This window comes from bacterium (assembly GCA_016873475.1).
Taxonomy (GTDB): domain Bacteria; phylum Krumholzibacteriota; class Krumholzibacteriia; order JACNKJ01; family JACNKJ01; genus VGXI01.
The window spans coordinates 1-48,791 of sequence record VGXI01000005.1; the positions used below are offsets into that span (position 1 = coordinate 1).

At 71.1% G+C, this 48,791-nt stretch carries 48 protein-coding genes and 4 tRNA genes; 48 read left to right on the plus strand and 4 right to left on the minus strand.

Annotation, left to right across the window (positions count from 1 at the left end; genetic code table 11):
- The 35 genes from FJ251_01025 to FJ251_01195 all read left to right on the plus strand — a co-directional run.
- The coding region (locus tag FJ251_01025) for a glycine dehydrogenase (GenBank protein MBM4116320.1) at positions 1-406 on the plus strand (406 nt) is incomplete at its 5' end.
- Complete coding sequence (locus FJ251_01030; protein ID MBM4116321.1) at positions 403-1,884, plus strand: glycine dehydrogenase subunit 2; 1,482 nt, start codon at positions 403-405, stop codon at positions 1,882-1,884. The genes FJ251_01025 and FJ251_01030, both read left to right, overlap by 4 nt.
- 65 nt (positions 1,885-1,949) lie before the next feature.
- A complete protein-coding gene (locus tag FJ251_01035) occupies positions 1,950-2,639 on the plus strand; it encodes an octanoyltransferase (protein ID MBM4116322.1) in 690 nt (229 codons plus the stop codon).
- A 31-nt stretch (positions 2,640-2,670) separates the two neighbouring features.
- Entirely contained in the window at positions 2,671-3,669 is a 999-nt protein-coding gene (locus tag FJ251_01040) for an ABC transporter ATP-binding protein (protein ID MBM4116323.1), read from the plus strand.
- Positions 3,666-4,481, plus strand: coding sequence for an ABC transporter ATP-binding protein (locus tag FJ251_01045; GenBank protein MBM4116324.1), 816 nt, complete (start codon positions 3,666-3,668; stop codon positions 4,479-4,481). The genes FJ251_01040 and FJ251_01045 overlap by 4 nt, the downstream gene beginning before the upstream one ends.
- A gap of 207 nt (positions 4,482-4,688) precedes the next feature.
- A complete protein-coding gene (locus FJ251_01050) occupies positions 4,689-7,742 on the plus strand; it encodes a TonB-dependent receptor (GenBank protein MBM4116325.1) in 3,054 nt (1,017 codons plus the stop codon).
- A 38-nt stretch (positions 7,743-7,780) separates the two neighbouring features.
- Positions 7,781-10,297, plus strand: a complete 2,517-nt coding sequence (locus FJ251_01055) for a hypothetical protein (protein MBM4116326.1) — start codon at positions 7,781-7,783, stop codon at positions 10,295-10,297.
- Between the two features lie 55 nt (positions 10,298-10,352).
- Complete coding sequence (locus FJ251_01060) at positions 10,353-11,285, plus strand: UPF0164 family protein (GenBank protein MBM4116327.1); 933 nt, start codon at positions 10,353-10,355, stop codon at positions 11,283-11,285.
- Positions 11,286-11,331: 46 nt separating this feature from the next.
- A complete protein-coding gene (locus FJ251_01065; protein ID MBM4116328.1) occupies positions 11,332-12,855 on the plus strand; it encodes a GWxTD domain-containing protein in 1,524 nt (507 codons plus the stop codon).
- Between the two features lie 464 nt (positions 12,856-13,319).
- The gene (locus FJ251_01070; protein ID MBM4116329.1) at positions 13,320-13,895 is read left to right on the plus strand and encodes a MotA/TolQ/ExbB proton channel family protein; all 576 of its coding nucleotides are present in this window, start codon (positions 13,320-13,322) and stop codon (positions 13,893-13,895) included.
- 21 nt (positions 13,896-13,916) lie between these two features.
- Entirely contained in the window at positions 13,917-14,330 is a 414-nt protein-coding gene (locus FJ251_01075) for a biopolymer transporter ExbD (GenBank protein MBM4116330.1), read from the plus strand.
- A gap of 9 nt (positions 14,331-14,339) precedes the next feature.
- Complete coding sequence (locus tag FJ251_01080) at positions 14,340-14,753, plus strand: biopolymer transporter ExbD (protein MBM4116331.1); 414 nt, start codon at positions 14,340-14,342, stop codon at positions 14,751-14,753.
- A 15-nt stretch (positions 14,754-14,768) separates the two neighbouring features.
- On the plus strand, positions 14,769-15,398 hold the full coding sequence (locus FJ251_01085; GenBank protein MBM4116332.1) for an energy transducer TonB: 630 nt from the start codon (positions 14,769-14,771) through the stop codon (positions 15,396-15,398).
- Positions 15,399-15,548: 150 nt separating this feature from the next.
- Positions 15,549-16,895 (plus strand): TolC family protein, encoded by a 1,347-nt coding sequence (locus FJ251_01090; GenBank protein ID MBM4116333.1) that lies wholly within the window; start codon positions 15,549-15,551, stop codon positions 16,893-16,895.
- Entirely contained in the window at positions 16,877-17,584 is a 708-nt protein-coding gene (locus FJ251_01095; GenBank protein MBM4116334.1) for an ABC transporter ATP-binding protein, read from the plus strand. Before FJ251_01090 ends, FJ251_01095 begins: the two co-directional genes overlap by 19 nt.
- A gap of 78 nt (positions 17,585-17,662) precedes the next feature.
- Positions 17,663-18,922 carry a GWxTD domain-containing protein gene (locus FJ251_01100; protein MBM4116335.1) on the plus strand — a complete coding sequence of 420 codons (1,260 nt, stop codon included), beginning with the start codon at positions 17,663-17,665 and terminating at the stop codon, positions 18,920-18,922.
- The gene (locus FJ251_01105; protein MBM4116336.1) at positions 18,922-20,517 is read left to right on the plus strand and encodes an ABC transporter substrate-binding protein; all 1,596 of its coding nucleotides are present in this window, start codon (positions 18,922-18,924) and stop codon (positions 20,515-20,517) included. The genes FJ251_01100 and FJ251_01105 overlap by 1 nt, the downstream gene beginning before the upstream one ends.
- Positions 20,495-21,427 carry an ABC transporter permease gene (locus FJ251_01110; protein ID MBM4116337.1) on the plus strand — a complete coding sequence of 311 codons (933 nt, stop codon included), beginning with the start codon at positions 20,495-20,497 and terminating at the stop codon, positions 21,425-21,427. The genes FJ251_01105 and FJ251_01110 overlap by 23 nt, the downstream gene beginning before the upstream one ends.
- Entirely contained in the window at positions 21,428-22,291 is an 864-nt protein-coding gene (locus FJ251_01115; protein ID MBM4116338.1) for an ABC transporter permease, read from the plus strand.
- Entirely contained in the window at positions 22,153-23,286 is a 1,134-nt protein-coding gene (locus FJ251_01120) for an NlpC/P60 family protein (protein ID MBM4116339.1), read from the plus strand. The genes FJ251_01115 and FJ251_01120 overlap by 139 nt, the downstream gene beginning before the upstream one ends.
- A gap of 354 nt (positions 23,287-23,640) precedes the next feature.
- Complete coding sequence (locus FJ251_01125) at positions 23,641-24,780, plus strand: hypothetical protein (GenBank protein MBM4116340.1); 1,140 nt, start codon at positions 23,641-23,643, stop codon at positions 24,778-24,780.
- 79 nt (positions 24,781-24,859) lie between these two features.
- Positions 24,860-26,173 (plus strand): rhomboid family intramembrane serine protease, encoded by a 1,314-nt coding sequence (locus tag FJ251_01130; GenBank protein MBM4116341.1) that lies wholly within the window; start codon positions 24,860-24,862, stop codon positions 26,171-26,173.
- Positions 26,174-26,317: 144 nt separating this feature from the next.
- Positions 26,318-26,974 (plus strand): DNA repair protein RadC, encoded by a 657-nt coding sequence (gene radC / locus FJ251_01135; GenBank protein MBM4116342.1) that lies wholly within the window; start codon positions 26,318-26,320, stop codon positions 26,972-26,974.
- A gap of 31 nt (positions 26,975-27,005) precedes the next feature.
- Complete coding sequence (locus tag FJ251_01140; GenBank protein MBM4116343.1) at positions 27,006-28,028, plus strand: rod shape-determining protein; 1,023 nt, start codon at positions 27,006-27,008, stop codon at positions 28,026-28,028.
- Between the two features lies 1 nt (position 28,029).
- Positions 28,030-28,950, plus strand: a complete 921-nt coding sequence (mreC, locus tag FJ251_01145) for a rod shape-determining protein MreC (protein MBM4116344.1) — start codon at positions 28,030-28,032, stop codon at positions 28,948-28,950.
- Complete coding sequence (mreD, locus tag FJ251_01150) at positions 28,947-29,456, plus strand: rod shape-determining protein MreD (GenBank protein ID MBM4116345.1); 510 nt, start codon at positions 28,947-28,949, stop codon at positions 29,454-29,456. The genes mreC and mreD overlap by 4 nt, the downstream gene beginning before the upstream one ends.
- Positions 29,434-31,281 carry a penicillin-binding protein 2 gene (gene mrdA, locus FJ251_01155; GenBank protein ID MBM4116346.1) on the plus strand — a complete coding sequence of 616 codons (1,848 nt, stop codon included), beginning with the start codon at positions 29,434-29,436 and terminating at the stop codon, positions 31,279-31,281. Before mreD ends, mrdA begins: the two co-directional genes overlap by 23 nt.
- On the plus strand, positions 31,278-32,582 hold the full coding sequence (gene rodA / locus FJ251_01160) for a rod shape-determining protein RodA (GenBank protein MBM4116347.1): 1,305 nt from the start codon (positions 31,278-31,280) through the stop codon (positions 32,580-32,582). The genes mrdA and rodA overlap by 4 nt, the downstream gene beginning before the upstream one ends.
- Before the next feature lie 67 nt (positions 32,583-32,649).
- Positions 32,650-33,450: a prolipoprotein diacylglyceryl transferase gene (lgt, locus tag FJ251_01165; GenBank protein MBM4116348.1), complete on the plus strand. Its 801-nt coding sequence runs from the start codon at positions 32,650-32,652 to the stop codon at positions 33,448-33,450.
- Entirely contained in the window at positions 33,450-34,280 is an 831-nt protein-coding gene (locus FJ251_01170) for a shikimate dehydrogenase (protein MBM4116349.1), read from the plus strand. The genes lgt and FJ251_01170 overlap by 1 nt, the downstream gene beginning before the upstream one ends.
- A gap of 36 nt (positions 34,281-34,316) precedes the next feature.
- On the plus strand, positions 34,317-35,006 hold the full coding sequence (locus tag FJ251_01175) for a ComF family protein (GenBank protein ID MBM4116350.1): 690 nt from the start codon (positions 34,317-34,319) through the stop codon (positions 35,004-35,006).
- A gap of 133 nt (positions 35,007-35,139) precedes the next feature.
- Positions 35,140-36,354: a phosphoglycerate kinase gene (locus FJ251_01180; GenBank protein ID MBM4116351.1), complete on the plus strand. Its 1,215-nt coding sequence runs from the start codon at positions 35,140-35,142 to the stop codon at positions 36,352-36,354.
- Positions 36,351-37,121, plus strand: coding sequence for a triose-phosphate isomerase (locus FJ251_01185; protein ID MBM4116352.1), 771 nt, complete (start codon positions 36,351-36,353; stop codon positions 37,119-37,121). The genes FJ251_01180 and FJ251_01185 overlap by 4 nt, the downstream gene beginning before the upstream one ends.
- Positions 37,122-37,193: 72 nt before the next feature.
- Positions 37,194-37,622, plus strand: coding sequence for a preprotein translocase subunit SecG (secG, locus tag FJ251_01190; protein ID MBM4116353.1), 429 nt, complete (start codon positions 37,194-37,196; stop codon positions 37,620-37,622).
- A gap of 5 nt (positions 37,623-37,627) precedes the next feature.
- Positions 37,628-37,714, plus strand: a tRNA-Leu gene (locus FJ251_01195).
- Between the two features lie 53 nt (positions 37,715-37,767).
- On the opposite strand, the gene FJ251_01200 is transcribed toward FJ251_01195, so the two are convergent.
- Complete coding sequence (locus tag FJ251_01200) at positions 37,768-38,205, minus strand: hypothetical protein (GenBank protein MBM4116354.1); 438 nt, start codon at positions 38,203-38,205, stop codon at positions 37,768-37,770.
- A gap of 387 nt (positions 38,206-38,592) precedes the next feature.
- Here FJ251_01200 and FJ251_01205 point away from each other — a divergent pair, with 387 nt between their 5' ends.
- Entirely contained in the window at positions 38,593-38,841 is a 249-nt protein-coding gene (locus FJ251_01205; GenBank protein ID MBM4116355.1) for a hypothetical protein, read from the plus strand.
- Positions 38,842-38,896: 55 nt separating this feature from the next.
- Here the strand turns inward: FJ251_01205 and FJ251_01210 are convergent, their stop codons facing one another.
- On the minus strand, positions 38,897-39,772 hold the full coding sequence (locus FJ251_01210) for a hypothetical protein (GenBank protein ID MBM4116356.1): 876 nt from the start codon (positions 39,770-39,772) through the stop codon (positions 38,897-38,899).
- Here FJ251_01210 and FJ251_01215 point away from each other — a divergent pair.
- Genes FJ251_01215 through mutT form a run of 4 tightly spaced genes read left to right on the plus strand, consistent with a single transcriptional unit; the run spans position 39,771 to position 41,721 of the window.
- Positions 39,771-40,262 (plus strand): DUF2007 domain-containing protein, encoded by a 492-nt coding sequence (locus FJ251_01215; protein MBM4116357.1) that lies wholly within the window; start codon positions 39,771-39,773, stop codon positions 40,260-40,262. The two genes, FJ251_01210 and FJ251_01215, sit on opposite strands and share 2 nt — an antisense overlap.
- Before the next feature lie 23 nt (positions 40,263-40,285).
- Entirely contained in the window at positions 40,286-40,978 is a 693-nt protein-coding gene (locus tag FJ251_01220) for a zinc metallopeptidase (GenBank protein MBM4116358.1), read from the plus strand.
- Complete coding sequence (locus FJ251_01225) at positions 40,974-41,285, plus strand: MTH1187 family thiamine-binding protein (protein MBM4116359.1); 312 nt, start codon at positions 40,974-40,976, stop codon at positions 41,283-41,285. Before FJ251_01220 ends, FJ251_01225 begins: the two co-directional genes overlap by 5 nt.
- 13 nt (positions 41,286-41,298) lie before the next feature.
- Positions 41,299-41,721, plus strand: a complete 423-nt coding sequence (gene mutT / locus FJ251_01230; protein ID MBM4116360.1) for an 8-oxo-dGTP diphosphatase MutT — start codon at positions 41,299-41,301, stop codon at positions 41,719-41,721.
- Here the strand turns inward: mutT and FJ251_01235 are convergent.
- Positions 41,718-43,538, minus strand: coding sequence for a ChaN family lipoprotein (locus FJ251_01235; GenBank protein ID MBM4116361.1), 1,821 nt, complete (start codon positions 43,536-43,538; stop codon positions 41,718-41,720). The two genes, mutT and FJ251_01235, sit on opposite strands and share 4 nt — an antisense overlap.
- Between FJ251_01235 and FJ251_01240 the strand changes: the two genes are divergently transcribed.
- From FJ251_01240 to mnmA, 3 genes are read left to right on the plus strand one after another with little or no spacing between them, the layout of a single operon-like run.
- Positions 43,402-43,818, plus strand: a complete 417-nt coding sequence (locus FJ251_01240; GenBank protein ID MBM4116362.1) for a DUF507 family protein — start codon at positions 43,402-43,404, stop codon at positions 43,816-43,818. The two genes, FJ251_01235 and FJ251_01240, sit on opposite strands and share 137 nt — an antisense overlap.
- Complete coding sequence (locus FJ251_01245) at positions 43,815-44,099, plus strand: DUF507 family protein (GenBank protein MBM4116363.1); 285 nt, start codon at positions 43,815-43,817, stop codon at positions 44,097-44,099. Before FJ251_01240 ends, FJ251_01245 begins: the two co-directional genes overlap by 4 nt.
- A complete protein-coding gene (gene mnmA / locus FJ251_01250) occupies positions 44,096-45,190 on the plus strand; it encodes a tRNA 2-thiouridine(34) synthase MnmA (protein MBM4116364.1) in 1,095 nt (364 codons plus the stop codon). Before FJ251_01245 ends, mnmA begins: the two co-directional genes overlap by 4 nt.
- A 14-nt stretch (positions 45,191-45,204) precedes the next feature.
- Here mnmA and FJ251_01255 read toward each other — a convergent pair whose 3' ends face one another.
- A complete protein-coding gene (locus FJ251_01255; GenBank protein ID MBM4116365.1) occupies positions 45,205-46,437 on the minus strand; it encodes a T9SS type A sorting domain-containing protein in 1,233 nt (410 codons plus the stop codon).
- Positions 46,438-46,543: 106 nt separating this feature from the next.
- Here FJ251_01255 and FJ251_01260 point away from each other — a divergent pair, with 106 nt between their 5' ends.
- The 5 genes from FJ251_01260 (at position 46,544) to FJ251_01280 (ending at position 48,706) form a co-directional block, all read left to right on the plus strand.
- Positions 46,544-47,488: a hypothetical protein gene (locus FJ251_01260; protein MBM4116366.1), complete on the plus strand. Its 945-nt coding sequence runs from the start codon at positions 46,544-46,546 to the stop codon at positions 47,486-47,488.
- Positions 47,489-47,538: 50 nt separating this feature from the next.
- A tRNA-Ser gene (locus FJ251_01265) sits at positions 47,539-47,623 on the plus strand.
- A gap of 9 nt (positions 47,624-47,632) precedes the next feature.
- Positions 47,633-47,726 (plus strand) — tRNA-Ser (locus FJ251_01270).
- A 1-nt stretch (position 47,727) separates the two neighbouring features.
- Positions 47,728-47,804: transfer RNA gene (locus tag FJ251_01275), tRNA-Arg, on the plus strand.
- A 212-nt stretch (positions 47,805-48,016) separates the two neighbouring features.
- A complete protein-coding gene (locus tag FJ251_01280; protein ID MBM4116367.1) occupies positions 48,017-48,706 on the plus strand; it encodes a hypothetical protein in 690 nt (229 codons plus the stop codon).
- Positions 48,707-48,791 lie beyond the last annotated feature (85 nt).

Consider the following 48,791-nt stretch of genomic DNA (forward strand, 5'->3'; position numbering starts at 1 on the left):
GCAACACATCCGCCGCGAGAAGGCGACCAGCAACATCTGCACGAACCAGGCCCTGATGGCCCTGGCCGCCACGGTCTACCTGGCGAGCCTCGGCGAGGCGGGCCTGCGGGCGCTGGCCGCAGGGCTCGCCGACCGCGCGGGCCAGCTCGCCGCGCGCATCGAGCGCCTGCCGGGCTGGCGCCTCGCCTTCACGGGCGACCTCTACCAGGAGTTCGTCGTCCAGGGGCCGCGGCCGGCCGCGGAGATCCTGCGCGCGGGGCGCGCCCGGGGCATCGCCGCCGGCATCGCCCTGGGCGAGGACTTCCCGGTGCTCGGGCCCACGAGCCTGCTGGTCACCGTATCCGAGAAGCACGGCCCGGCCGAGCTGGACCGCTTCGTCGCCTTCCTCGCGGAGGCCGGGGCATGAGCGAGACGATCTTCGCCAAGAGCCGCCCGGGTCGCCCGGGCTTCGCGCTGCCCGCGAACCCGGCCCCCGGCGCCGCCCGCCTGGCCGCCGCCAAGCGCCGCCGGGCGCCGCTGGGCCTGCCGGCCCTCGGCGAGCTGGAGGTCCTGCGCCACTACGTCGGGCTCTCGCTGCGCAACCACTCGATCGCGCGCGGCTTCTACCCGCTCGGCTCCTGCACCATGAAGTACAACCCCGTGCAGAACGAGCAGCTCGCGGGGCTCCCCGGCTTCGCGGGCGTGCATCCGGCCCAGCCGGCCGAGACCGCGCAGGGCTGTCTCGCGCTGCTCGCCGCCCTCGAGGAGGCCCTGGTCGCCATCACCGGGATGGCCGCCTTCACCCTGCAGCCGGCCGCCGGCGCGCAGGGCGAGTTCGTCGCGATGCTGATCGCCCGCCGCTACCACCGGGATCGCGGCGAGGCGCGCGAGGTCGTCATCATTCCCGACAGCGCGCACGGCACGAACCCGGCCAGCGTGGCGATGGCGGGCCTGCGCCCGCTGACGGTCAAGTCCGGCCCCGACGGCCTGCTGCACCTGGACGCCCTCGAGGTGGCGCTGAGCGCTCAGGTCGCGGCGGTGATGCTGACCAATCCGAACACCCTCGGCCTCTTCGAGGCCGAGATCGAGGCGATTGCCGCTCGCGTCCACGCCGCCGGCGCCCTGCTCTACATGGACGGCGCCAACATGAATGCGCTCGTCGGGCGCGTGCGGCCGGGCGACATCGGCTTCGACATGATGCACCTGAACCTGCACAAGACCTTCTCGACGCCGCACGGCGGCGGCGGCCCGGGCGCCGGTCCGGTGGGGGTGCGCGCGGATCTCGCCCCGTACCTGCCCGGCCTGCGCGTGAGCGCGGGGCCGGACGGCGGCCTGCGCGCGGCGCCCGCGCCGCAGAGCGTGGGCGAGGTCCACGGGCACCACGGCAACTTCGGCATGCTGCTGCGCGCCTACGCCTACATCCTGCGCTACGGCGGCGACGGCCTGGCCGACATCAGCGCGGGCGCGGTGCTCAACGCCAACTACCTGCAGGCGCGCCTGAAGGGTCTCTTCGAGGTACCCTATCCGGGCCCGTGCCTGCACGAGTTCGTCGCCAGCGGCAGCGGGCTGCGCGCCCACGGCGTGCGGACGACGGACGTCGCCAAGCGCCTGCTCGACTTCGGCGTCCACGCGCCGACGATCTACTTCCCGCTCATCGTGTCCGAAGCGCTGATGATCGAGCCGACGGAGACCGAGACCAAGGAGACGCTGGACGCCTTCGCGGGCTTCCTGGAGCGCATCGTCGAGGAGGCCGCCCGCGAGCCGGCGCTGCTCACGGGCGCTCCGCACGCGACGCCCGTCGGGCGTCTCGACGAGGCGCGGGCGGCCAAGCTGCTGGAGGTCGTCGAGCCCCTGGCCGAGGAGCCGGCGCCCGCGCCCGCGGCCGAAACGCGGGCGCCCCGCTGAGCGCCGGCGATCGGCCGGGCGCCTGGCGCCTGCGGCGCGACGGGGCCGCCGACGCCGCCACGAACATGGCGCGCGATCTCGCCCTCTTCGAGGCGCTCGAAGCGGGCGAGCCCGGGGCCCCGCCCACCCTGCGGCTCTATGCCTGGCGGCCCTGGGCCGTCTCCCTGGGCAGCCACCAGGAGCCCGCGCGCGCCCTGGACCTCGCCGCCCTCGCCGCCCGCGGCTATGACTGGGTGCGCCGGCCCACCGGCGGCCGGGCCGTGCTGCCCGCCGACGAAAACACCTATGCGCTGGCCGCGCCGCTGGCCGGGCCCTTCGCCGCGGGCCTCGCGAGCACGCACCGGCGCATCGCGGCCGCCCTGGCGCGCTTCTACCGCGGGCTCGGCCTGAGCGTGGCGCTGACGCGCCCCGCGCCGCCGGCGCTCCTGGATCCGCGCAGCCCCGCGCCCTGCTTCGCCGCGCCGGGGCTCGCCGAGCTGGCGGTGGCCGGCCGCAAGCTGGCGGGTTCGGCCCAGCGCCGCGGGCGCCGCGCCTTCCTCCAGCACGGCTCCCTGCCGCTCGGCCCCGCCCACCTGGAGCTCGCCCTGCTGCTTCCGCTGGACCCCGCGGCGCGACTGCGCTACCAAGAGGGCCTGGCGGCGCAGACGGTTTCGCTCGGCGAGCTGCTGCCCGCGCTGCCGCCACGAGAGAGCCTCGAAGCCGCGCTCGCCGCGGCGTTCGCCGAGGAATTCGCCGTCGTCTGGCTCGGAGCCTGAGGCCCCGTCCGCGTCGAGCCCGGAGCCCGCCATGAACGCACCGCCCAGCGCCACGCCGCCGGCCGCCGCGGCTCTGCTCGAGGTGAGCGGGCTCTCCGTCGCGATCCGCGGCGCGCGGCCGCCGCTCCGGCTCGTCGAGGACTTCGCCTGCCGGCTGGCTCCCGGCCAGACCCTCAGTCTCGTCGGCGAGTCTGGCTGCGGCAAGAGCCTGAGCGCGCTCGCGCTGCCGGGGCTCCTGCCCCCCGACCTCGAGCGGACCAGCGAGCGTCTGCTCTGGCGTGGGCGCGAGATCGGCGGCCTCGCCGAGCGCGAGCGGCGCCGTCTGCGCGGCGCCGAGATCGCCTTCGTCTTCCAGGAGCCGCTGAGCAGTCTCAATCCCGTGCTGACGATCGGCACGCAGATCACCGAGGTCCTGAGAGCGCATCGCCGGCTCGGCCGGGCGGCGGCCCGCGCGCGGGCCCTCGCACTCCTGGCCGAAGTGGGCGTGCCGGCGCCGGCCGAGCGTCTCGGCGCCTACCCGCACGAACTCAGCGGCGGTCTCCGCCAGCGGGCGCTGATCGCGATGGCCCTGGCCTGCGATCCGGCGCTCCTCATTGCCGACGAGCCGACCACCGCCCTGGACGTCAGTCTGCAGGCCCAGGTGCTCGCGTTGCTCGCCGAGTTGCAGCGGCGCCGCGGCCTGGCGCTGCTGTTCATCACCCACGATTTCGGCGTCGTTTCCCAGCTCGGCGGGCGCGTGCTCGTGATGTATGCGGGGGAGGTGGTGGAGTCGGCGCCGACGGCGGCCCTGCTCGAGGCGCCCGCCCATCCCTACACGCGCGCCCTGCTCGCGAGCCTCCCGCGCCTGGATCGCAAGTGCGAGGCGACCGGCATCCCGGGATCGGTGCCGGCGCCGGGCCGCGCGCCGGCGGGCTGCCGCTTCCGCGACCGCTGTGGCCTCGCGCGCGCGGGCTGCGGGGAGCCCCAGATCCTGCGGCCCCTGGGCGCTGGCCGCGCCGCGCGCTGCTGGCTGGCGGAGGCCTCCGCGTGAGCGCCGGCGGGACGGCGGCGCCGGGCGCGGCCCTGCTCGAGTTGCGGGGACTCGTCAAGCGCTTCCCCGGGCGCGGGCGCAGTGCGGTGAGCGCGCTGCGCGGCGTCGACCTCGACCTGGCCGCGGGCGAGATCCTCGGGATCGCCGGCGAGTCGGGCTGCGGCAAGACCACGCTCGCCCGCTGCATCTTGGGCCTGGAGCGGCCCGACGCCGGGAGCGTCCGCTTCGCGGGCCAGGACCTCGCGGCGCTGGATCGTCGCGCCCTGCGCCGCCTGCGCCGCCGCCTGCAGATGGTCTTCCAGGACCCCTATTCCTCGCTCAATCCGCGCCTCAGCGCGGCGGCGATCGTGGGCGAGGGCCTGGCCGTGCACGGCCTGGCCCGCGGCGCCGAACGGGCGCGCCGGGTGGCGGCGCTCCTGGAGCGCGTGGGCCTGGATCCGGGGACCGCCGATCGGCGGCCGCGGGAGTTCTCGGGCGGCCAGCGCCAGCGCATCGGCATCGCGCGCGCGCTGGCCTGCGGGCCCGAGCTGCTCGTCGCCGACGAGCCGGTGAGCGCGCTGGATGTCTCCGTCCAGGCGCAGATCCTGGCCCTGCTGGAGGACCTCCGGCGGCGAGAGGGGCTGAGCGTGCTGATCATCAGCCACGATCTGGCCGTGCTGCGCCAGCTCTGCGATCGCATTGCGGTGATGCGGCAGGGCGAGTTCGTGGAGAGCGGTCCGACGGCGGCGCTGCTGGCGGCGCCCCGGCACGCCTACACGCAGGCCCTGCTGGCCGCCGTGCCGAGGCTGGGAGGAGCGGCCAACCCCGCGTGAGCCAGTCCCCGCGCGCCCTGGCGGGAAGAATCCGGTTGACTCAAGCCTTTGCCACTCCCTACATTATGGCCGATCAGGTTGACCTCCCCCCATCGATCGGACCCGTGGCAGCGAGAGCGCCGCAGCCGGCCCCCCAGGGGCTGGCGGGAGTGGGCGACAAGTGCCGCGCTGGCGCGGGCTTCCGGTGTTCGAAGGGAGCGGAACGCCATGTCGAAGGGGATCCGCATGTCCGGTCGCCGCACGCTCGCCGCCAGCCTACTCCTCACCCTGCTCCTGGTTCCGCAGTTCGCGCCGGCCCAGCAGATCGGCACCGTCCGCGGCGTCATCACGAACGCGGAGACGGGCGAGCCGCTGCCCTACGCGAACGTGGTCGTGGAGGGCACGAGTTTCGGCGCCATGACCGTCGAGGACGGCAGCTTCTCCTTCGTGCTGCCGGCGGGGACCTACACGCTGGTCGTCAGCTTCCTGGGCTACGAGCCCGGCCGCCGCGAGGGCGTCGGCGTGCTCAGCGAGAAGACGACCACGGTCGACGTCGAGCTCAAACCCAGCGTCGCCCTGCAGCTCGAGACGGTGCTGGTGGAAGGCGAGGCGCCGGTGGTCGACGTGAAGAGCTCGGAGACCACCAAGTCGAAGGACCAGGAGGACCTCAACGCCTTCGCCGTCGACAACGTGCAGGAGGCGATGGCCCTCGAGGCCGGCATCACGATGAAGGGCGGCGACCTCTACGTGCGCGGCGGTCGCTCCGGCGAGGTCTCGATGATGATCGACGGCGTGCCGGTGAACGACCCCCTCGGCGGCGCCGTGCAGGTCTCCAACGTCGCGGTGGCCGAGGCGGAGGCCGTCATCGGCGGCATGGACGCCGAATTCGGCAACGCCCAGTCGGCGGTCTTCAACATCGTCACGCGCGAGGGCGGCAGCCAGTTCGAGGGTTCGGTCCGCTACTGGACGGACGACTACGGCCGCCAGGACAAGACCTACACCAACTACGACCGCCTCGCCGTCGGCCTCGGCGGCCCGCTCGTCAGCGACAACTTCCGCTGGTTCCTCTCGGCCGAGGCCGAGGGCAGCGACGGCGAGGACCTCACGCTCGATCGCCGGGACGAGTGGACGGGCCTGGGCGGCCTGCTCAAGTTCAAGGACCGCGCCGACGCCGGCCTCAACTTGCAGAACAAGGTGACCTGGCGCGTCAATCCCGACCTCAAGTTCAACCTGGAGTCCAGCGCCGCCTGGGACAAGAACGACGGCTACGTCCACAACTGGAACCAGGAAGGCTACGTGAACCGCCTGCACATGTTCGAGCGCCTGGAGCTGAGCGGCGAGACGGACGACCAGGGCGAGCACTTCTACTACGTCATCCGCGGCACCATGCCGGTGCTCCATGGCCCCTGGTACGCCGAGTACCGCGCGAACAAGGAGCGCCAGCGCCAGGGCCTGCCGAACGACTTCCAGAAGGTCCTGGTCAAGTACAAGCCCTCGGGTGCCGGAGCGCCGGTCTACGAGGTGGTCGATGCGATGCGCGTCAAGAGCGCCTACTCGGGCACCGAGTTCCTCGTGCTCACCGACGAGCTCTTCGACGGCTTCCTCGACTCCCTCAGCCGCTGGAGCTACGTCCGCGACGACTCCTCGCAGGTCTACTACAACTCGGCCGAGCACACGCCGGCCAGCGACAACTTCACCAACAGCGTGAAGCTCGTCACGGTGCACAACATCAGCGAGGACGTGTTCTACAAGCTGGCCCTGACGCGCCTGGACTTCCAGCGCCACAGCGCCGTCAACGACCAGCAGCCCTGGGAGTACAATACGGCCGGTCTGCCCGCGACCCTGCACAACGGCGCCACCGTGCGCTCGGTGGCCGGCGAGATCTACTACACGGACCCCAACAACCCCTTCCTCGCCTCCGCCTACGACTATCCCGTCTACTTCGACCGCGAGTCGGTGAGCTGGATCCTCAAGTTCGACCTCACCAGCCAGGGGCTGGGTGGGCACAAGTTCAAGACCGGCTTCCTTGCGCAGTACAACGACATGTACAACGAGCAACTCACTTCGCCGGGCCGCACGCGCATCCTCGTCGACGATCAGACGGGTCGCGTGCTGGGGACGGCCCAGGGCACGAGCGCCAACATCTTCCACAACTACGCGCCGCAGACCGCCTTCTACATGCAGGACCGCTGGGAGTACCGCGGGATGGTCGTCAACGGCGGGCTGCGCTACGACCTCTTCAGCCCCGGCACCGGCGTCGAGATCCTGCTGCGGGCGGAGGGCGTCGACCCGACGATCCAGCGCTACAAGCAGTCGCTGAGCCCGCGCCTGGGCCTCGCCTTCCCGATCACGGATCGGGACGTGTTCCACTTCCACTACGGCCGCTTCATCCAGGCGCCCGCGAACAACTACCTCTTCCAGAGCCAGGACCCGAACGCGGGCGTCGGCATCCTGGGCAACCCCGACCTCAACCCGGAGATCACCATCTCCTATCAGGCCGGCGTCAAGCACCAGTTCAGCGAGCACGTGGTCGGCGACTTCGCGCTGTTCTACAAGGACATCTTCGACCTGATCTCCTCGGCGACCGCGATCGACACGATCAGCGGCAACCAGTTCGGCCGCTACATCAACAAGGCCTATGCCTCGGCGCGCGGCGTCGAGATCACGCTCAGCCGCCAGTTCGCCGACAACTACGGCGGGCAGGTCGCCTACACCCTGAGCTACGCGGACGGCGTCGCCTCGGATGCCGAGTTCGGCGCTACCAGCGCTTCCGGCCTCACGCATCTGCCGACGAAGGAGTTGCCCCTGGGCTGGGACGAGCGCCACTCGCTCTCCGTCACGCTCCGGCTCGCCGATCCCGGGAGCTGGGGCGGGTCGGTGATCTACAGCTTCGGCTCGGGCTTCCCCTATACGCCGGCCTTCCGCTACGTCCGCCGGCAGGATCCGGAGCTCGAGAACAGCCGCCGCTACCCAGCCACGCACAGCCTCTCGCTGCAGGCGGAGAAGTACTTCAATGTCTGGGGGCAGGATCTGACCCTCTTCTTCGACGGCCGCAACCTGCTCGACCAGGAGCAGATCGCCAGCCACGACCCCGGCATCTACCCGGGGCTGCGCTATGCCCAGAACGCCTACACCACCTACCTGACCGAAACGGGTCAGTACGGCGGCGCCTACCTGGCCGACATGGACGGCGACGGCGAAGACGAATTCCACCCGGTGGAGGACCCGCGGGTCTTCAGCCCGCGGCGGATCTTCCGCATCGGCTTCGGCTTCGAGTTCTAGCGACGGGGCTGGGGGACAGCCGCCGGAAAGGACCCGGGATGTCTGCACGCAACCAGAAGTTCGCCGCGTGCCTGGGCAGCCTGCTCTGCCTGGTACCGCTCGCGCTGCCGGCTGCCGCCCGCCAGGAGTTGCCGGCGGGCTACAGCGCCCTGCCACAGGGCTCCCAGGGCACGCTGGTGCTGGACGGCACCTTCGTCCACAACGTGGGCGAGCTGCAGATGAACATCACGAACTTCGGCGTCTTCGGCTCCTACCCGAACAGCTTCTTCCCCATGGCCGAGTCGCCCTCGGCGCAGTGGCCGGCGGGCAGCGGCGTCGAGTACCTCTGGGGCGCCGGCCTCTGGTGCGGCGCCCGCGTTTCGGGCATTCCCCGCGTCTCGACCAGCGATTACGGGCTCTGGGAGTTCCGCCCGGGCATCGAGCCGATCTACACGCTCTACCGCAGCTTCGAGGGCACCCGTGGCGGCAACCGCCTGCCCTCGCCGGCGGCTGACGACGACAACGACGGCAAGATCGACGAGGATCCCCTCAACGGCTTCGACGACGATCGCGACGGCGCCGTCGACGAGGACTACGCCGCGATCTCCAACCAGATGTTCCGCTGCACCTATCGCGACGACCTGCCCGAGAGCTTCGCCAACTCGGCCGACCACCAGCCGCTGAACCTCTTCGTCGTCCAGGAGACCTATCAGTGGGAGAACGACCGCGTCGACGACTTCGTCGGGGTGGAATTCACGGTCTACAACATCGGTGAGGCAACGCTGGAGGACTTCTACCTCGGCTTCTTCGCCGATGCCGACGTCGGCGCGCGCAGCCGCCCGAACAACTACGAGGACGACCTGGTCGACGTCATCGACGCCTCGGCCTGCGTGAAGAAGGGCGCCTTCGAGATCCCGGTGAAGTACGCCATGGGCGTCGCCTACGACCAGGACGGCGATCTCGACGGCGACTCGCCCGCCCTCGGCCAGATCGGCATCATGTTCATGGGGCACACCATCGATCCTGCCGGCGTCGTCGCGCCCGTGCGGACGACGCTGCGCTCCTGGCAGGCCTTCAGCGGCAGCGCCTCCTTCGAGGACGGCGGCGACCCCACGAACGACGAACAGCGCTACGCCCTGATGAGCGCCGAGACCAGTGACAAGAAGGCCAACGTGCCGCGCGACTACCGCATGCTGCTCTCGGCCGGGCCCTTCCTCGTTGCCGCTGGCGACAGCCTCAGGTTCCAGGTCGCCTTCGTCGTCGGCCTCGGGCGGGAGGGGCTGCTCGAGAACGCCGCCCAGGCGAAGCTGACCTACGACGGCAACTGGTTCAATCTCGACGGCGACATCGGGACGCCTGCCGCCTACTGCGCCGAGACCTTGCTCTTCGATCCGCTCAGCGACATCGAGTGGAGCAATCCCTGCGATTCCCTCGCGCCGCCCATCCTGGTGCCCAAGGGCACTCGCGCCTGGGTGAATGACGACTGCCGCTTCGAGAACGAGGCCAATGCCCTCTGCCAGCCGGGCGCCGTCTACGGCTCCGAGGACTGGTGGTGCACGGGCGTCGACGGGCTCGAGCGTCAGATCAACTGGCTCTACGGCTCGCCGCCGCCGCCGCCCAACCTGCGTATCTGGCCCACCGAGGGCAAGAACGTGCTCTTCTGGGACAACTTCAGCGAGACGATCCCGGACGTCAGCGAGCTCATCTACGACTTCGAGGGCTACCGCATCTGGCGCGCCGACAACTGGGACCGCCCCTTCGGTTCCTCCGAGGCCAACGGTCCGAGCTCGGACCTCTGGATGCTGCTCGCCGAGTACGACCTCCAGAACGGCCTCGGCGCCGACACCGGCCTGGAGAGCCTGCGCTACCAGCCGAACATCGACGCGTCGCTGCTCACCTTCTACACCGATGCGCTGATGGACAACCCGAACATCCAGTCCGCGCGGGAACTGCTGCCGCCAACCGGCTACTCGCTGGCCGAGGCGGACACGGCGATCGCCGTCGCCAAGACGCAGCTCGGCTTGCCTGGTGGCAAGCTGTACTATCGCTACGCGGACACGCGCGTGCACACCGGCATGCACTACTTCTACTCGGCGACGGCGCTGGACCACCAGCGGGTCTTCCAGGACGGCGTCCAGATCGGCTTCGCCGAGGGTCTGTCCGGCGACCCCTCGAGCGGCTTTCTCTACACGGTGCCGCAGAGCGCCAGCCAGCCGAGCTGGAAGTACAACAAGGACGCCGTCTACGTCGTGCCGAACCCGGCAACGCGCAGTTCGATGGCGCCCTGGGCGCTCAATCCCAACAACGACGATCCGACCGGCCTCAAGGTCGAGTTCCGTCACCTGCCCGCTGCGCGCTGCACGATTCGCATCTACACGCTGGCGGGCGATCTGGTGAAGGAGATCGTCCACGACCAAACGGCCGCCATCGCGACGGGGGACTACGCCTCCACGGGCACGGCGGGGTGGGATCTGGTGAGCCGCAACGGCCAGGACGTGGCCAGCGGCGTCTATATCTTCTCGGTGGAGGCCGACGGCTTCGAGCGGGCGGTCGGCAAGTTCATCGTCATTCGCTGAGGACGGGGCCCCACGGGGAGCCGCTTCGGACACGAGTTCCTGCGGGAGGTAGAACGTGAGACGCACAGCGCTGTTGGCAATGGCCCTGATCCTGGGTGCGGGGTCGGCGCAGGCGCAGATCTTCGAGAAGGTCGGCACCTTCGCCGCCCAGTTCCTGAAGATCGGCCCCACCGCACGCGCGGCCGGCATGGGCAACGGCTTCGTGGCCGTCGCCGACGATGCCAGCTCGACCTATTGGAATCCGGGCGGTCTCGTCGACGTGCCGCGCACCGGGCTCCACCTGAACCACGTCGAGTGGCCGGCGGACGTCAAGCTCGACTTCCTGTCCTATGCCTTCCATACGCCCTACCTGCCCGGGGTGCTCGGCCTGACCGCCCGTGCGCTGACGATGGATCCCCAGGTGGAGCGCACGATCTACCTGCCCGAGGGCACGGGGCGCGAGTTCGACGCGGGGGACATGAGCTTCGGCCTCACCTACGCGCAGTACCTCACCGAGCGCTTCTCGACGGGCTTCACGGTGCATTTCATCCACATGGGCCTGGCCGACAAGGCGGTCAATACGACGGCCTTCGACTTCGGCCTCGTCTACCGCATCGGCATCCGCGGCATGCGCCTGGGCATGGTGGTGCAGAATGCGGGCGGCGAGGTGGACTTCGATTCCAGGCCGGCGAAGATGCCGATCATGTTCAAGGTCGGCCTGTCGGCTGACGCCTTCGACTACGGCCCGCACCACATGACCGGAGTCGTCGAGTTCAGCCATCCGCCGGACAACAAGGAGCGCGCCAACCTCGGCGTCGAGTACGGCTTCAACCGCTTCCTCTTCCTGCGCAGCGGCTACAATGCCGGCTACGACGCGAGTGGAGTGGCAGCCGGCTTCGGCGTGGCGGTGAGCACGAGCGAGCGCTCGCGCCTGTTCGTGGACTACGCCTTCGAGGATCTCGACCGCATGGGCGAGGCGCACCGCTTCAGCGTGAGCTTCGCCTACTGATCCCGACCCGGTGGACGCGGCGGGCGACCGCCGGGGGGGGCGCACGGTGAGCCCAGAGCCCGGAAGCACTTGGCTGACGGCGAGCCACCGCTGGGCGGTTGGGCTCGGGCTGGCCGCGTTCCTGGCGACCGGCCGCCCTGCGCTGGCGGCCGCGCCGCTGCCGCCGGCGAAGGGCGACTTCAGCCTGTTCGCGCTGGCGCTCAGCGAACCCGCCGGCGATGGGCGCAGCCGCCTCACCCTCGTGCTGGAGTTCCCCGCCGTCGAAATCGGTTGGCGGGCGCGGGGCGACAGCCTCGTCGCCAGCCTGGATTGCCGCTGGTCCCTGCACGCGCTGGGGCGCGAGGCGGCTGCCGTCGCCGAGGCGATCGAGTTCGCCCGCAGCGCCGAGACGGAACTCGCCAGTCTCGTCTACCTGCGCGCGGTCGAGCTGCCGCCCGGTGAGTACCGTCTCGAGATCGACTGTCGCGACCGCCAGCGCCGCGAGGGCGGCCTCGCGGGGCTCTTTGCGAGCCAGCCGACCGCTACCCTGAGCGCGACCCTCGCCGTGCGGGATTTCAGTGGCGGCGGCCTCGGCGACCTGCAGCTCTTCCGGCTCACGCCAGCGGGGGACATGGCGAGCCCCAATCCGAGCGGCCTCTACGCGGCCGGAGAGGGCGCGCTGGAGCTGGCAACGGCCTTCGCGCCGCCGCCGGACGCGCCGGCCGGCCATTTGGCGCTCACGCTCACGGTCCGGGATGCGGCCGGTGCGCTGCGGCTCGAGAAGCGCGGCGGCTGGAAGTACGAGGCCGGCGAGCTCCTGCCGCTGCGCTACCGGCTGCCGCTGGCGGATCTGCCGGCCGGCGACTACCGCCTGCAGCTCGCGGCGCGGAGCCCGGGTCTCGACAGCCTGGCCGTTGACTGCCCGCTCAGGATTCGCGGCGGCGGCGCGCCGAGCGCGGAGGCGCTTGCGCGGCGGGCGGTCGAAGCCCAGCTTTTCCTCGAGGGCGATGCCTTCGCGGGCTGGCAGCGCCTGCCGGCGGGCGAGCAGATCGCCCAGTTGGACGCTTTCTGGCGGGCCCAGGATCCCGATCCCGCCACCGAGGCGAACGAGGTCTACGACGAGTTCCTCGCCAGATACCGGGCGGCTCAGGCCCGCTATGGAGGCTTCGGACCGGGCGCCCTCAGTGACCGCGGGCGGATCCTGATCCGCCTCGGCGAGCCCGCAAGCATCGAGGGCGAGGCCGTGCCGCTGAATCGCACCGGGCTGAGCAACGCGGTGCGCGGCCTGCACGGCGAATCGGAGGTGGAGCCGGGGATCTCGGGGTTCGGCGACGATCCCGGCCAGGGCGCGGGGCTCCAGCGCGGCAGCGATCTGGCCCGGGACCTGAGCGCGATCGGAACCGGAGGCGCCGTCAACTTCGGCGACGACAGCGAGGCCTACGAGGTCTGGACCTACGAGTTCGGGGGCGCTCCCCTGCTGCCGCCGCAGCGCCTCCACTTGAGGCGACCGAGCCTGCAGCTCATTTTCGTCGACCGCAGCGGCACGGGGGACTACACCCTCGTCTATCGGTCGGAGGACTTTGATTTCTAAGGAGTTGGAGGATAAGGCGGGGACTTTTTCGTTTGACAGGGCTTTGCGGGGCCTCCTATAGTGGAGCGCCCTTGAGTCCGCAGTTACCCGCTATGCCAACGCAATGCTTCACAGGGGAGTCCGGGGCCCGGGTGCCCGCGGGGCGGGCTGGGTCCGGACGGCAATCACGCATGAGCTCTAAGGAGTTGGGATCGATGAACAAGTGGAAGCGCCTCTCGTGGGCAGTCTTCGCGGTGGGGATTCTCACCCTGCTGTTCAGCGCGCCGGCCTTCGCCCAGGAGAGCGGGGCTCCCGCGGGGGGCGCCTACCGGATCGCCCCTGGCGCCGCAGCGGATTCGGACACGACCGGCCTCGCCCAGGCCTATGCCGCCTACTACTCCGAAGGCGGTTTCAACGCCTGGTTCCGGAACACACGACTGGGCCGCACGGGTACGGGCCAGTTCTTCATCGACGGCGGCGTCTTCATGTGGCCGCTGCTCGTCTCGCTGATCGTGGGCCTCGTCTTCGTGCTCGAGCGCCTCTGGACCCTGTCGCGCGCGCGCGTCAACACGCGCAGGCTGATGTACGGCATCCAGAAGTCCCTGCGCAGCGAGGGCGTCGACGCCGCCATCCGCACCTGCGAGCGCACGCGCGGCCCGATCGCCGCCATCCTGCACGCGGGCCTGCTCAAGACGGCGCGCGGTCCGCAGGCCGTCGAGAAAGCCCCCGACACCGCGGGCGCCATCGAGATGTCCTTCCTCGAGCGCGGGCTCTCGGCCATCGCGGCCGTCGTCGTCGTGGCGCCGATGCTCGGCTTCCTCGGCACCGTGTCGGGCATGATCCACGCCTTCGAGGCCATCGCGGCCGCCGACCAGGTGAGCGCAAAGCTGGTGGCCTCGGGTATCGCCGAGGCCCTGATCACGACCGCCGCCGGCCTGATCATCGCCATCCCCACGAGCCTCTTCCACTCCTACTTCACCGACCAGGTGGACCGTTTCGTCGTGGAGATGGAGGAGACCAGCGCGGAGCTGATCAACGAGCTGACGGAGCTGGGTCTCTAGGACGCGGCGGAGGCTGAGGCCATGGGACTGCTAGCCAAGAAGAAGCGACGCCCCGCACCCGAGATCGGCAATGCGACGGTTGCGGACATCTCCTTCCTGCTCCTGATCTTCTTCATCGTGAGCACGGTGTTCAACGAAGAGCTGGGCCTGCCGCTCATCCTGCCCAGCGGCGAGTCGGGCCAGGCGGCGCAGGTCAGCCGCAAGAACGTCCTCGAGATCAAGGCGAACGCCGACAACACGGTCTCCGTCAAGGGGGTGCCGACGCGCGTCCAGGACGTACGGCGCATCGCCAAGGAAGCCCAGGACGTCAATCCGAAGCTGATCGTCGTCATCCAGACGGCGCCCCAGGCCCAGTACGGCGTGATGATCGACATCCTCGACGAGCTGAAGCTGGCCGAGATCAAGAAGATCTCGATCAAGATGAGCGAGGACTAGGGGGCGGGCATGAATATCGAGAAGAAACCACGCCCCAAGCCGGGTATCCCCACCGCGACGATGGGCGACATCGTCTTCCTCCTGCTGATCTTCTTCATGGCGACGACGATCTTCAAGCAGGAGAACGGCCTCGATGTCACGCTGCCCCGTGCCGAAGCCTCCAAGAAGCAGAACAACGAGCAGCTGGCGAACATCTGGGTCGATCAGAAGGGGCGCGTTTCGATCAACGACAAGCTGATCTACCTGTCCGACGTGCAGAACGTGATGAAGCGCCGCCTGGAGTCGAATCCGCTCCTGATCGTCTCCTTCAAGGCCGACAGCCGCGTCCGCTACGAGATCATGAACTCGATCATGGAAGAGCTGAAGGCGATCAACGCGGTGCGCGTCGTCTTCTCGAGCGACGTCGAAACGGCGACGCCGTAGCAGGGGGGTGCCGGCATGGTCATCACCGTTCAGCAGTTCGTCAAGCAGGGCTATCCCCGGCTGCTGCGCTACGCGCTGGTGGCGACCCTCGCGCTCGTGGCCCTCATGTTCCTGGTCTGGCCGACCTACGTGAGCCGGCCCTACACCCTCGATGAGGAGATCCTCGAGGTCGTCGAGATCCCCGCCGACATCGAGATCCCGCCGCCGCCCCAGGAGGCGGAGATGCCCAAGGTGCCCGTGCAGATCGAGATCTCCGAGACGGCCTCGGACGAGGAGACCATCGAGGACACGAGCTTCGCCGACGTCGAGGACATCCCGCCCCCGGCGGCGAGCGCGTTCGGCGGCGGGCCGAAGCAGTTCTATGCCTTCGACGAACCGCCCGCGCCGACCTATCGCCAGTCGCCGCGCTATCCGGAGATGGCCCGCGAGGCCGAGATGGAAGGCGTGGTGATGATCCTCATCTTCGTCGACGAGCGGGGCAATGTCTTCAACGTGCAGGTGCTCAGCAGCTCGGTGCCGCAGATCCTCGTCGACGAGGCGATCGCCGCCGCCTGGAAGTGGCGCTTCAAGCCGGGCAAGCAGCGAAATGTCCCGGTGAAGACCACCATCAGCGTTCCCTTCGAATTCCGGGTGCGCGGCCGCTAGGCCGTGTGCACGCGCGGGGAGCCGGGCCCGGCTCCCCGTTTTTTTTTGGTCGCGAGCGCGCCGCGCGGGTGTCATGATGGGCCGGCCCCGGAAACCCGGCCGGAGCCGCCGCGTAGGGCCGGGGTCGCCAGCCAAGGGAGTGTGTCGCCCATGCCTCGCCGCCGCGCGGTCCGCTGCTTCCTCGTCTGTCTCTTCGGTCTCCTTCCCGCGGCAGCCGCCGCCGACACCCTCGACCTCCAGCAGTGTCTCGAGCTGGCCTATCGCCACTCGCCCGAGCTGGCTGGCGCCGAACAGCAGCTCGTCTCCACCCGCGCGGGCTTGCTGGCCGCCTACGGCAGCTTCCTGCCCAGCTTCACGACCAGCCTCTCCTACAGCCACCAGTTCGTGGGGCCCAAGCCGGCGAGCCAGCAGTACAACACGATCACGCAGCAGTTCTTCATCCAGGATCCGATCCAGAGCCGCGACTACGAGACCTACAACTTCAGCCTCTCCGGCGACCTCACGCTCTTCTCCGGATTCTCTCGCTGGGCCTCCCTGCGCGGCCAGCGCTACGGCCTGGCGGCTGACGCGGCCGACCTCGAGCGCACGCGGGGAACGGTCGAGACCTCCGTCATCAAGGCCTACTACGACCTCGCCCGCACGCAGCTGCTCGTGGAGCTGAAGACGAGCAGTCTCCAGGCGAGCAGCGAGCAGCACGAGCAGACGCGCCGCTCCTTCGCGATGGGGGCCGTCGCCCGCTCCGACACCCTGCGCTCCGGCGTTCGCCTGGCCGAGGCGCGGCTCGGGCTGCTCGAGGCGGAGAACAGCTGGCAGCTCGGCCGGGTGGCTCTCGCCACGCTCATCGGCCGCGATACGCACGAGGAGCTGAGCGTCCTCGGCCCGCGCATCGAGAGCTTCCCGCCCGTCGATCGCAATGCCGCCGTGGCGGCGGCGCTCGGCCATGACCCGACCCTGCGCGCCGCCACTCTGCGCGGCGCCGCTGCCGAACAGAGCCTGCGTGTCGCCCAGGCCGGCCTCTGGCCGAGCGTCGGCGCCAGCTACCGCTTCGGCTGGTACGATCTCAGCCCGCCGGACCGCGCCTTCGACGTCTTCGTCGAGGACTACAGCTACTCGCTCGCGCTGGGTCTGAACTGGGATCTCTTCGACCGCTTCCAGACCAAGCGCGGGATCCAGCAGGCGCGCGCCGGGCTGCGGCAGCAGGAGTACGCCGCCGATCAGCAGCGGCGCAGCATCGTGCAGAGCCTGGAGAGCATCCTCGTCACCCTGGAGAACAGCCGCAAGCGTATCGAGCTCGCCCGCGCGACGATCGCGCTGGCCGAGGAGGATCTGCGCCTCGCCCGCGAGCGCTACCGCGTCGGCGCTGCGACGCTGCTCGAGGTAACCGAGGCGGAGGTTTCCCTGATCCAGGGCCGGGCGAGCGAGATCGAGGGCGTCGCCGGCTACCTGACCGCCCTCGCCGAGCTGGAGCGCAGCACGGGCTGGACCCTCGCCCGCTAGGAGCGCCCGCCTTGATCGAGATTCGCGCGCTGTCAAAGATCTATCGGGTGGGGACGAGCGAGGTGCGGGCCCTGGACACGGTCGACCTCGACATCGCCCGCAACGAGTTCATCGCGATCATGGGTCCCTCGGGCTCGGGCAAGTCGACGCTGATGAACATCATCGGCTGCCTCGACTCCCCGACGAGCGGCAGCTATCTGCTCGACGGTGAGCGCGTCTCGGCGATGGGCGACGACGAATTGGCCCGCATTCGCAATCGGCGCATCGGTTTCGTCTTCCAGACCTTCAATCTGCTGCCGCGGGCGGACGTCTACCACAACGTCGAGCTGCCGCTAGTCTATGCCGGCCTGCCGGCCGGCGAGCGGCGGCGGCGGGTCGAGGCGGCCGTCGCGGCGGTTGCGCTGACGGATCGCGCCCGCCACCGCCCGAACGAGCTCTCGGGCGGACAGCGCCAGCGCGTGGCCATCGCGCGCGCGCTGGTCAACGACCCGGCGATCCTGCTCGCCGACGAGCCCACCGGCAACCTCGACACGCGCACCGGCGAGGAGATCATGAGCATCTTCGATGAGCTCCACGCGCAAGGGCAGACCGTGATCCTCGTCACCCACGAGGCCGATATCGCCGCTCACGCCCGGCGCTGCCTGCGCCTGCGCGACGGGCGCATCGAGAGTGACGAGCGGCGCGCCTGAAATAGCCCTGGACACCCGCCCGCCTTTGCGGACACCTTTCGAGCGGCGCCGACCGGGCGCCGCAGCCAGGGATTCGGCATGCGCCTGCTCGCCACGCTCATCGGGCTCCCGCTCATGCTCGCCGCGCCGGGCGCGGCCGCGGAGCCGGAGGCCCTGCCGCGCGACATCCGCCTCGAGCACAGCCTGGCGCTGCCCGACTCCGGTGATCCCCGCCTCGAGTTCACGCTGCGCCTGCCCTACGAGCGCCTGGTCTTCGAGCGGGGCGAGACGGGTTTCGTTGCCCGCCTGCGCATCGCCTGTCGCGCCGAGCGGCGCAGCGATCGCGAGGAAGCCGCGCTGCTGCTCAACGACGAGGTGCGCGTTGCGGACTTCGCGGCCAGCCGCGAGCGGGGCCAGCGTTTCGAGCGCGAGTTCGCCCTCGCGCTCGGCCCCGGCGACTGGCAGGTGGAGACCCTGATCTACCGCCGCGGCGAGCAGCGGCCGTGGCGCGACCGCTTTCCGCTCACGGTGCCGGATCTCGCGCCGGGCGCCCTCTTTCTGCAGGGTCCGCGCTGGCGCGAGGGACGCGGCAGTGGGCAGGTCACGCCGCCCTTCTTCTTCGCCGATCCCTGGCGAATCGCCGAGGACGCGAGCAGCTTCGCAGACGGCGATGCCGCCGCGCTCGCTGTCGGCTGCGAGGTCCTGAACTGGGGGGAGAGGCCCCTGACCGGCGAGCTGCTCCTCAGTCTCGAAAGCCGCCGGGGCGATCTGGTCCACTACGCCCGCCGGCCGCTCGCGCTCGCACCGGGTCGGCAGTTCTGCGAGTGGGAGCTTCCCCTCGCCCAGCTCGGCATGGGCGTCTACAAGCTCGAGCTGGAGCTGGTCGCCGGCGAGCAGAGGCGGCAGCTGCGCGGGCGGCTGGACGTCGGACTCGCGCAGGCGGCCTTCGGCCGGGAGTGGGAACGCACGCTCGCGCTCCTGCAGCCGCTGGCGAGCGGGGACGAGCGCGCGGCCCTGGCGGCGGCGCCGCCGTCCATGCGGCGGCAGGCCTGGCGAGAGTTCTGGGAGCGCCGCGCCGCCGCCGAGACGCCCGCGGACAACCCGGCGCTGACGGCCTTCTGCGAGCGCATCAGCGAGGCGAACCTTCGCTTCGGCGCCGGCCAGCGGGACGGCTACCTCAGCGACCGCGGGCAGGTCCTGCTCGAGCGCGGCGCGCCCGATCGCGTCGAGCAACTCGAGGACGAACGCAACTTTCGCCAGTTGGAGTACTGGTACTACCTCGCGGCCGGGCTGGTCTACGTCTTCGAAGATCGCCACGGCGCCGGCGACTTCCTCCTCCTGCGGGTGATGAACGCCTGATGCACAGTCGCCGACAGGGAGGCGCCCGCGGGATCGCCTGGCTGCTCGCCGCGCTGCTGGCAGCCGGTGTCGGGCCCGGCTGTGGCGATCGCGAGCCGCCCGATCCCGCCTGCTTCCGCGGCTACCTCGGCGAGGAGCCGCAGAGCCTGGATCCGGCCTTCGCCGTCGACGAGGCGGCCGGCACCCTGGTCTCGCTGATCTATCCGGGGCTCTTCCGCTTCGATCCCGCCGGGGAGCCGCAGTCGGACCTCGCGGCGCGCTGGGCGCTGGAGGCCGGCGAGCGGCGCTACCGGATCGTGCTCGCGCCCGGCCGCCGCTTCGACGACGGCACGCCGATCACGGCGCCCCTCGTGCGCAGCTGTTTCCTGCGCCTGCTCGATCCCGCGTCGCCCTCGCCGCGGCGCTGGGTGCTCGCGCGCCTGAAGGGCGCGGCGGCCTACCGCGACGGCCTCGCGGCCGGCGTGAGCGGGCTCAAGGCGCCCGACGACAGCACGCTCGTCCTCGAGCTCAGTGCCCCCTTTGCCCCCTTCCTCGGTCTCCTCGCCATGCCGGCGACGCGGGTCTACCCGCAGGCCGCCGACGGCAGCCCCGCCCGCCAGGACGGGCTGCCGATCGCGGGCGGGCCCTGGCGCCTCACGCGCTGGGAGCCCGGCGACCTGCTCCTGCTCGAGCGGCGCCAGCCGGCACCGCCGGGCGGCATGCAGCGGCTCGCGCTGCGCATCATCCCGCAGCCCTTCACGGCCGTCGCCGAGTACGAAGTGGGCAACCTGGACCTGCTCCGCGTCCCCCTCGCCGAGGCGGACTTCTGGCTGGAGGGCGAGCGCCGCGGCCAGGTCCTGCGGCAGGACGAGCTCGTCGTCTCCTACATCGGGCTCAACGTGCGACGGGCGCCTTTCGATGATCGGCGCGTGCGCCAAGCTCTCAACCACGCCATCGATGTCGAGGCGCTGATCCGCACCCTGCGCGCGAAGGCCGCTCGCCGCGCGCTGGGGCCCGTGCCGCCCGCCCTCCGCAGCAGCGATCCCGGCGAGCTCTTCCGCTACCGGCCAGAGCGCGCGCGCGAGCTGCTCGCCGAGGCAGGCTATGCGCAGGGCTTCGCGATGGAGATCTGGCAGAAGGAGAATCCGGAAGTGGGCCGCCTGCTCGAGGCGGTGCAGGCCTACCTGGCCGAAGTGGGCATCGAGGCGCGCATCGTCGTGCGCGACTGGGGCGCCTTCAAGGACGCGGTGAATCAGGGCAGCGCGGATGCCTTCTTCCTCGACTGGCTGGCCGACTACCCGGACGCCGAGAACTTCCTGGTGCCGCTCTTCCACTCGCGCAACCTGGGCGGCGGCGGCAACCGGGCCGGCTTCGCGGAGACCTACGTCGACATCCTCCTCGACGAGCTGCAGACGATGCCGCCGGGACCGGCGCGCACTCGCCTCGTCGACCGCCTCAACGAGACGATCTACCGCGAGGCGCCCTGGATCTGGCTCTGGCATCCGGTGGCGCTCGAGGCGCTGGCGCCGGGCCTGTCCGGCTACCGGCCGCCTCTCATCTTCAACGGGCAGGACTACCTGGAGCTGCGACGGGATGCGGCGCTTCCTGCTTCGTAGGCTGCTCGCGCTGGGGCCCGTGCTGCTGGGGGTGACCTTCCTCAGCTTCCTGCTGCTCTACGTCGTGCCGGGCGATCCCGTGCAGGCCGTGGCCGGCGAGCGCTACGACGAGGCGGTGCTCGCCGAGCTGCGCGCGGAACTGCACCTGGACGATCCGCTGCCCCTGCGCTACGGGCGCTTCCTCGCCGACCTCGTCCGTGGCGACCTCGGCGTTTCCTACGTCACGCGCGAGCCGGTGCGGGACGCGATCGCCGCCACCTTCCCGCACACGCTCCGCCTCGCCCTCGCCGCGATGCTCATCGCGGTCGTGCTCGGCCTCGGCCTCGGCCTGGCGGCGGCGCTGCGCCCGGGTTCCCTGCTCGATCGCGCGGCGATGCTGCTCGCCTCGGCCGGCATCTCGGTGCCGGTCTTCTGGCTGGGCATGGTGCTCATCTACACCTTCTCGCTCGAGCTGCGCTGGCTGCCCCCCTCCGGCTACGGCGAGGGCAGCCTGCGCCACCTGATCCTGCCGGCGCTCACCCTCGGCGCCGCATCGGCGGCGCTCATCGCGCGCATGACGCGGACCGCGCTGCTCGAGGCGCTGGGCCAGGACTACATCCGCACGGCGCGCGCCAAGGGCCTGCACCCGGCGCGCATCCTTCTGGTGCACGCGCTGCGCAACGCCCTGCTGCCCGTGGTCACGGTAGTCGGCAACGACTTCGGCAGCTACCTGAGCGGCTCGGTGCTCACCGAGCGGCTCTTCGCCTGGCCGGGTCTCGGGCGCTACACGCTCGACGCGGTGGCCAAGCGCGACCTGCCGGCCATCCAGGGCGCGATCCTCGTCATGGCGCTGGCTTTCGTGCTCGTCAACCTGCTGGTCGATCTCAGCTACGCCTGGATCGATCCGCGCACCCGCCGGGAGGACGACTAGATGGGCGAGGGCTGGCGGCGCTGTCTGCGGCACAGCGGCTTCGTCGCCGGCGCGGCCCTCGTGCTCGTCTTCGCCGGGCTCGCCATCGCCGGGGCCTGGCTGCGCATCGGCGATCCCCTGGCCACCGCGCCCTCGCGCGCGCTCCTGCCGCCGGGCGCCGGGCACCTCTTCGGGACGGACGCCGTCGGCCGCGACCTCGCGGCCCGCGTCGTCGCCGGCGCGCGGCTCAGCCTGCTCGTCGGCCTGCTCTCGCGGGCGGTGGCGCTGCTGCTGGGCACCGGCGCCGGCCTGCTCGCCGGCTACTTCGGCGGCCGCGTCGACGGTCTCCTCATGCGCCTGGCCGACATGACGCTCGCCTTCCCCGCGCTCCTCCTGTTGATCGCAGTGGTCGCCGCCTTCGGTCCCAGCCTGCCGACGCTCTTCCTCGCGCTGGGCGTTCTCGGCTGGGCGCCGGTGGCCCGGGTCCTGCGCAGCCAGGTGCTGAGCCTGCGCCGCCAGGACTTCATCGAGGCAGCGCGCGCCCTGGGCTGCCGCCGCCGCCGCATCCTGCTGCGGCACCTGCTGCCGAACCTGAGCGGCACGCTCTGGGTGCTCTTCAGCATGGGAATGGCGAGCGCCATCATCGCGGAGGGGAGCCTCAGCTTCCTCGGCCTCGGCGCCCAGCCCCCCCAGCCGAGCTGGGGGACGCTGATCCGCGACGGCTTCGGCTACCTGCGCAGCGCCCCCTGGCTGACCCTGATCCCCGGCCTCTGCATGGCGCTGGCGGTGCTCGGGTTCAACCTGCTCGGCGACGCGCTGCGGGACCTCCTCGACCCCGCGGGAACAGCGAGCAGTCGGACCGGGGCGGCGGGGTCGCGGCCGTGAGCGCCAGACGCATCGAGGCTCTGCCCGATCCGGCGACGGCCAGCGAGCGGCGCGCCTGGGAGCGCCTCGCCGCTGCGGAGGGCCTGGATCCGCGGCGCGAACCCTGGTGCTGGCACCCTGCGGGCAGGCTTCTCCTCCGCTCGGCGCGGGCGCAGCGGCTGGCAACCGCCCTCGGCGGGGATCTGGCGGACGCTGCCATCCATGCGCGGCGCGCCGAGACCTGGCAGGTGAGTGCCAGCCGCTGCGCGCTGCGCCAGGGGCCCGCGCACAGCGCCGAACAGATCTCCCAGCTGCGCCTGGGGGACCGCTTTCGCGTCTGGCATTGGGACGCGGCGCGGGAATGGGCCTGGGGCGCCGGGGAAGACGGCTACCCCGGCTGGCTGCGCGCCTGGCACCTGCGGCCGGGGGCGCCGCCGCCCCCGACGCGGGTCGTTTGTGCGCGCTGGAGCCGGGCGCTCGTGGCCCCGTCCGCGGACGCCGCGCCGCTCCTGGATCTCTCCTTCGGCACGCGGCTGGCGCCGGCCGGGCGGCCGCAGGCGGGCTACCTGCCCTGGCAGGCGCCGGACGGCCGCCGGGCCTGGACCGCTCTCGCCCCTCTCGCGCCCTGGCCACTGCGGACGCCTGGGGGGGCGGCCGGTGAGCTGCTGGGGCGCGGGCGGGCGCTGCTCGGGGTGCCCTACGAGTGGGGGGGGGCCAGCAGCGCCGGGCTGGACTGCAGTGGCTTCGTGCAGCTGCTCTTCGGCAGCCTGGGACGGCGCCTGCCCCGGGATGCGGATCTGCAGGCGGACTGTGGCCATCCGGTAGCGCTGGATGCGCCCGCCCGCTGGGCCGCTGGAGATCTCGTCTTCTACGGCGAGCGGCGCGTCGACCACGTCGGCATCCTGGCGGAAGGGATGGCGCTCCTGCACGCCAGCGGCGAACTGTGCCTCGAGCCCCTGGGGCCGGACGGGCGCCTGCGCGGCCGCCAGCCGCGACTCCTGCGTCGACTCGCCTGAGAGGAGGTGGCAGAGGTCGTTATTTTCGATGGAGTTACGCTGCCCGTTCGGCTCTCAGCGGGGCCATGGCGGGGTTTTGAGATAGAGGCGTGGATTCCGGGATATCGCAAAGTTCGGCGCGTTTTTTGTTGACAGACTTTGGGGCCGGGGATACCTTGCGTCCGGTTTTCACAGAGAAGGGGCCAATGGCACGCGGAGTTGGGGGCGACCCCGCCTTCACTCGGCATCGTTCGTCGGGTCCCTGGCGCGTGATGCAACGGGAGGCGCCAAGACACACTGCGAAGGAATGCTGTTTTCGTTCCGGCTGAGAATCCAATAGGGATTCGGCTGCCAAACCCCATCAGGAGGTTGCTCGTGTCTCGCATGAATCGTGTCCTGCTCACCGCCGGTGCCCTGCTGATGCTCGTCAGCAGCGCGGCGATGGCCTTCGATCCCTTCCCCAATCCGGTGCGGAATAACACCCTCTCCGGCGGGGACAGCTTCAACACCAACTTCATCAGTGACAGCAATGGCGCCTACAGCTGGTTCGGCCGCATCTATCGCAACGCTGACCACGTGCGCGTCACCTGGGCGCCCGGCAGCGAAGCGCAGGGCCTCGGCTTCATCAAGAGCGAGAAGACCTACGGCGCCTACATGCTGCATCTGCAGAGCGGCTACACCTACTACGATCGTCAGCTCGAGGGTGAGTACAACCACTTCACGCTCGGCTACGGCTACGCCTTCGAGAACTTCGATCTCGGCGTCATCTACAACCGCCAGGGCATCAGCGCCAACTTCGAGGATCCCGAGACCCGTGCCGAGGTGAGCGAGTCGATGAACTCCCTCGGCGCCGGCATCACCTACGACATGAGCGAGGAGACCGTCTTCGATGCGACGTTCATGTTCTCGACCGGTAGCGAGGACGACGGCGTGGACGAGGATCCGGAGAACGACTGGGAGGGCTCCGGCTTCGGGGCCGGCGCTCGTGTGTTCCACGTCTGGCGCGATGACGTGACGCTCATCCCCGTGTTCACCTTCAGCAGCTTCACGGACAAGTACGGCGATGACTCCGAGGAGAAGTCGACCGCGTTCGCGGGCGGGCTGGCCTTCGACTACACGATCAACGAGGACAACGACCTCTACCTCTACCTCAGCTACCAGAGCTCGAAGCTGGAGGACACCGAGGGCGACGACACCTGGGAGGACACTCACACGGCCATGCCCGGCATCGGCGCGGCGGTCGAGCACGAGCTGACCGACATGTTCACGATGCGCATGGGCGCGACCAAGAACTGGATCAAGCACGAAGAGACCGATCCGATCGACGAGACGACGGACGAGATGAAGAGCTACCCCTGGCAGTTCACCTTCGGCATGGGGGTCGCCCTGGGTGACTGGATGATCGACCTGGAGCTCAATCAGGCCTGGATGTACCAGGCCGGTTACTGGTTCCACGGCGCCGACGCCACCAACCAGCCCCCGGTGGCCCAGATGGAGGCCAAGCTCTGGTTCTAGTTCCTTCGCAGCGCACTCCGGAGCCCCGCCCGCAAGGGTGGGGCTTTTTGTTGCCCGGAGTCCGCCGCGCGCCCGCTTCTTGCGAGGGCCGCCGGCGGCGGGACAGCGCAATCCCGCCCGCGGCAGCCTGCGCAACAGCGGGGAGCGCGTGTACTTCTTCTTCTACTATCCACTCGGCGTCGAGCGCGACGCAGAGGGGCGCCCCTGGGCGAGTTGGGCCCTGATCCTCGCCATGAGCGCGGTTTTCCTGGCCTGCCGCGCCCGGCCTCTGCTCCTGCTCGAGTACTGGGACTGGCTGGTCTACCTGCCGCGCGATCCCCTGCGGCCGGGACTTCTGCTGAGCGCGCTCTGCCACGCCGGCTGGCTGCACCTGATCGGAAACCTCTTCTACCTCTGGGCCTTCGGTCCCAGCCTCGAGCGCGCGCTGGGCAGTGGCCGCTTCCTGCTCGCCTTCGGGTTCCTCGCTGCGACCTCGAATCTTTGCCAGGGCTTCGCGTCCAGCTTCGGTCCGGACTCGGCGCGCAACCTCGGCGTCGTCGGGGCGTCCGGGGCGCTCTCCGGGCTGCTCGGCCTCTTCCTGCTGCGCTTCCCGCACGCGCGCATCCGCACGGCCTGGGCGCTCTTCAGCCCGCTCTATGGACAGGTGCGCACCGGGGTGGTGGCGGTGCCGACGGCCCTGGGCATCGGCGCCTGGCTGGCCCTCCAACTCGCGCAGCTGCTGGCGACGAGCCTCGGCAGCCAGGACAACACTGCCTATGGCGCCCACCTCGGCGGGCTGCTGATCGGCCTCCTGGTCGGCGTCGGCCTCGGCCTGCCTCGGCAGGGACGCGCCTTCAGCTGCCGACACCGCGCCGAGCGGCGGCTGACGGCCGGCGATTGGATTGGCGCCTACGAGGCCATCCACCCCTTGCTCGCGGAGAAGGGGCTCGCGGCGGAGCCCGAGGATTTCTGCCTCGCCGCGCGCGCCTGTCGCCTGCAGGGGCTCACCCGCGAAGGGCGACGGCTCTACCGGCGTGCCGTCGTGCGCAGTCTCGCCTTGGGGGACGAGGCCGCCGCCGCAGCCATCTACGCGGAGGCTCTGGGCGCCTTCCCGGATCTCGCCTTCCCCGAGCAGCAGCTCTACCGGCTCGCCCTCGCCCTGGACCGCCTCGGGCGGCGGCGGGCGGCCCGCGAGGCCTTCGCGCTCTTCCGGCGGCTCTACGGGGACTCCCCTCGCCTGGCCGTGGCGCTGCTCCGGGAAGCCCGCTTGGCGGAGGGCGAGGACCCCTTGCGCGCCCGGGCGCTCTACGAGGAGCAGCTCGCCCGCTTCCCCGACTCGCCCTACGGCAACCTCGCGCGGCGGGCGCAGCAAGGCCTCAGTCGCGGCGAGGCGGCACGCCCCTTGTTAGGGTGACCGCGAAGGTCGGGCGCAGCCTCCCCGCTGCCGGGCCAAGTGCGGGTCCCTGCGAAACTTGTTGCTAACTCCTTTATTCGCTGGTAAATTGCCGCCGGTTGTCGCTGGCGGTTGGCGGCCGGCAATCCCGTGGACAGAGGGCCGATGAGCCCGGAGACCGCCGGACGCGCGCTCCTGAGCGGCGGCGCGGAGCAGTTGTCGCCCGCGGCGCTGCTCGCTGCGCTCCTCGCGCCGGGTGGGGTGCCGAGACCGGAAGCCCAGAGCGCGCGCCTCCTGCGCCGCTTCGGGGGCCTGCGTGCCCTTGCCGCGGCCGCGCCCGAGGAACTCCTGGCCTGGGGTGGCCTCGGGCCGGGTGCCGCCCGGCGGCTGGTGGCCTGCTTCGAACTCGGGCGCCAGGCCGACAGCGCGGACCTGGGAATGCGGCCGGCCATCCACGCGCCGGCGGACGTTGCCGCCCTCCTGGGGCGCCGTCTGAGCGCCTTGCGGCAGGAGCAGTTCCGCGTGCTGCTCCTGGACAGCAAGCACCGCGTGGAGCGCGAGGTGCTGGTGGCGATGGGGGGCCTGAACGCGGCGGTGGTCCATCCGCGCGAGGTGCTGCGGCCGGCCATCCTGACGGCGGCGGCGGCGATGGTGATGGTGCACAACCATCCCTCGGGCGACCCGGAGCCCAGCGAGGAGGACCTGCGCCTCACCGCCCGCTTCGCCGATGCCTGTCGTCTGATGGGGATCGAGTTGCTGGATCACGTCATTCTGGGCGCCGCCGCCCATGTCAGCCTGAGGGAACGCGGGCTGCTGGCCTAGACGGAACGGGGGAAGCGTCGTGTTCGAGAAGATGTCCCGCTACTTCATCAACGACATCGCCATCGACCTGGGCACGGCGAACACCCTCGTCTTCGTCAAGGGCGAGGGGATCATCATCAACGAGCCGAGCGTGGTTGCGGTCAACACCCACACGCGCAAGGTGCACGCGGTGGGCGCCGAGGCCAAGCTGATGCTCGGCCGCACGCATCAGGACATTCAGGCGATCCGGCCCCTCAAGGACGGCGTCATCGCCGACTTCGCGATCACCGAGGTCATGCTGCGCGCCTTCATCCAGAAGGCGAAGACGAAGCGCAGCTTCATCCGACCGCGCATCATCATCTGCGTACCTTCGGGAATCACCGAGGTCGAGAAGCGCGCCGTGCGCGACTCGGCCGAGCACGCCGGCGCCCGCGAGGTCTACCTGGTCAGCGAGCCGATTGCGGCGGCCATCGGCGTGGGGCTCCCGGTGGACAAGCCGACGGGCAACATGATCGTCGACATCGGCGGTGGCACGAGCGAGATCGCGGTGATCGCCCTCAACGGCATCGTCGCCGATACCTCGATCCGCGTCGCCGGCGATGAGATGGACGACGCGATCGTCAACTACGTCAAGCGCAAGTACAATCTCATGATCGGCTTGCAGACGGCCGAGGCGATCAAGAAGCAGATCGGCAGCGCCCACCCCTCGGTCAAGAATCTGACGATGGAGGTCAAGGGCCTGCATCTCGTCGACGGCCTGCCCAAGACCCTGCGCGTCTCCTCGGAGGAGGTGCGGGAGGCGCTCGAAGAGCCCCTCAGCGAGATCGTCGAGGCGCTCAAGCGCTCCCTCGAGCAGACACCGCCCGAGCTGGCCGCCGACATCGTCGACCGCGGCATCGTGCTCACCGGCGGCGGCAGTCTGCTCAAAGGCATCGACACCCGCTTCAAGGACGAGACCGCGCTGCCCATCAATCTCGTCGAAGATCCCCTCTCCTGCGTCGTGCTCGGCACCGGCAAGATCCTCGACGACATCGAGGCCTACGAGCAGGTGATCATGCGGGGAAGCGACAGCTGAGATGGCCCTGCCCGCCATCCTGCAGCGGCACCGCGATCGCGCGGTGCTCGTCGCCTGCGCCGTGGCGGCCATCGCCCTGCTTGGACTGCCCAGCGGCTTCCGCTTCAACCTGGCCCGCGGCCTGGGCAGCGTCGTCTACGCGCCGGCCAACGGAGCGCTGTGGCTGGACGGGCATCTGCGCCGCCTGCAGGGGGAGAACGAAGCCCTGCGCGAGCGCCTGATGACCCTGGCCGACGAGTGGCGGCGCGGCGAGGAGTACCGGCGCGAAGCCGTGCGCCTGCGCCGCCTCCTCGAGTTCCGCGACCGCCAGAGCTACCGGTTCCTGCCTGCGGAGTTGCTCAGCTATCCGGTCGATTTCCGCGAGCGCAATCTGCTGCGCATCGATCGCGGTCGGCGCGACGGCGTGCGCGAGGGCATGCCGGTTGTCAGTCCCGGCGGCCTCATCGGCTCGGTGTTCACCGTGCACGACGGCAGCGCCGAGGTGCACATGCTCGCCAGCGCCGACTGCGCGGTCAGCTGCCGCGACCGCCGCAGCCGCGTGCTCGGCGTGCTCAAGTGGGATCCCCGGCGCGGCTTCAGCGTCGATCGCGTGGAGCTGAGCGAGGACATCCAGGTCGGCGACCTCTTCATGACGAGCGGCCTGGGCAGCCGCTTCCCCGAGGGCTTCCTCGTCGGCACGGTGAAGACCGTGACGAGCCCGCCCGGCGCGCTGCACCAGGACGTTCGCCTGGAGCCAGCGGCGCCTCTGGCGCGCCTGGAGGATGTCTTCGTCGTCACCGCCGTCAGCTACGATGCCCCGGGCTTCCCGGTGCCCTTCGTCGAGCCCGTGGACAGCACAGCGCTCGCCGACAGCCTGGCGCGGGCGGACAGCCTCGCCGCCGCTCAGGGCAGAGCTCCGCGCGCCGGGAGCGCCCGGCCATGATCGAAACCCGTTTCCAGTTCTTCGTGCTCTTGCTGCTGGCGCTCTTCCATCCGATCACGGAGCGCTGGCTGCGCCCCTGGGGAATCGGCGTGGACTATCCCTTCCTCGTCGTCTTCTGGATTGCCTTGCGGCGGGGGCGCAGCCCCGGTGCGCTCTACGGCTTCCTCGTCGGCTTCCTGCGGGACCTGGGCAACTACTCCGTCCTGGGCGGCAGCGCGCTCGCCTACAGCCTGCTCGGCTTCGCGGTGGGCGACATGCGCGAGAAGGTCAACCGCGACGACCTCGGCACGCGCCTGATCCTGCTCACGCTCGCCTCGCTCGCCGCGCAGGCCGTCTTCCTGCTGCCGCGTTCGGCCTGGTCGCTGGCGGACGCCCTCTGGGCCTGGATGCGCTATGCCTTGCTCGGCTCGCTCTTGACCGCCCTGGTCTACCTCGTGATCCTCTTCCTCGTGCACTTGCTGCGGGAGGGGGCCCGCCTGCTGCATGAACCGCCGCAACGGGCATAGCGAGGCCGCTCAGCCGGAGCGGGCCCGCCGCATCGTGCTCCTGGCGGGGATCCTCTTCGCGCTGCTCGTGCTGCGCCTCTTCCAGATCCAGGTGATCTCCTCGGGCGGCTACCTGCGCCTATCGCGGGACAACCAGTTCCGCGAGCTGCGCATCCCGGCGCCGCGGGGGCTCATCCTCGACCGCAACGGCAAGGTGCTCGCCAAGAACCAGGCCGCCTGCGAGGCGAGCCTCGCCATCCGGAGCGCCGAGCGCAACCCGGGTCTGCTCGCCCGCCTCGCCGCCTTGATGGACAAGGACGAGTTCGCCCTGGCCGCCGCCGTGACCACCGGGCGCGCGGCCGGCGCGCCCCGCGTGATCCTCGAGCGGAGCCTGGAGCGCTCGGCCCTCCACCGCCTGGAGGAGGAACTGCCGAGCCTGCCCGGGCTCGATCTGCGCGACTGGGAGTGCCGCTACTACCCGCTGGGGCCCGGGCTGGCGCACCTGATCGGCTACGTGGGCGAGGTCCGCGAGGACGAACTAGTGCCCGACGACCGCACCGCCCGCGCCTACCGGCCCGGCGACTTGGTCGGTCGCTCCGGCCTCGAGAAGACCTACGAGTCCGTCCTGCGCGGCACGGACGGCAAGGAGATGATTCTCGTCGACGCCCGGGGCACGGAACTGGAGACCGTGCAGTCGCTTTTTCCCGAGCCGGGCCAGACCCTCGTGCTCACGCTGGATCTGGAGCTCTGCGCCCAGCTCGACAGCGCGCTCACCTACTGGGGTGCCGGCGCCGGTGTGGTGATGGACGTCCACACGGGCGAGATCCTCGCCGCCACCAGCCGGCCGGCCTTCGACCCCAACGCGCTGGTGGGCGGCATTCCGACCGCGCTCTGGCGCGAGCTGAGCGAGGATCCGGGCAAGCCCCTCTTCAACCGCCTCACGCAGGCCACCTACTCGCCCGGCAGCACCTTCAAGCCGGTCGTCCAGCTGGCCGGCCTGGAGCGCGGCCTGATCACGCGGGAGACCCACTTCCGCGGCTGCACGGGCGGCCTGCGCCTGGGCAATCGCGTGTTCCACTGCTGGGAGGAGCGCGGGCACGGCAGCCTGGCCGCAGTCGATGCCCTCGCGCGCAGCTGCGACGTCTACTTCTACCAGCTCGGCGAGCGCCTGGGGGCGGATCACATCGCCTGGGAGGCGCGGCGACTGGGGCTCGGCGCGAAGAGCGGCGGCGACTTCGACAGCGAGTCGCGCGGGCTGGTGCCGGACCGCGCCTGGTACGACAAGCGCTTCGGCAAGCGCGGTTGGTCGACGGGGAGTGTCTGGAACATCGCCATCGGCCAGGGCGAGCTATTGGTGAACGTCGTTCAGATGGCGCGGCTGTACGCGGCGCTCGGCAACGGTGGCTTCCTGCCCGTGCCGCGCCTGCGCCATCACCTGGAGGACGTCGCCGGCAACACCACGCTGCCGTTTTCGCCGGTGCGCGGCGAGCGGCTGGGCCTCGATCTCGCGGCGCTGGCCACGGTGCGCCAGGGCATGGAGAACGTGCTCGGCGGGGGCGGCACGGCGGCCGCCAGTGCGCTGCGCGATTTCCCCACGGCCGGCAAGACGGGCACGGTGCAGAATCCGCACGGCAAGGAACACGCCTACTTCTGCGGCTACGCGCCGGCCGACAATCCGGAGATCGCCGTCGCGCTCATCGTCGAGCACGGCGAGCATGGCAGCAGCATCGCGCCGATCTTCCGCCAGCTCGTCGTGACGCACTTCAAGCTCGACGTAGCGCCCCTGCGGCGGGAACGGCCGGGCTTCCCGGTGCCGGTGCCAGCGCCCGCGGAGCGGCGACCATGATCCCGCGCCTGCGCCTGCGCGGCGACGCCGTCGAGATCGGCATCCTGCTGCCCTGGGCAGCCATCCTCTGCTTCGGCCTGCTCATGCTCTTCTCGGTGAGCTCGCCGTCGGTAGGGGACTTCGCCTACGGCGCGCGCGCGACGGCCGCAATCAGCCGCAGCTTCTTCTATCGGCAGATCTTCTGGGCGCTGCTCGGGATCGGCGTCATGTGGGCGAGCGCGATGATCCCCTTCCGCATCTACAAGGACTACCTCAGCTGGCTGCTCTACGGCGCCAGCATGCTCGTCCTCATCCTGCTCTTCGTGCTGCCGCCGATGCGCGGGGGCACTCAGCGCTGGCTGGTGCTGGGACCGCTGAGCCTGCAGCCGTCGGAGTTCGCGAAGGCGGGCATGATCCTGATGCTGGCCTCCTTCCTGGCCGCCCGGCGTGGGGATCCGGATCGCCTCTCCCAGGTCGGCTGGGTGCTCGCCCTCGTGTTGCCGCCCACCTTCCTCGTGCTCAAGCAGCCCGATCTCGGCACGGCCATCACCTTCCTCTGGCTCACGGTCCCGATGCTGCTCTGGCGCGGCCTCTCCCTGCGCCGCCTCCTGATCCTGGCCGCGCCGCTGATCAGTGGCGCGATCGTGCTCTACGGCGAGACTCAGGGCACCGCGGGATTCGGTCTCGTGCACCTGCTCTGGACGCTCTACATGGCGGCGCTCTTCGTGATCATGCTGCTGTCGCCGCGCGTCTCCCTGCTCGAACGCAGCGTCTTCCTGATCGCAGCCATTGCCGTCGGCCTCGCGGTGCCCAGGGTCTGGGACAGCCTCCTGCCCTACCAGCAGAAGCGCATCCTCGTCTACTTCGATCCCGGGCTGGACCCCCTCGGCGCCGGCTACCAGATCTTCCAGTCCAAGGTGGCGATCGGCTCGGGCGGTCTGGTCGGCCGCGGCTACCTGCAGGGCACGCAGAAGGGACTCGCCTTCCTGCCGGCCCGGCACACCGATTTCATCTTCTCGGTCGTGGGGGAAGAATTCGGGTTCCTCGGCGCGCTGTGCCTGCTCGGGCTCTACGCCTGGCTCATCCTGCGCGGCTTCCGGCTGGCCGGCAAGGCGCACAGTCCCTTCGCGCAGCTGCTGACGGTGGGGATCAGCGCTTATCTCCTCTTCCACGTCTTCGTCAACGTGGCGATGACCATCGGCCTGGCGCCGGTGACCGGCATTCCGCTGCCCGGCATGAGCTTCGGCGGCAGCGTCCTGATCTCGACGAGCTTCCTGCTCGGCCTGCAGATGAACATCGCGCGCAACTGGAGCCGCTACTGATGCGCCGTAGCGGCTGGCGGTGCACGCCAGGCGCGGCGGCGCGCGCCCTTCCCGGGAGGAACCTTCGATGCATCCCGACCTGATCAAGCTGGGACCGCTCACCCTGCACGCCTACGGCACCCTGCTCGCGCTGAGCTTCTTCCTCGGTCTCCTGCTGGCCAGGTCCCGCGCCGCCGCCCGCGGCGTGGCCGAGCGGGACGTCCTGGACCTCTTCCAGATCCTCATCATCAGCGCGATCCTGGGCGCTCGCCTCTTCTTCGTCGTCTTCCACCTGGACGCCTACGCCGGACGCTGGTGGCACATCCTCGCGCTCTGGGAAGGCGGGCTGACCCTCTACGGCGGTCTCCTGGCCTGCTTCCTGAGCGCGGCTCTCTTCCTGCGCCGCCGCGGGGTGCCCTTCCTGCGCATGGCCGACGTCATGGCCCCCAGCCTCGGCCTCGGGCTGCTCTTCACGCGCATCGGCTGCTTCCTGAACGGCTGCTGCTTCGGTTTGCCGACGGCAGGCCCCTTGGGCGTCTGCTTCCCGGCGGGCAGCGAGGCCGCGCGCACGGCGCTGAGCCTGGCGGCCGGGCACGCCCACGCCGGCGACTGCGTGCCCATCCACCCGGCGCAGCTCTACTCCGCATTCGCGGGGCTGCTCATCCTCGCCGCGCTGCTGCTCATCGATCGCCGGCGGCCTTACGAGGGCGCCACCTTCGCCGCCTTCCTCCTGCTCTACGGCGCCAAGCGCTTCGCCGTCGACCAGTTCCGCTACTACGAGGAGGCGATGACCGTCGGCGGGCTGAGCGTCAACCAGTGGCTGAGCATCGCTCTCGCCGGGGCGGCGGTCGTCCTGCACCTGCGCGCGCGCCGGCGGCGGGCCGCCTGATGTTGCGCCTGGCCGTCCTCGGCGATCCGATCGCCCACTCGCTCTCGCCGCGCATCCAGAATGCGGCGCTGGCGGCGCTCGGCCTGGCCGGCGGCTACGAGGCGATCCGCTGTCCCGCCGCTGCACTGCCCGCGCGCCTGGCGGCGCTGGCGGCCGCGGGGTACCGCGGGCTGAATCTGACCCTGCCCCTCAAGGAGCTCGCCTGGGCGCTACTGGCGCCGGCTGCGGCCAGCGCGAGCGAGGAGGCGCGCGGTCTCCGCGCGGTCAATACACTCCGGCTGGAGGACGATGGCCGCTGGGCGCTGCACAACACGGATCTCGCGGGCTGCCGGCAGGCAGCGGCGGCGCTGCTGCCGGAGGGTCTGGCCGGCCGGCGCATTCTCCTGCTGGGGGCGGGTGGGGCGGCGCGGGCCGCGCTCGCCGCCCTGCTGTCGGCCAAGGTCGCCGCTCTGGCGGTCTGGAACCGCGATCCCGCGCGCGCGGAGCGCCTGCTCGCCGAACTCGCCGCGAGCGACTCCCGCGCGAGCTGTGCGACCCTCGTCGCGGGGCGCTGCCCGCCGGGCTTCGATCTGATCATCCAGGCCACTGCCCTGGGTCTGGCGGCGGCGGATCCTCTGCCGCCCCTGCCCTCCCCCGGCGAGCGGCCGGCCGTGCTGGAGCTGCAGACGGCGAGCACGCCCTGGCTCGCGCGCTGCCGGGCGGAGGGCGCGCGCGGCGCCGACGGCCGCGAGATGCTCCTCGCCCAGGGCGCGGCCTCCTTCGCCTTCTGGACCGGGCAGGCGGCCCCCCTCGCCGCGATGCGCCGGGCGCTCTTTACCGATTCGGTCTGAGCCTCCCGCCGCGATTCCGACCGGGAGTCATGGCCAATGCAATGGGGCCGTCTCCTCGCCGATTGCCTGCCGAGTCTCTGCCAGGCCTGCGGCGAGCGCGTCGATCGGCCAGGGGACTGGCGGCGCTTCGCAGCACTCTGCACGGGCTGCGCGGAGGGTCTGCGCCGCGAGGCCGGCCAGCTCACGCTCGCGCCCGGTCTGCCGCTGCTCTGGCCCTATGCGCCCGGCGTCGCCGTGCTCGCACTGCTCAAAGGACTGAAGTACAGCGGCCGCGACGGCGCACTACCGCTGCTCGTCGACGGTCTGGCCTGGCGGCTCTGGACGGCCGCACCGCCTCGCCCCTGGTACTTCCTGCCCGTGCCTCTGCCCCTGCCGCGGCGCCTGGCGCGCGGCTTCAACCAGAGCGAACTGCTCGCCTCGGCGCTGCGGCAGCGGCTCGGCGAGGGGCATCTCCTCAAGCCCCTGCGCCGGCGCCTCTTCGCCGGCCGCCAGGCGGGCCGAGGCCGCGCGGAGCGCCTCCGGCAGGCCGGTGGCGAGTACTTCGCGCGCGGCGCGCTGCCCGAACTGGGCAGCCTCATCGCAATCGACGACCTCGCGACTACCGGCAGCACCCTGCGCGCCTGTCAGGCGGCGCTCGGGGGCGCGGCGTCAGGACGCCTGCTTGCGCTCACCGTGACGCGCGTGCCCCCCGCCGGGGTCTCCCTTGACAGGCCGAAGATGGCCTGAGTAACTTGTGCGCACTCGGAGTCGGCGCCTGCGCAGGCGCCGCACCGGCCCGCGCCTCCGATCCTGCACCGGGACTGCCGCGGCCGCCTCCGCCGGGGGCGGCCGGCGTCCCACAGCGAAGGAAAGCGCCCCCATGCTCTCGAAGCTGTCCGTTCGCGACCTGGATGTGGCGGGAAGGCGCGTCTTCGTGCGCGTCGATTTCAATGTCCCTTTGAACGAGCGCCAGGAAGTCACCGATGACACGCGGATTCGCGCGTCGCTGGACACCCTGCGCCTGCTGCTGGACCGGGGCGCCATCCTCATCCTGGGCAGCCATCTCGGCCGGCCGGATGGCAAGGTGGCCCCGGCCTACAGCCTGTCGCCCGCCGCCGATCGGCTGGCGGAGCTCGTGGACGTCCCGGTCCGCTTCGCGCGCGACTGTGTGGGGCGCGAGGTGCAGGAAGCGGTCGCCCAGATGCGCAACGGCAGCATCCTGATGCTGGAGAACCTGCGCTTCCATGCGGGCGAGGAGGCCAACAGCCCCGAGTTCGCCGCCGAGCTGGCCGCGCTGGCCGACCTCTACGTGAACGACGCCTTCGGCACCGCGCACCGCGCCCACGCGTCCACCGCGGGGATGACGCGCCACTTCGAATACCGCGCCGCCGGTCTGCTCATGGAGAGGGAGCTCAGCTTCCTGGGCCAGCTGCTCAGCGCGCCCGAGCGCCCGGCCTGCGCGCTCCTGGGCGGCGCCAAGCTGGGCACGAAGATCCCGATCATCCGCAACCTCCTGGAGCACCTGGACACCTTGATGATCGGCGGCGGCATGGCCTTCACCTTCTTCAAGGCGCTGGGCCTGGGCGTGGGCAAGAGCATCGTCGATCCCAGCCTGCTCGAGGTCGCCCTGCAGACCATCCGCAGCGCCAAGGAGAGCAAGCGCGAGATCCTGCTGCCGGTGGACATCGTCGTCGCGCGCGAGCTGAGCGACGACGCCGACACCCAGGTCGTGCTGCCCACGGACATCCCCGAGGGCTGGATGGGCCTGGATATCGGTCCGAAGACGGTGGACCTCTACACGCAGGTGATCCAGGCCTCGAAGTCGGTCTTCTGGAACGGGCCGATGGGCGTCTTCGAAGTGCCCAAGTTCTCGCGGGGCACCCTGAGCCTGGCCAAGGCGCTGGCCGAGGCGACGAGCCAGGGGGCGATCACCGTGGTGGGAGGCGGCGACTCCGTGGCGGCGATCACCCAGCTCAAGCTCGCCAAGCGCTTCACCCACGTCTCGACGGGCGGGGGCGCCAGCCTCGAGTTCATGGAAGGCCGCGTTCTTCCGGGCGTGGAAGCCCTCACCGACGCCAAGGAAGCCGTGGTATGAGTTCCAGGCGTCCGCTGATCGCGGGCAACTGGAAGATGAACCTGGCCCCGCGCGAAGCCGCGGCGCTGGCCCGCGCCCTGGCGGCCGGGTTGGGCGGCCGCGAGCGCGGCGCGGATGTCGTCGTCGCCCCGACGGCGCTCGCGCTGGCCGCCGTCGTCGAGGCCCTCGCGGAGGCGCCGATCGGCGTCGCCGGGCAGAATCTCCACGCCGAGCCCGCGGGCGCCTTCACCGGCGAGATCAGCGGTCCGATGCTGCGGGCGGCCGGCGCGGGCTGGGTCATTCTCGGTCACTCCGAGCGGCGCCAGTGCTTCGGCGAGACGGACGCCGGCGTGGCGAGCAAGGCGCGGGCGGCCCTGGCGGCCGGCCTGCTGCCGATTCTCTGCGTGGGCGAGACCCTGGCCGAGCGCGAAGGCGGCCGCACCCTCGCGGTCGTGCTCGGGCAGCTGGACGGCGTCCTCGCCGGGCTCGACGAGACAGCGCTCGCCCTCGTCACGCTGGCCTATGAGCCGGTATGGGCGATCGGCACGGGTCGGGTGGCGACCGCCGCCCAGGCCCAGGAGGTGCACGCGGCCATCCGCCTGCGCCTCTGGGAGCGCTTCGGTGCAGCGCTGGCCCAGGAGCTGCGCGTCCTCTACGGCGGCAGCGTCAAGCCGGAGAACGTCGCCGAGCTGATGGGCCAGCCGGACATCGACGGGGGGCTGGTGGGGGGCGCGAGCCTCCAGGCGGGCTCATTCTTGGCCCTGATTCCGCCCTACGGCCAGTCTTGACAGCGCCCTAGGGTCTTGATATTTTGCGCTTTCCCCGTCCTGGTCCCGCTGCGACTGCCGAGGTGAGGGCACATGTACGCCGTTTTCCTGACACTCTTCATCCTGGTCTGCCTGATCCTGGTGATCGTGGTGCTCCTGCAGTCGAGCAAGGGCGGCGGCCTGGCCGGCGCCTTCGGCGGCGGCAGCGACAGCTCGGTTCTCGGCGGGCGCAGCGCGGCGACCTTTCTCGGCAAGCTGACGGTCTGGCTGGCCGCCTCCTTCATGGCGCTGGCCTTGCTCCTGGCCATTCTGTCCTCGCGTTCGCGGAGCGGGGGCGAGGCGTCGGAGAGCATCATCAGCAGGCGGCAGCAGTCGGGGGCGCTGGACGTCTACGACGTCGAGCAGTCGGCCCCCCTGTCCAGCCAGATCCAGACACAGCCGGCCCCCGCACAGGGCGGCGAGGGACAGCCGGCGCCGAGCCCCGCGGGGGGAAGCGCCGAGCCGGCTCCGGCCGGCAACTAGCACGAGCCCGGGTGGTGGAATTGGTAGACACGCTGTCTTGAGGGGGCAGTGAACGAAAGTTCGTGCGAGTTCAAGTCTCGCCCCGGGCACCCGAACCTCCCGGCCGCCGGCCGCGGAGGTTCTTCATTTGGGGGGCATCCGGCCCTCAGCAGCCGTCGACGCCCCCGTCCAGGGAGAGACCCAGCTCGGCGGCCGCGCTGCGCGCAATGGCTTCGAGTCCGCCACCCGTCAGGAGCGCGGGCCCCTCTGGCAGGTCAGCGATCAGCGCCGGGTCCGCGCTGACGAGGGCCGCCAGCGACTGCTGCTGGCGCCGGTAGCTGCGGTCGGCGTCCTGTTCCCAGCGCGCGAGGCTGCGGATCAACTCGAGGCGGCGCCGCAGATCGCGGGCGAGCTGCGCCCGTTCGGCCGGCTCGGCCGGGCTCGGTGCCGTCTCAAGTCTGAGCTGGATCTCCTTGGCCCGCATCTCGTTCCAGACCAGTTCCGCGACGAGCAAGCCCTGCTCGCGCCGCAGGGCGAGCAGCGCTTCACGCAGCGCGCGCACGCGAGCGGCGCCGCTCTGACGAACGGTGGCCAGCTGTGTCAACTCGACCTCCCGCGGATCCTCCGACGGCGCCCGCAGGGGGCGCCGGGCTGGATCTTGCCTGGAGACGGCGCAGCAAGGATCGCGCCGGGCTCTGCTTGCCGAGGACTCCCCATCCTGCCTCGCCCTGCCGCGTGGCATCCCGGTCCGCGGACGACCCTTGCCGCGGGCGGAAAATCAGTCCCGCGGCCAGGCGGCGCGGGCGAGCGGCCGCCCGTCGTCCAGGGCGTGGGTCCCGATGGCCAAGCGCGCAAAGAGCGCCGGCGGCAGACTGCCGTGGGTGTCGGCGATGAGGGCGATGGCCATGCGGTAGCCGCCGCGGCTGGGGGTGGCAAGCGCAGGCCGAGATGCTATCTTGGCCTCAGCCGCCGATCAACGGAGAAGCCGACGATGAGCCAGATCCCGGACGAGCAGGCCCGCCTCGCCGAACTCGAGGCCGAGTTGCACGCCATCCTGCGGGAGAAGTACCACCAGCACTGGCGCCGCAAGGACGGCAAGCCGCTGCCGCTCGCGGAACAGGAGCGGCTGCAGGCGCTTCAGGAGCGGCTGCGCGCCGTGTTCGATGCGATCCGCATGATCGACCGCAAGTACAGGATCCCGCCCCTGCGCATGCACGAGGACTCCGGCCAAGGCGCCTGAACGAAAACGCCTCCGGTTGCCACCGGAGGCGTTGCCGTTACCGGGACCGACCCGCCTAGCCGAGCCGGAACGTGTAGCCGATGCTCGCGCTCCAGAGCCAGTGCTGCTTGCTGGTGTCGAACTCCTCGATCCGCTTCAGTTCGAAGGGCGAGTAGGAGGCGCGGAAGTCGACGTTGACGCCCACCAGGCGGTGCAGGAAGAAGATCCCGCCCAGGCCGAGATTCGCGGAGAGGAAGGTGTCGTTGGGCAGGAGGTAGCTGATGTCCTCTGGCGCGCTGGGTTCGTTCTGCTCGGCGGGGTAGTCCGTGGGCACGAAGAGCTGTCCGGAGATCTTGTAGGTGATCGCGCCAGCGCCCACGGCGCCGTAGAAGTTGATCGCGTTGTTCCGGGCGCGGTAGAGGACATAGTCCAGGTTCGCCCCGAAGCGCAGGACGTGGTAGGTGGGGTAATCGCCGACGACCCAGTTCAGCAGATCCTCGGGGTCGCCGGGATTGGTGACGCCCGAGTAGCGCGTGAAGGTGGCCGCCGAGAGCTCCTGCCCGTTGTACTCGATCACCAGATCCACCGGCGTGTACTTGACGTAGCCCTCGATCCCCCAGCGGGGCCTGATCGCCGTGCGCACGCGCAGGCCGACGTCCAGGTTGCCCAGGAAGCTCAGCTTGAGCGCATTGCGGTTCTGCAGGGGCGAGTCGAAGGGGATGCTCGGGTCGCGGAAATCGACGTCGTAGAGATCCTGCAGGCGGAAGCCCCAGTCCAGCCCCTGGATGGGGAACTCGTATTCCTTGAACTCGGCGAACTCGAAGTACTGCGTGCTGCCGAGGAGGTCGATGGTGACCTGGTGATTGCCGAGGAGGATGGCCTGAGCGGCGCCGGGCAGGGCGACCACGCAGGCCAGGGCCAGGGCAATGAGTTGAGCGGGCCGCTTGAACATGGCTTCCGCTGACCTCCGCTGTCCTTGGGGCGCTGCTGGGGGAGTCCGCCGAAAGCTAGAGGATGGCCGGCCGCTTGTCAATCCTGCAGATCCCGGAACTCTGGCGTTTTCAAGGCGATGGCCTCGACGGCCGCCGTCGCCGCCAAGGGGGATGACCGCGCGTCGCCGCCGGGCTATATTGTCCCCAACCCCGGCGAAGGGAGCCGAGATGCCGCTGGAGCCGCCCCCGGATCCGCTGGAACTCGTGAAGCTCTGCACCGTGGAGACGGCCATCGCCGCCCAAGTGCTGGAAGGCCTCCTGGAGGACCAGGGGATCCCCAGCCAGCTGCTGACCTGGCACTCGACGCCCCTGGACGGGATTTTCCAGACGCAGAAGGGCCACGCCGAGCTCAGAGTCTACCGGCGCGATCTCGAGCGCGCGCGCGAGGTGCTGGCCGACTTCACGCGGGCGGAAGCGGCGAATGACGCCGATGGCCCCGAGCCGAACTGATTGCCCCGGAGGAACCGATGCCGATGTTCGCCTTCCTGTTCTGGGATCCCACGCTCATCCTGCTGGCTCCCGCCCTGCTCTTCGCCTTCTGGGCGCAGATGCGCGTGCGCAGCGCCTACCGTGCCGGCCTCGCGGTCGCTTCGCGGCGCGGCCTCAGTGGCCGCGAGGTCGCCGAGCGGCTGCTCAGTAGCCAGGGATTGCGGGGCGTGAGCGTGCGCACTACCCAGGGCCAGCTCGACGACCACTACGACCCGCGCAACCGCACCGTCAACCTGAGCCCGGCGGTGCACGACCGCGCCAGCCTCGCCTCGCTCGCGATTGCCGCCCACGAGACCGGCCACGCCCTCCAGCACGCCCAGAGCTACGTGCCGCTCGCCCTGCGCAGCGCCATCGCGCCCACGGTGGGCTTCGCGAGCATGCTCGCCTTCCCCCCCTTCTTCATCGGCTTCCTCTTCAGCGGCGTGCGGATGCTCATGGACGTCGGCATCCTCTTCTTCGCCGGGGCCGTGCTCTTCCACCTCGTGACCCTGCCGGTGGAGTTCGACGCCAGCCGGCGCGCCATGGCCTTGCTCAAGGACGGCCGCTATCTCGAGGTGGACGAGGCGGCCGGCGCCAAGAAGGTGCTCGACGCGGCGGCTCTCACCTACGTGGCCGCGGCCGCGATGAGCGCCCTGCAGCTCCTGCGTCTGCTCGTCCTGCGCAACTCGCGCGATTGAGATGCTCGTCTTCCTGACGATCGCCCCCGTCGGCAGGGGGGAGAGCCTGAGCGAGGACGTCGCGGCCGTTCTCGACCTCATCGACCGGAGCGGCCTGCCCTACAAGACAGGGCCGATGGGCACCACGATCGAGGGCGAGTGGGACGCCGTGCTGGCGCTCGTCAAGCGCTGCCACTTCCTGATGCGGGAGCGCAGCGGGCGGGTCTCGACCTGCATCAAGATCGACGACCGCGTGGGCCGCAGCGGCGAGCTCGAGCGCAAGCCGGCCGCGCTCGAAGCGCGTCTGGGCCGCCGGCTCGAGCGCTAGCGGGCCCCGGGCGATGGCGGCGGGCAGCGGCGCCGGCCGCATCACCGTGGTCGCCGGAGTGCTCGTCCGCGCGGGCTCTGTGCTCATCGCCCGCCGACCGGACGGCGATCCCCTGGGGGCGGTCTGGGAGTTCCCCGGCGGCAAGCTCGAGCCCGGCGAAACGCCGGCGGGGGCGCTCGCGCGCGAACTGCGAGAGGAGCTCGGCATCGCGGCCGAGATCGGGCCCGAACTCGAGCGCATCGACCACGACTACCCGCAGCTCCGCCTGACGCTCATCGTGCACCGGGTGGCGCGCTTCGCGGGCGAGCCCCGCGGCCGGGCGGGGCAGGCCATCGCCTGGGTGGCTCCCGGACGCCTCGGCGACTATCCCTTCCCAGCGGCCGACGCCCGCCTGCTCGCCCGCCTGCCCGCGCTGCTCGCGGGCGAGGGAGCCTAGAGCCGCTCGGGCTCCTGGCGCCCCGCGCGGTCCTCTTCGCCGCTCAGATGCTCGAGGATCTCGAGGTAGCGACGCAGGGGACTGCCCTCCAGGTGGAAGGGCTCGAACCAGAGCGACCGCAGCCAGATCGGATCCAGGGCGTCGGCGAGCAGTGCGGCGTGCAGGCGGCTGCCGAGGCTGCGGCCGATGGCGCGGGTGAGGGCGCGGTGCAGGGGCGCTTCGAGGTTGAAGAACCGGGGGCTGAAGCCGTCGAACTCGCCGTTCTGCTGGAGCCGCTCCTCGGCCTCCAGGTAGGCGAGCAGCAGTTCGGCGCGGCCCCGCCAATCGCCGCTGCCGTCCTCGCGCAGGTAGCGCAGCAGCGCCGGGCGGTCCTGGCTCTTCCGGAGCGGATTGATGAGGAGCGAGCCCAGGAAGTGGAGAGCGGCCTGGACGACGCGCAGGTAGAAGTCGTCGGGCAGGGAGCGCGGGCGCAGGGCGAGCCGACTCGTGCGGCTGTGCAGGACGCGGGCCGCCAGCTCGGCCAGGCGGTTGGGGGAGGGATCGGCGATCACGGCGAGATCCCGCTCCCGCAGATAGCAGTCCTCGCCCAGACGGAGGGAGGCGAGCACGAGGGCCAGCTCCTCGTCCCGCCAGCCCGCGGCGCGCGCGATGCGCCGCGCGAAGTCGGGCTCGGCGATCCAGAAGACCCGCGGCGGCGCTTGCTCGAGGAGCGGGATGCGCAGGAAGTGCCCCATGCGGCGCAGTGCGCCGTCGACCTCCAGGCCGAGATCCTCGCTCAGATCGGCGGGGTCGGGCAGGGCCCAGTCCTCGCGCTCACCGGCATGGAAGCTGAGCCAGTGCACGTAGGACTGCAGCTTCATCAGTGGCGTGGCGCTCTGGATGCAGAGATCGCCGCCCGCCAGGGCGAGGATCTCGGGCGCCCGGCCCGCGGGCGTCAGGCTTTGCCAGAAGAGCGCCTCTTGGTTCTGGAAGATGCGCAGGCTGCGCGCGGGGGGGAGCCCAGCGCGCGCGCCGGCGCGGGCGGCGGCCGCCGGCAGGTGGCCGTCGGCGAGGTGGTAGTCCCCGAAGAGGACGAGGAGCGGGCGCGCGGGCTCGCGCCGCCGCTGGGCGGCGATGAGCGCGGCCGCCCGCCGGTCCCGCTCGGCGAGCGCCCGTTCGGCACGGCGGGGGCGCGTGTTGAGCGCGATCACCGGCAGCCGGTGGTAGCGCGCGAAATCGAGCAGGGTTTGCACCGGTTGCCAGGGAAAGTCCCAGAGCCGCTCCGCCTCCACCTGCTGCACGAAGCGAGCGCGCGCTAGGCGGCCGGCGAGGAAGGCGTCGACGAGGGCCTGGCGCTCGGCGGGCAGCATCTCCAGCGCGAGGGCCGGCGCGCGCCCGCGCCGCTGCAGGCGACGCAGCAGGCGCAGCGCGGTGCGCTGGGACTGCGGGAGGCTGTGGTAGTCGCCGATGAAGATGAGTTCGGCCGCGGCGAGGCGGACGTCGAGGTCGGCGGGCGCGAGGACGCGGCCGGTCCAGGCCGGGAACTCGGCCTCGAAGCGGGCGCGGTAGCGGGCGAGGTAGGGGGGCGGCGGCTCGAGCAGCGCGTCCAGGCGCGCCGCGAGCGCGCCCTGCATCTCGCGCTGCAGCTGTCGCCAGCGCGAGAACTGCCCCTGCGTGCCCGCCGGCTTCTCCGGCTTGCCCATGCGTCCTCCCAGGCAACCCCCGGCCGGGGGTCGCCGGCAGCCGGCTGCAAGAAACGGGCACAGGTCGCCGGGCCGGGTCGGGGCCTTTACAGGCCGCAGCCGCTCGGCTAGATTCAGCCCGACGAGGAGGATCATGCGCCTGAGCCCAGCGAAGATCGACTATCTGGCGCACAAGCTGGTCCGCCTGATGCGCGAGCACGACGCCGTCGCATTCAACATCGAGGCCGACGAGCTCGAGCGCATCATCGCCTGGGAGATCACCGAGGAGCTACGCGTCGAGGACGAGATCGACGACGAAGTGAACACTCTCCTCGACCAGTACGAGCGGCAGATCGCGCATGGGGACCTGGACCAGATGGTGCTCCGGCGCAAGCTGAAGCAGGAGCTGGCCCGCAAGCGGGGGTACACCCTATGAGGCTGAGCGAGGAGCGCATCGAGGTGATCGCCGGCCGGCTCGCCGACCGCCTGCTCGATGAGGAGCTGGTGGACATCACCATCACCGAGCGCGCCTTCCTGGACCGGCTCGAAATCTGGATCGCCCAGGACCTGGAGATCGAGGAGGAGATCAACGAAGCGGCCGTGAAGCGGCTGGAGAGCTACTCCCGCAAGATCGAGCACGGCAGCGACGAGTGGGAGACCCTGCTCGAAAAGGCGAAGGAGGAGCTGGCGCGCGCGCGCGGCTACGTGATCCGATGAAGCCCCTGGCCGGCCGCCGCGTCCTCGTGGCGATGAGCGGCGGCGTCGACTCCTCCGCGGCGGCCGCCCTGCTCCTGGAGCAGGGCGCTGTCGTCGAAGGCGCCACCACCAAGAACTTCTGCCTCGCCGAGACGGACGAGCTGCCCGGCCGCTCCTGCTGCTCGGTGGACGCCATCGCCGACGCCCGAACGGTCTGTGCGCAGCTCGGCATTCCCCACCGCGTCGTGGACGAGACCGCCCGCTTCCGCGAGCAGGTGATCGACGACTTCGCGGCTGCCTACGCGGCCGGGCGCACGCCGAACCCCTGCCTGCGCTGCAACTCCCTGGTGCGCTTTCCGCGTTTCGTGGAGGAGGCGGCGGCCGGCGGATTCGACGCCGTCGCCACGGGGCACTACGCGCGCCTGCTCGCGCTGGAGGGCCGGCTCTGCCTGGCCCGCGCGATCGACGGCGAGAAGGACCAGAGCTACTTCCTCGCCGCCATGGATCCAGCGCTCTATGCGCGGCTCCTCTTCCCGCTCGGCGCGCTCACGAAGGCCGAGACGCGCGCGGTGGCGCGCCGCCACGGCCTGCACGTGGCCGAGAAGCGCGAGAGCCAGGACGTCTGCTTCCTCGGCGGGCGCAGCCTGCGCGACTACCTCGGCGAGCGCGCGCTGCTGCGGCCCGGACCCCTGCTCGACGAGCAGGGGCGCCGGCTCGGCGAGCACGCGGGCGCCGCGCTCCTCACCGTCGGCCAGCGCCACGGCCTCGGCCTGGCGGCGGGCGCGCCGCGCTACGTGCTGCGCGTCGACACAGGGACGGGCGAGGTCGTGGTCGGGGAGGCGGAAGCGCTCATCGCCCGCCGCCTCCGCTGCGGTGAAGCCTGGCTGCATCCGGCCCTCGCGGGCGGCGACGGGACCGCGATCGCCAGCGCGCTGACTGCACGCATCCGCCACCGCGGCCCGGCGCAGCCGCTGCGCGCTTGGCGCTGGGACGGTACCGCCTTCGACGTGGACTTCGCGACACCGGTGCGCGCGGCAGCGCCCGGACAGAGCCTCGTGCTCTACGCCGGCGAGTGCGTGGTGGGGCACGGGATCATCGAGCGCGGCGACTGAGGTGCGCCGGCGCCCTACCTGAGCAGCACCAGCTTGCTGCGCGCGACAGGGCGGCCGTCCTGGCTGAGGATGGCCAGGTAGAGCCCGGCCGGCAGTGACCCAGCCTGCCAGTCGACCGCCAGCGACCCGGCGGGCGCCTCGCCGGCGAAGAGCCGCGCCACTCGCCGCCCCTGCGGGTCGAAGATCTCCAGGCGCGCCGGTCCGGCGAGGGGCAGGCGGAAGCGCAGGCGCGTCGTCGGGTTGAAGGGGTTCGGCCAGACGTCGAGCCGCGCCGCCGTGGGCAGCTCGGCCACGGCCGTGCTCTCGCTCCAGCTCAGGTCGACGCACAGCGGCAGGTGATCGCTGGCCTCGTGCAGGGCCTGGGCGACCTCGGCGCTGACGGCGCCGTTGACCCCCGTCACGATCGAGAGGTTGAGGTGGGCGCCGTCGTTGCCCAGGGTCAGGTAGCTGGCGGGCTCGAGTTCGAGGCCCAGGCCGTCGAGCAGGGCGGCGCCCGGCAGCAGGAAGTCGAAGCGGTCGTCCAGGCCGCCCGTGGCGCCGCCGCCGAAGTCGCTCGTGCGGGTGCTCTGGCTGTGCACGGTCGCGAAGGCCGGATTGTCGTGCCAGGCGCCTTCGGCGGCCAGGGGATCGAAGAGCTGGCCCGGACCGGGGCTGCGCAGGAGTTGCCAGGCCGGCTCGGCGGCCGTGTAGAGATTGAAGTCGCCGCAGACGAGTACGGCGCGGCCGGCCGGCAGCGCGTCCAGGCTGGCGCGCAGGACGAGGCACTCCTCGTATCGCCGCTGCTCCTCGCTGCTCCCCTGGCTGGCCTTCAGGTGCAGGTTGTAGACGCGCAGCGTGTCGCCCGAGGCGGCGAGGCGCAGATCCCACCAGTCGATGTCGCGCAGGGCCGTGTCCAGCCAGCCGGCGGCGAGCACGCTGGCGCAGTCCGCGCGCAGGAAGAGGGCGCGGTCGGTATCGAAGCCATCGTGGAAGGGCGCGGCGCTCCAGGCCCCCGGGGCCAGCGGCTCCAGGACCTGGGCGAGGAACTGGTCGACGCCACTCTGGCCCAGCATCTCCTGGACGAGGAGCAGGTCCGGCGCCGCGGCGGCGAGGACGGTCTGGAAGTGGGGGGCGCGCGCGGCGCCCGTGCTGCCCGGGTAGTTCAGCAGGTTGTGGCTGACGAGGCGGACTTGGCCTGCCTGCGCGGCTGCTGCCAGCGCGGTCAGGAGGAGGAGGGCCAGTCGAGCGCCTTGGCGGGAGGCTGCCATCCGCGCTTTTTCCTTTCGCCGGGGGCGGCTTCCCCTCCATTCTAGCATGAGCGCCGGCGGGGCCGAAGCGGCATCTCGCCCGCCTGCTTGCGCTTGAGAGGTTCCGATGCGACGCCTTCGCGCCCTCGCCCCCTGGCTCGCCCTCGCTGCACTGCTCGCGCGGGCACCGGGGCTCGCGGCCGCGCCGCTGCCGGCGGTCCAGGTGGAGAGCGAGGCGCCGGACAGCGCCCTGGCCGCGGAGCTGGGGCGTCTGACCGAGGCCTTCCTCCGCGCCCTGCCCGTCTCCGAACGGCCAGTCGACACCTCGCCGATCCGCCTCCTGATCGCGGCCGACGGGGAGCAGTTCAGCCGGCTCGCGGGCGGCCGCAATCCGGAGTGGGCGGCGGCGCTCGTGCTGGAGCGGGGACGCACGGTGCTGATCGACAAGCGCCACCTGCTCGATCTGGGCCGTTCCGCGGTGCTGCTGCGCCACGAGCTGGCGCACCTGCTGCTGGATCGGCGCACGCGGGGCGCCGCGCTCCCGCGCTGGTTCCACGAGGGCTACGCCCAGCTGCGCGCCGGCGAGTGGAGCATGGAGGCGCTCTGGCGACTCGGGCGCGCCGCCTGGACGGGCAGCGCGATCCCGCTCGCCCAGCTCGAGCGGGCCTTTCCGGCGACGGGACCACGGGCCGAGCTGGCCTATGCCCAGTCGCTGGCGGCGGTGCAGGCGCTCGCCCGGGACGGCGAGGGCTGGGCAGCGCTGTTCGAGGCGCTGGAGGCGGGCGTTCCCTTCGCGGACGCGCTGGAGTGCAGCCGGGGCGAGCGGCCAAGCGCCTTCTACATCCGCTTCGATGGGGAGGTGATGCCGGGATTCCGGCGCTGGTCTCTGCTCTTCGGTACGGCGCCGCTCTTCTTCGGCCTCGCGCTTCTGTTCATCGTCGCCGCCTGGCGGCGCCGCCGCCAGCGCGGGGCAGGCGTCGCGGCCGCGGAGAGCGCCGAAGCGCCGCAGGGAGAGACGGAGCAGAGCGAGTGGCTTAACCGCGGGTGGATTGACAGGTTCCGCCGTCGCTGATATATTGCGCGCCGGCTTGGGACGGGCTATCCTCCGGGCGCTCGGGATCGGGAGGACTAGCCTAACTGGTAAGGCAGCGGTCTTGAAAACCGCGGGGCTTTGCCCTTGGGGGTTCGAGTCCCTCGTCCTCCGCCTGTGTCGCCGGGAGAGGTGACCGAGTTTGGCCGAAGGTGCGCGCCTGCTAAGCGCGTGTGGGTCGAAAGACTCACCCAGGGTTCAAATCCCTGCCTCTCCGCCCTGCGCCCATAGCTCAATTGGATAGAGCATCTGACTACGGATCAGAAGGTTTGGGGTTCGAATCCCTATGGGCGTACCTGAAGCTCCCCATCGATCGAGGGCTCGCCGCGAGGCGAGCCCTTCGTGTCTTCGGTGCGCAGGCGCCGGCGCTTGAAGAGCGTGGCTGAACTCGCGTTTCGAGGCTATAATCGCCAGCGTCGAGACGGCGGGACCCTGGCGCGCGGGCCGCATTCCCCGCGCGGGCGTCGGAGTTGCCCGTGGTCTTCCGATATCGGCGGGGGGCGGAGCGGGATGCTACGGCAGCTAGCGATTGCGGTGACGATGTTCATCGTGGCCTCGACGGCAAGCGCGATGACCCTGACCGCCGACGGTTTCACGGCGCCGGGTGTCGCTAGCCCACCGGCGCAGCGCGATCGCCTGGGTCTCGTCTACGACGGCAGCTTCGAGTTCGGCCCGTGCAGAGAAGACGGGTCTCCCTACACAACGGGCTCGGCCTGGCGCTGCACGACCAACACCACCTGCAACTGGATCCTCGATCCCACTCCGATCTGGGGCTATCCCGCCTACGACGGCGTGCTGGCCGCCTGGCTGGGTGGTTTCTGCGGCTATCCGAACAGCAACAGCTTCTGCCAGGAGATCTTCATCGACGGCTCGCCGCTGAGCTGGCAATGGATGGGCTACGTCAACAGCGCTTGCGGGACGGCCTCCGTGAGTGTGAACGGTGTCACGGTCTGGAGCCACGTGATGCAGATGTCCGAGCATACCTACGGCAGCTGGAACAGCGCCAGCAGCAGCTGGGGCGGCGTGGATCTCGAACCCTACTGCGCACAGGGCGTGACCCTCTGTATCAACTGGGTCGCCTGTCCGGACGGCGCCAGCAACGACAATATGCTGATCGATTACGTGGTCATCGAGCGCGCAGAGTGCAGCACCGGAGTTGCCGCGAGGCGCTCCATGTCGACCGTGAAGTCGCAGTACTAGCTCCGCTGCCGGCGGCGCCGGGATCGGCACCTCCGAGCCGGCGAAGACCGTCCCGGGATGGCCCCATGTTGCCTGGCTTTACCCC

Coding starts and splice junctions, on each gene's coding strand:
- FJ251_01030 (MBM4116321.1), top strand. CDS start 403: ATGAGCGAGACGATCTTCGCCAAGAGCCGCCCGGGTCGCCCGGGCTTC.
- FJ251_01035 (MBM4116322.1), top strand. CDS start 1,950: ATGGCGCGCGATCTCGCCCTCTTCGAGGCGCTCGAAGCGGGCGAGCCC.
- FJ251_01040 (MBM4116323.1), top strand. CDS start 2,671: ATGAACGCACCGCCCAGCGCCACGCCGCCGGCCGCCGCGGCTCTGCTC.
- FJ251_01050 (MBM4116325.1), top strand. CDS start 4,689: ATGTCGAAGGGGATCCGCATGTCCGGTCGCCGCACGCTCGCCGCCAGC.
- FJ251_01055 (MBM4116326.1), top strand. CDS start 7,781: ATGTCTGCACGCAACCAGAAGTTCGCCGCGTGCCTGGGCAGCCTGCTC.
- FJ251_01070 (MBM4116329.1), top strand. CDS start 13,320: ATGTGGCCGCTGCTCGTCTCGCTGATCGTGGGCCTCGTCTTCGTGCTC.
- FJ251_01075 (MBM4116330.1), top strand. CDS start 13,917: ATGGGACTGCTAGCCAAGAAGAAGCGACGCCCCGCACCCGAGATCGGC.
- FJ251_01080 (MBM4116331.1), top strand. CDS start 14,340: ATGAATATCGAGAAGAAACCACGCCCCAAGCCGGGTATCCCCACCGCG.
- FJ251_01085 (MBM4116332.1), top strand. CDS start 14,769: ATGGTCATCACCGTTCAGCAGTTCGTCAAGCAGGGCTATCCCCGGCTG.
- FJ251_01090 (MBM4116333.1), top strand. CDS start 15,549: ATGCCTCGCCGCCGCGCGGTCCGCTGCTTCCTCGTCTGTCTCTTCGGT.
- FJ251_01100 (MBM4116335.1), top strand. CDS start 17,663: ATGCGCCTGCTCGCCACGCTCATCGGGCTCCCGCTCATGCTCGCCGCG.
- FJ251_01105 (MBM4116336.1), top strand. CDS start 18,922: ATGCACAGTCGCCGACAGGGAGGCGCCCGCGGGATCGCCTGGCTGCTC.
- FJ251_01110 (MBM4116337.1), top strand. CDS start 20,495: ATGCGGCGCTTCCTGCTTCGTAGGCTGCTCGCGCTGGGGCCCGTGCTG.
- FJ251_01115 (MBM4116338.1), top strand. CDS start 21,428: ATGGGCGAGGGCTGGCGGCGCTGTCTGCGGCACAGCGGCTTCGTCGCC.
- radC (MBM4116342.1), top strand. CDS start 26,318: ATGAGCCCGGAGACCGCCGGACGCGCGCTCCTGAGCGGCGGCGCGGAG.
- FJ251_01140 (MBM4116343.1), top strand. CDS start 27,006: ATGTCCCGCTACTTCATCAACGACATCGCCATCGACCTGGGCACGGCG.
- mreC (MBM4116344.1), top strand. CDS start 28,030: ATGGCCCTGCCCGCCATCCTGCAGCGGCACCGCGATCGCGCGGTGCTC.
- mreD (MBM4116345.1), top strand. CDS start 28,947: ATGATCGAAACCCGTTTCCAGTTCTTCGTGCTCTTGCTGCTGGCGCTC.
- mrdA (MBM4116346.1), top strand. CDS start 29,434: ATGAACCGCCGCAACGGGCATAGCGAGGCCGCTCAGCCGGAGCGGGCC.
- rodA (MBM4116347.1), top strand. CDS start 31,278: ATGATCCCGCGCCTGCGCCTGCGCGGCGACGCCGTCGAGATCGGCATC.
- lgt (MBM4116348.1), top strand. CDS start 32,650: ATGCATCCCGACCTGATCAAGCTGGGACCGCTCACCCTGCACGCCTAC.
- FJ251_01170 (MBM4116349.1), top strand. CDS start 33,450: ATGTTGCGCCTGGCCGTCCTCGGCGATCCGATCGCCCACTCGCTCTCG.
- FJ251_01175 (MBM4116350.1), top strand. CDS start 34,317: ATGCAATGGGGCCGTCTCCTCGCCGATTGCCTGCCGAGTCTCTGCCAG.
- FJ251_01180 (MBM4116351.1), top strand. CDS start 35,140: ATGCTCTCGAAGCTGTCCGTTCGCGACCTGGATGTGGCGGGAAGGCGC.
- FJ251_01185 (MBM4116352.1), top strand. CDS start 36,351: ATGAGTTCCAGGCGTCCGCTGATCGCGGGCAACTGGAAGATGAACCTG.
- secG (MBM4116353.1), top strand. CDS start 37,194: ATGTACGCCGTTTTCCTGACACTCTTCATCCTGGTCTGCCTGATCCTG.
- FJ251_01205 (MBM4116355.1), top strand. CDS start 38,593: ATGAGCCAGATCCCGGACGAGCAGGCCCGCCTCGCCGAACTCGAGGCC.
- FJ251_01215 (MBM4116357.1), top strand. CDS start 39,771: ATGGCTTCCGCTGACCTCCGCTGTCCTTGGGGCGCTGCTGGGGGAGTC.
- FJ251_01210 (MBM4116356.1), bottom strand. CDS start 39,772: ATGTTCAAGCGGCCCGCTCAACTCATTGCCCTGGCCCTGGCCTGCGTG.
- FJ251_01220 (MBM4116358.1), top strand. CDS start 40,286: ATGTTCGCCTTCCTGTTCTGGGATCCCACGCTCATCCTGCTGGCTCCC.
- mutT (MBM4116360.1), top strand. CDS start 41,299: ATGGCGGCGGGCAGCGGCGCCGGCCGCATCACCGTGGTCGCCGGAGTG.
- FJ251_01240 (MBM4116362.1), top strand. CDS start 43,402: ATGCGTCCTCCCAGGCAACCCCCGGCCGGGGGTCGCCGGCAGCCGGCT.
- FJ251_01235 (MBM4116361.1), bottom strand. CDS start 43,538: ATGATCCTCCTCGTCGGGCTGAATCTAGCCGAGCGGCTGCGGCCTGTA.
- FJ251_01245 (MBM4116363.1), top strand. CDS start 43,815: ATGAGGCTGAGCGAGGAGCGCATCGAGGTGATCGCCGGCCGGCTCGCC.
- mnmA (MBM4116364.1), top strand. CDS start 44,096: ATGAAGCCCCTGGCCGGCCGCCGCGTCCTCGTGGCGATGAGCGGCGGC.
- FJ251_01255 (MBM4116365.1), bottom strand. CDS start 46,437: ATGGCAGCCTCCCGCCAAGGCGCTCGACTGGCCCTCCTCCTCCTGACC.
- FJ251_01260 (MBM4116366.1), top strand. CDS start 46,544: ATGCGACGCCTTCGCGCCCTCGCCCCCTGGCTCGCCCTCGCTGCACTG.
- FJ251_01280 (MBM4116367.1), top strand. CDS start 48,017: ATGCTACGGCAGCTAGCGATTGCGGTGACGATGTTCATCGTGGCCTCG.